Source organism: Ectopseudomonas khazarica, from assembly GCF_017915135.1.
Taxonomy (GTDB): domain Bacteria; phylum Pseudomonadota; class Gammaproteobacteria; order Pseudomonadales; family Pseudomonadaceae; genus Aquipseudomonas; species Aquipseudomonas khazarica.
Genome location: NZ_CP068551.1, coordinates 4958405 through 5015607, shown reverse-complemented (window position 1 = coordinate 5015607; position 57203 = coordinate 4958405). Strand labels below are relative to the sequence as shown.

Annotated in this window: 47 protein-coding genes and 2 tRNA genes (2 of these 49 running past the window's edge); 13 read left to right on the top strand and 36 right to left on the bottom strand. The window is 64.4% G+C overall.

Going from position 1 to position 57203, the window contains the following annotated elements; all coding sequences use genetic code 11:
* Together cysT and cysW are read left to right on the top strand one after the other, a co-directional pair.
* Positions 1–351: the 3' end of a sulfate ABC transporter permease subunit CysT gene (cysT, locus tag JLK41_RS23575; RefSeq protein WP_037051386.1), read on the top strand. 489 nt of this gene lie to the left of the window's left edge; only the last 351 of its 840 coding nucleotides appear in the window; its start codon lies beyond the left edge, outside the window; its stop codon occupies positions 349–351.
* Complete coding sequence (cysW, locus tag JLK41_RS23570; RefSeq protein ID WP_037051388.1) at positions 348–1175, top strand: sulfate ABC transporter permease subunit CysW; 828 nt, start codon at positions 348–350, stop codon at positions 1173–1175. The genes cysT and cysW overlap by 4 nt, the downstream gene beginning before the upstream one ends.
* 176 nt (positions 1176–1351) lie before the next feature.
* Here cysW and JLK41_RS23565 read toward each other — a convergent pair whose 3' ends face one another.
* The 5 genes from JLK41_RS23565 to dibA form a co-directional block, all read right to left on the bottom strand.
* Complete coding sequence (locus JLK41_RS23565) at positions 1352–3034, bottom strand: diguanylate cyclase domain-containing protein (protein WP_210389965.1); 1683 nt, start codon at positions 3032–3034, stop codon at positions 1352–1354.
* Positions 3027–3413, bottom strand: coding sequence for a response regulator (locus tag JLK41_RS23560; protein WP_037051390.1), 387 nt, complete (start codon positions 3411–3413; stop codon positions 3027–3029). The genes JLK41_RS23565 and JLK41_RS23560 overlap by 8 nt, the downstream gene beginning before the upstream one ends.
* Positions 3414–3489: 76 nt before the next feature.
* Positions 3490–7704 (bottom strand): PAS domain S-box protein, encoded by a 4215-nt coding sequence (locus JLK41_RS23555; protein ID WP_244976451.1) that lies wholly within the window; start codon positions 7702–7704, stop codon positions 3490–3492.
* Positions 7701–8834 (bottom strand): HDOD domain-containing protein, encoded by a 1134-nt coding sequence (locus JLK41_RS23550; protein WP_210389964.1) that lies wholly within the window; start codon positions 8832–8834, stop codon positions 7701–7703. Before JLK41_RS23550 ends, JLK41_RS23555 begins: the two co-directional genes overlap by 4 nt.
* A 2-nt stretch (positions 8835–8836) precedes the next feature.
* Positions 8837–11137: a phosphodiesterase DibA gene (dibA, locus tag JLK41_RS23545; RefSeq protein ID WP_210389963.1), complete on the bottom strand. Its 2301-nt coding sequence runs from the start codon at positions 11135–11137 to the stop codon at positions 8837–8839.
* A gap of 168 nt (positions 11138–11305) precedes the next feature.
* Between dibA and desA the strand changes: the two genes are divergently transcribed.
* The 3 genes from desA (at position 11306) to JLK41_RS23530 (ending at position 15271) form a co-directional block, all read left to right on the top strand.
* On the top strand, positions 11306–12496 hold the full coding sequence (gene desA, locus JLK41_RS23540; RefSeq protein WP_037051392.1) for a delta-9 fatty acid desaturase DesA: 1191 nt from the start codon (positions 11306–11308) through the stop codon (positions 12494–12496).
* A 110-nt stretch (positions 12497–12606) separates the two neighbouring features.
* Entirely contained in the window at positions 12607–13575 is a 969-nt protein-coding gene (locus JLK41_RS23535) for a GGDEF domain-containing protein (protein ID WP_037051393.1), read from the top strand.
* A 427-nt stretch (positions 13576–14002) separates the two neighbouring features.
* Positions 14003–15271, top strand: a complete 1269-nt coding sequence (locus JLK41_RS23530; RefSeq protein ID WP_134678317.1) for an OprD family porin — start codon at positions 14003–14005, stop codon at positions 15269–15271.
* A 93-nt stretch (positions 15272–15364) separates the two neighbouring features.
* Here JLK41_RS23530 and JLK41_RS23525 read toward each other — a convergent pair whose 3' ends face one another.
* From JLK41_RS23525 to JLK41_RS23500, 6 genes are all read right to left on the bottom strand, one after another.
* The gene (locus tag JLK41_RS23525; protein ID WP_150605811.1) at positions 15365–16567 is read right to left on the bottom strand and encodes an ISL3 family transposase; all 1203 of its coding nucleotides are present in this window, start codon (positions 16565–16567) and stop codon (positions 15365–15367) included.
* 117 nt (positions 16568–16684) lie between these two features.
* Positions 16685–17029: a DUF2388 domain-containing protein gene (locus tag JLK41_RS23520; RefSeq protein WP_210389962.1), complete on the bottom strand. Its 345-nt coding sequence runs from the start codon at positions 17027–17029 to the stop codon at positions 16685–16687.
* 86 nt (positions 17030–17115) lie between these two features.
* A complete protein-coding gene (locus tag JLK41_RS23515; protein ID WP_210389961.1) occupies positions 17116–17583 on the bottom strand; it encodes an NfeD family protein in 468 nt (155 codons plus the stop codon).
* A 3-nt stretch (positions 17584–17586) separates the two neighbouring features.
* Complete coding sequence (locus tag JLK41_RS23510) at positions 17587–18522, bottom strand: SPFH domain-containing protein (RefSeq protein WP_037057477.1); 936 nt, start codon at positions 18520–18522, stop codon at positions 17587–17589.
* A 201-nt stretch (positions 18523–18723) separates the two neighbouring features.
* Entirely contained in the window at positions 18724–20508 is a 1785-nt protein-coding gene (gene tfpB, locus JLK41_RS23505) for a type IV pilus assembly ATPase TfpB (protein WP_210389960.1), read from the bottom strand.
* A 97-nt stretch (positions 20509–20605) separates the two neighbouring features.
* The gene (locus JLK41_RS23500) at positions 20606–20932 is read right to left on the bottom strand and encodes a hypothetical protein (protein WP_150606962.1); all 327 of its coding nucleotides are present in this window, start codon (positions 20930–20932) and stop codon (positions 20606–20608) included.
* A gap of 128 nt (positions 20933–21060) precedes the next feature.
* Between JLK41_RS23500 and JLK41_RS23495 the strand changes: the two genes are divergently transcribed.
* Positions 21061–21528, top strand: coding sequence for an Lrp/AsnC family transcriptional regulator (locus JLK41_RS23495; RefSeq protein WP_134678320.1), 468 nt, complete (start codon positions 21061–21063; stop codon positions 21526–21528).
* Here JLK41_RS23495 and JLK41_RS23490 read toward each other — a convergent pair.
* From JLK41_RS23490 to JLK41_RS23465, 6 genes are all read right to left on the bottom strand, one after another.
* Positions 21525–22190, bottom strand: a complete 666-nt coding sequence (locus JLK41_RS23490) for a DUF502 domain-containing protein (protein WP_210389959.1) — start codon at positions 22188–22190, stop codon at positions 21525–21527. The two genes, JLK41_RS23495 and JLK41_RS23490, sit on opposite strands and share 4 nt — an antisense overlap.
* A 165-nt stretch (positions 22191–22355) precedes the next feature.
* Positions 22356–23639: a C4-dicarboxylate TRAP transporter large permease protein DctM gene (gene dctM, locus JLK41_RS23485; RefSeq protein WP_150606958.1), complete on the bottom strand. Its 1284-nt coding sequence runs from the start codon at positions 23637–23639 to the stop codon at positions 22356–22358.
* Positions 23639–24265: a TRAP transporter small permease gene (locus JLK41_RS23480; RefSeq protein ID WP_134678343.1), complete on the bottom strand. Its 627-nt coding sequence runs from the start codon at positions 24263–24265 to the stop codon at positions 23639–23641. Before JLK41_RS23480 ends, dctM begins: the two co-directional genes overlap by 1 nt.
* A 134-nt stretch (positions 24266–24399) precedes the next feature.
* A complete protein-coding gene (gene dctP, locus JLK41_RS23475) occupies positions 24400–25392 on the bottom strand; it encodes a C4-dicarboxylate TRAP substrate-binding protein DctP (RefSeq protein WP_037055351.1) in 993 nt (330 codons plus the stop codon).
* 306 nt (positions 25393–25698) lie between these two features.
* A complete protein-coding gene (locus tag JLK41_RS23470) occupies positions 25699–27084 on the bottom strand; it encodes a sigma-54-dependent transcriptional regulator (protein WP_150606956.1) in 1386 nt (461 codons plus the stop codon).
* Positions 27081–28892 (bottom strand): sensor histidine kinase, encoded by a 1812-nt coding sequence (locus JLK41_RS23465; RefSeq protein WP_150606954.1) that lies wholly within the window; start codon positions 28890–28892, stop codon positions 27081–27083. Before JLK41_RS23465 ends, JLK41_RS23470 begins: the two co-directional genes overlap by 4 nt.
* A 232-nt stretch (positions 28893–29124) precedes the next feature.
* On the opposite strand from JLK41_RS23465, the gene JLK41_RS23460 reads away from it, so the two are divergent.
* Positions 29125–30750, top strand: coding sequence for a methyl-accepting chemotaxis protein (locus JLK41_RS23460; protein WP_210389958.1), 1626 nt, complete (start codon positions 29125–29127; stop codon positions 30748–30750).
* Between the two features lie 45 nt (positions 30751–30795).
* On the opposite strand, the gene rfbD is transcribed toward JLK41_RS23460, so the two are convergent.
* From rfbD to JLK41_RS23365, 19 genes are all read right to left on the bottom strand, one after another.
* On the bottom strand, positions 30796–31659 hold the full coding sequence (rfbD, locus tag JLK41_RS23455; protein WP_210389957.1) for a dTDP-4-dehydrorhamnose reductase: 864 nt from the start codon (positions 31657–31659) through the stop codon (positions 30796–30798).
* On the bottom strand, positions 31656–32204 hold the full coding sequence (rfbC, locus tag JLK41_RS23450) for a dTDP-4-dehydrorhamnose 3,5-epimerase (RefSeq protein WP_210389956.1): 549 nt from the start codon (positions 32202–32204) through the stop codon (positions 31656–31658). Before rfbC ends, rfbD begins: the two co-directional genes overlap by 4 nt.
* Positions 32201–33073, bottom strand: a complete 873-nt coding sequence (rfbA, locus tag JLK41_RS23445; protein WP_210389955.1) for a glucose-1-phosphate thymidylyltransferase RfbA — start codon at positions 33071–33073, stop codon at positions 32201–32203. Before rfbA ends, rfbC begins: the two co-directional genes overlap by 4 nt.
* A 9-nt stretch (positions 33074–33082) precedes the next feature.
* On the bottom strand, positions 33083–34144 hold the full coding sequence (rfbB, locus tag JLK41_RS23440) for a dTDP-glucose 4,6-dehydratase (protein ID WP_210389954.1): 1062 nt from the start codon (positions 34142–34144) through the stop codon (positions 33083–33085).
* Between the two features lie 121 nt (positions 34145–34265).
* Positions 34266–34341: transfer RNA gene (locus JLK41_RS23435), tRNA-Thr, on the bottom strand.
* Between the two features lie 293 nt (positions 34342–34634).
* Positions 34635–35849: a methyltransferase gene (locus JLK41_RS23430; protein WP_210389953.1), complete on the bottom strand. Its 1215-nt coding sequence runs from the start codon at positions 35847–35849 to the stop codon at positions 34635–34637.
* Positions 35850–35898: 49 nt separating this feature from the next.
* Positions 35899–36588: an ABC transporter permease gene (locus JLK41_RS23425; RefSeq protein ID WP_047586493.1), complete on the bottom strand. Its 690-nt coding sequence runs from the start codon at positions 36586–36588 to the stop codon at positions 35899–35901.
* Positions 36585–37280, bottom strand: a complete 696-nt coding sequence (locus JLK41_RS23420; RefSeq protein ID WP_134676365.1) for an ABC transporter permease — start codon at positions 37278–37280, stop codon at positions 36585–36587. The genes JLK41_RS23425 and JLK41_RS23420 overlap by 4 nt, the downstream gene beginning before the upstream one ends.
* A gap of 54 nt (positions 37281–37334) precedes the next feature.
* On the bottom strand, positions 37335–38087 hold the full coding sequence (locus JLK41_RS23415) for an ABC transporter substrate-binding protein (protein WP_047586557.1): 753 nt from the start codon (positions 38085–38087) through the stop codon (positions 37335–37337).
* Between the two features lie 15 nt (positions 38088–38102).
* Entirely contained in the window at positions 38103–38876 is a 774-nt protein-coding gene (locus tag JLK41_RS23410) for an ABC transporter ATP-binding protein (RefSeq protein WP_037055322.1), read from the bottom strand.
* Between the two features lie 249 nt (positions 38877–39125).
* Positions 39126–42236 (bottom strand): type I restriction endonuclease subunit R, encoded by a 3111-nt coding sequence (locus JLK41_RS23405; protein WP_210389952.1) that lies wholly within the window; start codon positions 42234–42236, stop codon positions 39126–39128.
* Between the two features lie 220 nt (positions 42237–42456).
* On the bottom strand, positions 42457–43923 hold the full coding sequence (locus JLK41_RS23400) for an ATP-binding protein (RefSeq protein ID WP_210389951.1): 1467 nt from the start codon (positions 43921–43923) through the stop codon (positions 42457–42459).
* Positions 43924–43999: 76 nt separating this feature from the next.
* On the bottom strand, positions 44000–44926 hold the full coding sequence (locus JLK41_RS23395) for a DUF5655 domain-containing protein (RefSeq protein WP_210389950.1): 927 nt from the start codon (positions 44924–44926) through the stop codon (positions 44000–44002).
* Positions 44923–46296: a restriction endonuclease subunit S gene (locus JLK41_RS23390; RefSeq protein ID WP_210389949.1), complete on the bottom strand. Its 1374-nt coding sequence runs from the start codon at positions 46294–46296 to the stop codon at positions 44923–44925. Before JLK41_RS23390 ends, JLK41_RS23395 begins: the two co-directional genes overlap by 4 nt.
* Positions 46293–48128, bottom strand: a complete 1836-nt coding sequence (locus JLK41_RS23385) for a type I restriction-modification system subunit M (protein WP_210389948.1) — start codon at positions 48126–48128, stop codon at positions 46293–46295. The genes JLK41_RS23390 and JLK41_RS23385 overlap by 4 nt, the downstream gene beginning before the upstream one ends.
* 212 nt (positions 48129–48340) lie before the next feature.
* A tRNA-Phe gene (locus JLK41_RS23380) sits at positions 48341–48416 on the bottom strand.
* A gap of 174 nt (positions 48417–48590) precedes the next feature.
* A complete protein-coding gene (locus JLK41_RS23375; protein ID WP_037055319.1) occupies positions 48591–48863 on the bottom strand; it encodes an oxidative damage protection protein in 273 nt (90 codons plus the stop codon).
* On the bottom strand, positions 48860–49927 hold the full coding sequence (gene mutY / locus JLK41_RS23370; RefSeq protein ID WP_179555120.1) for an A/G-specific adenine glycosylase: 1068 nt from the start codon (positions 49925–49927) through the stop codon (positions 48860–48862). Before mutY ends, JLK41_RS23375 begins: the two co-directional genes overlap by 4 nt.
* Entirely contained in the window at positions 49924–52149 is a 2226-nt protein-coding gene (locus JLK41_RS23365; RefSeq protein WP_210389947.1) for an AsmA family protein, read from the bottom strand. Before JLK41_RS23365 ends, mutY begins: the two co-directional genes overlap by 4 nt.
* A gap of 411 nt (positions 52150–52560) precedes the next feature.
* On the opposite strand from JLK41_RS23365, the gene JLK41_RS23360 reads away from it, so the two are divergent.
* The 6 genes from JLK41_RS23360 to hisF form a co-directional block, all read left to right on the top strand.
* Complete coding sequence (locus JLK41_RS23360) at positions 52561–54219, top strand: OFA family MFS transporter (RefSeq protein ID WP_037055312.1); 1659 nt, start codon at positions 52561–52563, stop codon at positions 54217–54219.
* A 154-nt stretch (positions 54220–54373) separates the two neighbouring features.
* The gene (gene hisB, locus JLK41_RS23355; protein ID WP_017675949.1) at positions 54374–54967 is read left to right on the top strand and encodes an imidazoleglycerol-phosphate dehydratase HisB; all 594 of its coding nucleotides are present in this window, start codon (positions 54374–54376) and stop codon (positions 54965–54967) included.
* Positions 54968–55606: an imidazole glycerol phosphate synthase subunit HisH gene (hisH, locus tag JLK41_RS23350; RefSeq protein ID WP_037055309.1), complete on the top strand. Its 639-nt coding sequence runs from the start codon at positions 54968–54970 to the stop codon at positions 55604–55606.
* On the top strand, positions 55606–55860 hold the full coding sequence (locus JLK41_RS23345) for a DUF2164 domain-containing protein (protein ID WP_037055307.1): 255 nt from the start codon (positions 55606–55608) through the stop codon (positions 55858–55860). The genes hisH and JLK41_RS23345 overlap by 1 nt, the downstream gene beginning before the upstream one ends.
* A gap of 37 nt (positions 55861–55897) precedes the next feature.
* Entirely contained in the window at positions 55898–56635 is a 738-nt protein-coding gene (gene hisA / locus JLK41_RS23340; protein WP_037055305.1) for a 1-(5-phosphoribosyl)-5-[(5-phosphoribosylamino)methylideneamino]imidazole-4-carboxamide isomerase, read from the top strand.
* A 78-nt stretch (positions 56636–56713) separates the two neighbouring features.
* Positions 56714–57203, top strand: partial view of an imidazole glycerol phosphate synthase subunit HisF gene (gene hisF, locus JLK41_RS23335; protein ID WP_037055302.1) — the 5' portion only. 281 nt of this gene lie beyond the right edge of the window; only the first 490 of its 771 coding nucleotides appear in the window; it begins with the start codon at positions 56714–56716; its stop codon lies off the right edge, out of view.

The following is a 57203-nucleotide window of genomic DNA, read 5'->3' as shown; positions in this document are numbered from 1 at the left end:
CTGCAGGACCTGGGCGCGGAGTACGAAGAGGCCGCGCGCACCCTGGGCGCCAACCGCCTGCAGACCTTCCGCCATGTGGTGCTGCCGACGCTGACGCCGGCGCTGGTCACCGGCGGCTCGCAGGCCTTCATTCGCAGCCTCGGCGAGTTCGGTGCGGTGATCATGATCGCCGGCAACATCCCCTACAAGACGGAGGTCAGTTCGCTGATGATTTTCGTCCGTCTGCAGGAGTTCAACTACCCGGCGGCCGCAGCCATCGCCTCGGTGATCCTGCTGGCGTCGCTGACGCTTCTGTTCATCCTACAGGTCGTGCAGGGACGTCTGTTCGCATGGCAACGGCAAGGTCGATGAAAAAACCTCAAGATTGGCGCCAGTGGGCGCTGGTGCTGTCCGGCCTGGCCGTGGTGGCGTTGATCCTGCTGGTGCCGCTGGCGCTGATCTTCACCAAGGCGCTGGCGGGTGGCCTGGAACTGCTGTGGAGCAACCTGGGCGAAGACTACATGCTGCATGCTATCGGCCTGACCCTGTTCGTCGCCGCCATCACCGTGCCGCTGAACCTGTGCTTCGGCATCTGCCTGGCCTGGTGCGTGACGCACTACGACTTCCGTGGGCGCAAGCTGTTGACCACGCTGATCGACATTCCCTATGCGGTGTCGCCGGTGGTCGCCGGCCTCTGCTACCTGGTGGTGTACGGCCTGGAGAGCTTCATCGGGCGCTGGTTCTACGATAATGGCATGCAGCTGATGTTCGCCTGGCCGGGCATCGTCATGGTCACGGTGTTCGTCACCGCGCCATACGTGGCGCGCATCCTGATTCCGGTGATGCAGGCGCAGGGCCAGGACGAGGAAACCGCCGCCATGTGCCTGGGCGCCAGCGGCTGGCAGATCTTCCGGCGCATCAGCCTGCCCAAGATCAAGTGGGCGCTGCTGTACGGCGTGGTGGTGACCAACGCCCGTGCGGTGGGCGAGTTCGGCGCGGTATCGGTGGTGTCCGGCACCATCATCAACCAGACCCTGACCCTGCCGTTGCTGGTCGATCAGCTCAACAACGACTACAAGCCGGCCGCCGCCTTCACCGCTGCGGGCCTGCTGGCGTGCATGGCGCTGCTCACCCTGTTGCTGAAGACCTTCATGGAGTGGCGGCAGCGCAAGCTGATGCAGCGCGCCGAGGCCTGATCGCGGGGGCGTTGTGGTGGATGTGCAACGCGGCGTCCACCTGGCCTTCAATCGCGGCTGAAGCCGCTCCCACGATCCTGTGCTGCTGCGGTAGAGCAGTGTCAGCAGGGGGTGTCCGCGATCAGCGCGGTGCACCTCGAAGCACCGCCAATCATCTCGCTCCTGTAGGAGCGGCTTCAGCCGCGATGCTCTTCCGGCGTGGCGACCTGCACCTGGTTGCGCCCGCCATGCTTGGCGGCGTACAGCGCCTTGTCCGCGCGCTCGCGCAGTTGCTCGGCGTCGCTGTTGACGTCGGTCCCGGCAATGCCGGCGCTCAGGGTCACGGAGAACTCGCCGCCGTCGGCGATGAAGCGCAGTTCGGCGAAGCGCTGGCGAATCTCGTCGACGATCAGCCGCGCCTGCTCCGGCGAGCAGTCGGGCAGCACTGCGAGAAACTCCTCGCCACCGTAGCGTCCCAGGCTGTCGATGCGCCGCAGCCGCTGGCGCAGCAGGTTGGCCAATGCGCGGATGACGTTGTCGCCGGCGGCGTGGCCGTGGTCGTCGTTGACCCGCTTGAAGTGGTCGATGTCGAGCATCACCACGCTGGTGCGGTCGCCGCTGCGCAGCGAGCGTTCCAGTTCGATGGCCACCTGCTCCTTGATATCCGCGTGCTTGAGCAGGCCGGTCAGGCTGTCGCGGGCCAGGGCGATGGACAGCAGGCGCGCACGCTGGGCACGGGAAAACACCGTGGCGACCAGCGCGTTGTCGGAAATGGGCTTGGTGATGAAGTCGTCACCGGCCTTGATCAGGGCGTTCATCTGCTTGCTGATGTCGGTCTCCGCCGACAGGTAGATGATCGGAATGCGCAGCCAGTCGTCGTTGCAGCGGATGATCTGCGCCAGCTCGGGGCCGCTGCAGTCCGGCATGTTGACGTCGAGCAGCACCACTTCCGGGTTGAAGTCGCGCAGGTGGGCGAAGATCTGCGCTGGTTCGCTGAGGATCTCCACCAGCATGCCCGCATCGCGCAGTACCAGGCTGTAGCGGCTGGCCAGGTCCTGGTCGTCGTCGGCGATCAGTACGCGGTATGGCTCGCCGCTCTGCTGGGAGAAACAGCGCTCCAGGCGGCTTTCCAGCTGGGGTATGTCCACGGGCTTGCTGAACAGCCCCATGGCCCCGGCGCGAACGGCCTGCAGCTGGGTGGCGAAGTCGTCCTGCTGGTCGGTGAGCACCAGCAGCGGCAGCGGCTCTTCCAGGCGCTCGCGCAGCTGGCTGGCGTAGTGCAGCCCGCAGCTGGCCTCGCCGGGCAGCTTGGCATCGATGATCAGGGCGTCGGGCGTCTGCTGCTGCAGGGCCGCGTCGAGGCCGGCGATGGAATTGAAGTGCTCGGCCTGGTAACCGAAGTTGTTCAGCGTCTGGCGCATGCTCTCGCCAATGGCCGCTTCACCCTCGAGGATGTAGATGGTGCGGCTGCCATCCTCGTGGCGGGGGGGCTTGCGTCCGCTCTCGCTCGTCTCGCTGCTGGCGCTGGCGCTGATGGGCTGTTCGCCGAGCGCCTGCAGGGCGCTGATGAAGTCGTTGAGCCCCTGTTGCTGGCGCGACTGGCGTTCCATCCAGCGTTCGGCATGTTGTTCCAGCTCACGCGCCTGCTGGCCGAGCTGGGTGAAACCGAAGGTGCCGGCGCTGCCGGCCAGGCGGTGCAACTGGTGGCGCAGCTCCAGCAGCACCCGCTTGCGCTCGACGTCGTCGGCCTCCAGCAGCAGGCCGCCCAGTTGCGCCAGGTGCGGCAGCTCCTGGCGCAGGCGCTCGCTGAACTGCTGGCTGAGCTGCTGCAGGTGCTGCTGCAAGGCCTGGGGTACGGCGCTGCCCTCGTGTTTATCCATGGCGCTGGTTCCAGATGTCCCGGACCTGGGCCGCGAGCTGCATGGGGTCGAAGGGTTTGATGATCACCCCATGGGCGCCCAGGCTGCGGTAGTGGGCAACTTCATCGGGCTGCACCTTGGCGGTCATGAAGGCGACCGGGATCTGCTCGGTGTTGACCAGTTGACCGAGCAGCTCCAGCGTCTTCGGACCGTCCATGCCGGGCATCATCACGTCCAGCAGGATGAAGTCGGGCGCAAAGCCCTGTACCTGGTCGAGGGCGTCCTGGCCGCTGGCGCAGGTCAGCACCTGAAAGCCGCCCACGGCTTCCAGGGCTACCTTGGCCACGGCCTGGATCGAGGGGTCGTCCTCGACGTGCAGGATGCGCTTGAGCTCGGTCATCGGCGGTACCCGGTGGTTGGCTGTTGTCAGCAGTGTGGTACAGCTTGGTCCATCTCGGCCAGCACTGCGAATGGATTCATGTTTCGGCGCGGTCCGCACGGGGCAGTTCGAACCAGAAGGTGGCGCCCTGGCCGGGTATCGAGTCGAAGCCGATACGTCCCTGCATGCGCTCGATCATTTCCTTGCAGATCGCCAGGCCCAGGCCGGTGCCGCCTTTCTGCCGGGTGTCGCCGGAGTCGGCCTGGGAGAACTTGGCGAAAATGCGCGAGTGGAAGGCCGCGGGAATGCCGGGGCCCCGGTCGCTGACGCTGACACGCAGCCTGTCGCCGACCTCCTCCAGGCGGATGTCCACCTCGCCACCGGGCGGCGAGAACTTGGCGGCGTTGGACAGCAGGTTGGCCATGACCTGCCCCAGGCGCTGCGCATCGACTCTCACGCTGGCGTCGCCTTGCGCGTGCAGGACCAGGCGCACCTGATGCTGGTCGGCGTAGGGCTGGTTGTGCAGCCGCGCCTGCTCCAGCAGCGCTCGCAGCGGCCAGGGCCTGAGGTCGAAGTGCATCTTGCCGGCGACCAGTTTCTCCATGTCCAGCAGGTCGTTGATCAGTTCGCTGAGGCGCTGGCTGTTGGCCTGCGCGATGCTCAGCATCGCTGCCATGGCCTCCGGCACCGGGCCGAGCGCGCCGCCGTTGATCAGGCCCAGCGAGCCGGCGATGGCCGTTAATGGCGTACGCAGTTCGTGGCTCACGGTGGAGACGAACTCGTTCTTCATCTGCTCGATGCGCTTGCGCTCGGCGATATCGCGTATCACCGCGATGAAGCGCACCTGGCCCTGGTGGCTGATCTGCGAGACCGCCAGTTCCAGGGGGAAGCGCTCGCCGCTCTGGCGCAAGCCCTCGAGCTCGCGGGTCTGGTTGATCACCCGCGCTTCGCCGGTGTTCAGGTAGTGCAGGAGATAGCCATCGTGCGCGCTGCGGTGGGGTTCGGGCATCAGGATGCTGACGTTGTGCCCGGCGACGTCGGCCTGGGTGTGGCCGAACATCTGCTCGGCCGCGTGGTTGAAGGTCTCGATCGTGCCCGAGCCGTCGATGGTGACGATGGCATCGATGACGTTGTCGAGCAGGGTGCTCAGGTAGTGCTCGCGCTCGCGGATGGCCCGTTCGGCGCTGACCCGCGCGCTGAAGTCCTGGATCTGCGAGACGAAGTGCACCGGTTGGCCCTCCGCATCGCGGACCAGGGACACGCTGAGCAGGCCCCAGAGCACGCGGCCCTGCTTGTCCACGTAGCGCTTTTCCATCTGGTAGGCGCTGATCCGCCCGGCGACCAGGTCCTCGAGGTTGTGCAGGTCGGCATCCAGGTCGTCGGGGTGGGAGAGGTCCATGAAATCGCTGTTCAGCAGCTCTTCGCGGCTGTAGCCGAACATGCGGCACAGTTCGTCGTTGACCTCCAGCCAGCGGCCATCCGGGGCGACCAGGGCCATGCCCAGGGGCGCCGTGTTGAAGGCGTTGCGAAAACGCTGCTGGCTCAGGCGCAACTGGTCTTCGATGACCTTGCGCTCGCTGATGTCCCAGATGAAGCCATCGACCCAGAGCAGCCGGCCGTGCGTGTCGTACTCGCCGCGGCCCTTCTCGCGCACCCAGACACTGTGGCCGTCGGCATGGCGCAGGCGGTAGGTCAGCTCGAAGGTCTCCTTGAGGACGATGGCTTGGTCGGCCTGGTAGGTGATCGGCAGGTCGTCCGGGTGGATGACGCTGGAGAAGCTGCGCACGCGGTTGTCGATGAAGTCGCTGGACGGGTAGCCGGTGAGGCTGAGCACTTCGTCGCTGATGTAGCGCATGCTCCAGCTGCTGTCGTTGGCGCAGCGGTAGACCACGCCAGGCAGGTTGGCGACCAGGCCACGGAAGCGGCTCTCGCTCTGCTGCAGGGCGCGCGTGGCCTGCTGCAGCGCGCTGATGTCGCTGGCCACGCCGAGGAAACCGATGGCCTGGCCGCTGGCATCGAGGATGACGCTGGTGGTGAGGTTGACCCGGTACTGGCTGCCATCCTGGTGCACGTAGGTCCACTGGCGGGTTTCCGGCTCGCCGCCGCGCGCATTGTGGACGAACACCTCGAAGCCTTCGATGCGTTCGCCGCTGCTGCGGCTCAGTTCCTCGGCCCGTGCCTCGACCTCTTCGGCGAGGTGGAAGCGTTCGGGGGTCATCTGCCCGACGGCCTCGGCGCTGCTGTACCCCAGCAAGCGCTCGGCGCCGGAGTTGAACAGGGTGATCAGGCCGTCGAGGTCGGTGGCGATGATCGAGACCCCGGTGGCCGAGTCCAGCAGCGTCTGCAGGAAGACGCGGGCCTCGGTGACCGCCTCTTCGCGCTGGCGCGCCTCGCTGACGTCGGTGTGGGTGCCGTACATCAGCAGCGGGCGGCCCTGTGCATCGCGTCTGGAGAGGCGCCCGCGTACCTGTATCCACAGCCAGTGGCCGTCCCGGTGCTGCATGCGGACCTGGCGGTCGTAGTACGCCACCTCGCCGGCGAAATGACGTTGCAGCAGGCGTTCGCTGGGCTCGCGGTCATCCGGGTGGCAGAGGCGCAGCCAGGTTTCCACCCGCGTGGGCTGCAACTCGTCCAGGCGATAGCCGAACATCTGCGCCCAGCGCTCGTTGAACACGGTCTCGCCGGTCTGGACGTTCCATTCCCAGGTGCCCACGTCGGTGCCTTCGATGATGCTGGCCAGGCGCTCCAGCAGGGCCTGGCGCGCCTGTTCCTGTTGGTCGCGTTCCAGGGTGGCGCCGACCCAGCGGGCGAACAGGCGCATGAACTCGCGCTCGCTGTCGTTGAAGGCGCGCTCCTGTACCGTGTGGTCGCAGAAGGCCAGGGTGCCGGCGCGGCGTCCATCGACCCAGATGGCGATGCCGATGTAGCTCTCCAGGGCGAACTTGTCGTAGCAGGCATGTGCGCGGTAGGGGGAGGAGGCCATGTGTTCGATGCTCAGCACTTCGTCCTGGGCATAGGCCAGGCTGCTGTAGGTCTCGTCGAGGGCGAAGGTCTGTTCGTCTTGCAGTTCGTCGCCAGGAGCGACCTGCACCAGCACCCGATAGCGTTCGTCCTCGATGAGGCCGATGACCCCGATCGGCATGCCGAAGTAGTCCGCTCCCGTGCGCAGCGCCTCGCGCAGCTGCTCCTTGCTGCTCAGGCTGGAAAGCGCGGAGATTTCGTTGAGCGCATGCAGGGCGCGTTGCTGGCGTTGCAGCAGGCGCTGGGTGCTGTGGCGGGTGGCGCGCAACAGCACCAGCAGCAGAACCTCCGCGCTCAACCAGGCCAGGACCCATTTGCCGATCAGCCAGTGCTTGTCGCGAACGTGCACCGCGTACAGCGGGCTCACGTCCCGCCAGGCCAGCAGGGAGGCATTCAGCGGCCCGCCGGAACGGGCCGTGAGGTCGACCAGCGGATAGTCACTCAGCAGGAAATGGCGGCCTTCGTCTTCCTGCAGGTCATGGCCGTCGGCCCGGCTCGGTGTCGGCAGCAGGCCATTGCGTTGCCAGTGCATGGCCTGGGGGCGCGAGGCGCTGATCACCTGCCACTGCTGCGGGTCGTTGGTCAGGCCACGCAAGGCTTCACCGCTGCGGTGGGTCAGCTGGCTCGAACGCAGCAGCAGGGCGACTCCGCCGCCCAGTTCCTGGTCGAACTCCCTGGGGGTGGCGAGCACGCTCATGGCCACCTCGAGCACGCCGATCTGCTTCGGTCCGTCCTGGGTCTCCACGGTCAGTGGGGTCATGGCATGCACGCTGACGTCGCCCAGGTTGTTGGAGCTGACGCCGGTCACGCTGTCGCCGTCGCGCAGGCTGTCTTCCACCAGGGGCTGGACGAGCCTGATGGTGTCGCCAAAGTGCCGCGGGTCATGCACGCGCAGCAGAATCCTGTCCCCTGGGGGCAGGTGCACGAAGAGGCGGAAACTGTGCTGGCGCTGCAGGTTGCGCCAGCGCGGTGCGAGGCGGGTGTAGAGCTGGTTGCGGATGTCGGTCAGTTGCTGCGGGCTGCCGTCGCCGAGGCTGTATGCCTGGCGGACCAGTTCCACCACCCAGGCATCGGCAGCCATCGCCTCGGCCAGCAGCTGGGCGCGTTCGTGCAGGCCTTTCTGCGAGCTGTGCAGGGCCAGTCGCAGCGCCTCCGCCTGCTTGTTCATCTGCAGTTGCCACAGCGCCTCGCGTTCGACCATCGCCTGGCGGCCGAGCAGGGCGAAGAGGATCGCCAGGCACAGGCTGCCACCGATGACGATCCAGCGGATCGGTCGCGGGTTCGTCCTCACCTGGCCGTGCCCTTGTCGATGCCGGCGAGCCGGTACAGACGGTCCAGTTCCTGCTCGCTGCCACCCTGCAGCTCCGCGCAGGCCAGGCGCATGATCACCGGGTCGCGCTTGCTGTTGCCGGGTGGCAGGGCGTAGCAGGCGCCGATCAGTTCGCGCAGCGGCGTCGGCAGGCGCCAGTGGCTCTTGAGCCGGTTGGCCAGGTCGCCGCTGCAGCGCTGCAGGGCGCTACCCAGGGTTTCGTCATCCAGCGCCTGGCCGGCATGACGCCAGCACTGTGCCTGGTACAGAACCGCCAGCTCCCCCATGCGTTGCAGCAACGCAGCGCTGCTCATGGCCGCTGCGTCGATCCTGGCGCTCTTGCACAGCTCCTCGATGCGCTGGCGCAGATACCGGGCCTGGGTGAACTGCTCGTCGCCCAGGCGTTTGAGGTCATCGTCCTGCAGGGCCGCCACGGGGCGTAGCGCGAGCCCCTGAACCAGGCTGAGCACCGTGCCTGGCCCAAGCCGGCGCAGCGCTTCCGGGAGGCTGATGCAGGGTTGCCCGCTGGCGTTATAGCTGGCGCTGTTGGCGGCAGCGATCAGCCGGGCATGCACTGCCGGATCGTTCTGCCAGTACTCCTGCAGTGCCTGCGCTGCCTGGTCGGGCTTGTGCAACTGCTGGAGCAGGGCATCGTGCAGGGGCAGGTCCAGGGCGCTGTTGGGCAGGCCCGCGAGAAATGGCAGGAAGCCACCTGTGGCAGGCACTGCGGCGTCAGCGGGTTCGTCGTGCTGCGGTGACAGCAGCGGGCGCAGGGTCTCGAGTACCTTGGGCACCTGAAAGGGCTTGCTGATGAAGGCGTTTATCCCCAGCCGGCGTGCCAGCAGCACGCTGTCCCGGTCGGAGCGCGCGGTGATCATCACCAGCGGGACGCTGGCGTCACTGCGGTGCGCGACCTCGAGCAGGCTGGTGCCGGGGCCGTCGGGCAGATTCCAGTCGGCGATGACCAACTGGGCCGGTTGACGCTTCCAGGCGTCGAGCGCATCGGCCAGCCGCGTGACGCTTTCGATCTGTGTGCTGGGGTGCAGGTTTTGGACGATCTGCTTGAGCAGATCGGCGATCCATGGATCGTCTTCCAGTATCAGCACCCGCATGCTCAATCCCTCGGCGTGAATGGGCTGTCGTGTGGTGAGGGCCCTTCGGGGTGGTCGCCTGTCCGGCGCTGTGCCGGTAGCGGTCTGCCGTAGTGGTAACCCTGACCATAGTCACAGCCTAGCTCGCGGAGGAACTCGACCTGACGTGGTGCTTCGATGCCTTCGGCCAGTACCTTCAGGCCCAGGCTGTGTCCAAGTGCAATGACGGCGCGGGCGATGGCCGCATCGTCGGTATCTTCGGGCAGGCCGCGGACGAAACTCTGATCGATCTTCAGCTTGTCCACCGGCAGGCGTTTCAGGCGTGCAAGCGAACTATAGCCGGTGCCGAAGTCGTCGATGGCCAGGCGTACGCCCAGGGCACGCAAGCGGGTCAGGAAGCGCAGAGCCGCATCAGGGTCTTCCATGATCGCGCTCTCGGTCACCTCCAGTTCCAGCTGACCAGCCGGAAGGCCGGTTTCGGCCAGGACCCGCGCCACCTTCTGGTCGAGTTCGCCACGGCTGAACAGGCGGCTGGAGATGTTCACCGCGACGAAACGCAGCGAGCCGCCCTCGGCATTCCAGCTCACCATCTGGCGGCAGGCCTGCTCCAGCACCCAGGCGTCGATGGCCGCGATCATGCCGTTCTCTTCGGCCATCGGGATGAACTCGGCCGGGGGCACCAGGCCACGCTGCGGGTGCTGCCAGCGCACCAGTGCCTCCATGCCCACCATGTGACCATCACGCAGGTCATGCAGGGGCTGGTAGTAAACGCGCAGCTCCTGGTTGTCCAGGGCATGGCGCAGGCTGCTGGCCAGCTCGACACGCTGGCGCGCGTAGTCGGTCAGTTCCTGCACATAGAACGCATAGCCCTCGCGGCCGCTGCTCTTGGCCTTGAACAACGCCGAGTCGGCATTGCGCATGATCTGCTCGACGCTGTCGGCTTCCCCCGGGAACAGGCCGATACCGATGCTGGCGCCGATATACAGCTCATGCCCGTCGAAACGAAAGGGCGCTTCCAGGCAGCGCAGCAGGCGTTGTGCCAGCTCCGCAGCCTGTGGCGCGGCGGAACAGTTCTCGGAGAGCAGGCCGAACTCGTCGCCCCCCAGGCGGGCCAGGGTGCAGCCGTTGGGAATATCCTGCAGCAGGCGCTCGCCGACCCCCTTCAGCAGGGCATCGCCGACGTTGTGCCCGAGGCTCTCGTTGATGTGCTTGAAATGATCCAGGTCGATCAGCAGCACGGCGCCGCGCAACCCTTCGCTCTTGCTGCGTTCCAGTGCATGGGCGACCCGTTCGGTGAACAGCAGGCGGTTGGGCAGGTTGCTCAGCGGGTCGTGGTGGGCCAGGTAGTCCAGCTCATGCTGCGAGCGCTTCAGTGCACTGATGTCGGAGAACACCGCCACGTAGTGACTGAGGCGCCCCTGTTCGTCATGGATGACGCGGATGCACTGCCACTGCGGATAGATCTCGCCGCTCTTGCGCCGGTTCCACACTTCGCCGCTCCAGGCGCCGCGATTTTCCAGCGCGTTCCACATGCTCTGGTAGAAGCTGGCGTCATGGTGCCCCGAGTTGAGCAGATTGGGGCGCTGCCCGAGTATCTCCTCGCTGCTGTAGCCGGTGATGCGACTGAAGGCCGGATTGACATGGACGATACGCTGGTCCGGGTCGGTGACCAGCACACCCTCCTGAGTGGCATCGAACACGGCAGCAGCCTGGCGCAGGCTGTCATCGTTGGTACGTTGCTGGGTGACATCACTGGCAATGCCGATGAAGCGCTGTGGCTGGCCATCCTCGTCGTGCAGCAAGCGGCCGCGCGAGTGGATCCAGCGGTAGCTGCCGTCGGCATGCCGCAGGCGGTAGATGTTTTCGTACTGCTGATCGGTCCACTCGGTACTGAGTGCCTGCATCGCACCCTCACGGTCATCCGGGTGCAGGCGCGCGGCCCAGTCGTCACGGGTATCGCCAAGGGCCTGTGGCGTCAGGCCGAGCAGCGCGGCGTAGCCATCGGAGAAGAACACCCGGCGCTTGGACACGTCCCAGTCCCACAGGCCGTCGTGGGTGGCATTGAGGGCCAGGCGCAGGCGTTCCTCGTTGCTCGCCAGCTCCAGCCGTGCGCGGCGATGCCGCTGGGCGTGGCGGTACAGCACCAGGTAGAGCAGGGCGCTGGTCAGCAGGACGAAGAACAGTCCCTTGAGTGATTGCAGGCGCTCCTGCTGCGCCACGGACAGGCCCAGTGCCGCCAGCAACTGGTCACTCAGGAGAACCCAGGCGCCCGCGAGCAGCAGGTAGACCAGGGTCAGACGCAGGGCGGCAAAGTCGATACGCATGGGGTGCAGGCCAAGCTCCCTTCAAATGGTGGGCAGTATAGATGGGGTGGGGCTGAAACATTCTTATCTAAAAGACCAACTGGTTTTCTGGCCTGGGTCAGGGATAATGCGATCAGGTTCGTTCTTGTAGGACAAACCGTGTTTCCCTATCAAGAGGCAACAGCATCCATGTGGTACAACGGTTTACTCGACCTTTCGGTCTGGCAGTTGGTGGCTGTGACCCTGCTGATGACGCACGTGACCATCGTCAGCGTCACGGTCTATCTGCACCGCTATTCGGCGCATCGCGCACTGGAGCTGCACCCCGCGCTCAAGCATTTCTTCCGTTTCTGGCTGTGGCTGACCACGGGCCAGAACACCCGCGAGTGGACCGCGATTCACCGCAAGCATCACGCCAAGTGCGAGACCGACGATGACCCGCACAGCCCGGTCATCAAGGGGCTGGGCACCGTGCTGCGCAAGGGCGCCGAGCTTTACCAGGAAGAGGCGAAGAACCAGGAAACCCTGCGTATCTACGGCAAGAACTGCCCGGACGACTGGATCGAACGCAATGTCTACAGCCGCTACCCGATCGGTGGCGTGACCCTGATGGCGATCATCGACCTGGCCCTGTTCGGCGTGCTCGGCATGACCGTGTGGGCGGTGCAGATGATGTGGATTCCGGTCTGGGCCGCTGGCGTGATCAACGGTCTGGGCCACGCAGTCGGCTACCGCAACTTCGAATGCCGCGACGCCGCCACCAATTTGCTGCCCTGGGGCATCCTGATCGGCGGCGAGGAACTGCACAACAACCACCACACCTACCCGAACAGCGCCAAGCTGTCGGTCAAGGCCTGGGAGTTCGACATGGGCTGGGCCTGGATCCGGCTGTTCAGTCTGTTCGGGCTGGCCAAGGTGCAGCGCGTCGCGCCCATCGCCCACCGGGTCGAGGGCAAGGGGAGTCTGGACATGGACACAGCCATGGCCATCCTCAACAACCGCTTCCAGATCATGGCGCAGTACCGCAAGCTGGTCATCGCACCGCTGGTCAAGCAGGAGGTGGCCAAGGCCGACGAGTCCGTTCGTCACCTGTTCCGTCGCGCCAAGCGCCTGCTCTCGCGTGAGCCGAGCCTGCTGGAAGAGCAGCACCACGCGCGCATCGCCGACATGCTGGCGCAGAGTCAGGCGCTCAAGGTGATCTACGAGAAGCGCCTGGCCCTGCAGCAGATCTGGGTGAAGACCAGCAGCAACGGCCACGACATGCTGGAGGCGATGAAGCAGTGGGTGCACGAGGCCGAGGCCAGTGGCATCCAGTCGCTGCGTGACTTCGCCGAGCAGCTCAAGACCTACTCGCTGCGCCCGGCCGGCGTGGCTGCCTGAGCGCCGTTCGTTACACACGAAGGCCCGCCGAACGGCGGGCCTTCGTTTTTGTCCAAGAACTCGCACTATGATCATTTCAATGCGACGCGAGGGAAGGGATGGCTGTTGTAATGGATGCTGAAGGCAACGCTGTTTCCGAATTGGAAGAATTGACCTTGGCCTTGCTGCATAGCCGCGCCGAGGTCGAGCGCCTGGGCGAGCGCGAGCAGCTGTTCAGCAGCCTGCTCGGCAGCGTCAATGCCGTGCTCTGGGCGTTCGACTGGAACGAGCAGCGGATGATCTACGTCAGCCCGGCCTATGAACGCATCTTCGGCCGCTCGGCCGCCCTGCTGCTGGCGGATTACGGCGAGTGGCGCAACAGCATCTACCCGGACGATGTCGACTATGCGGCCGAGAGCCTGGCCAAGGTGCTGGAAACTGGGGCCGTGGAGAGCCGCGAGTACCGCATCATCCGTGCTGATGGCCAGCTGCGCTGGCTCAGCGACAAGTGCTTCGTCAGTCCCAGGGGAAGGCAGCAGGGGCCGGTGATCGTCGGCATTGCCGAGGACATCACCGAGAAAAAGCGCCTGGAAGGCGAGCTGCACCGTCTGGCGACCACCGACGTGCTGACCCAGAGCAGCAACCGCCGGCATTTCTTCGAATGTGCCCGCCGCGAGTTCGAGCATGCCCGCAAGTTTGGCAGCCCGCTGGCCTTTCTGTTGCTCGATCTCGACGACTTCAAGAAGATCAACGACCACTATGGTCATCAGACCGGCGACGATGTCCTGCGGCGCCTGGCGCACTGTGGCAGCAACGCGTTGCGGCGTGGCGACCTGTTCGGGCGCATCGGCGGTGAGGAGTTCGCCGCGCTGTTCCCGGGCTGTGAGCCGGATGTCGCACTGCAGGTGGCCGAACGCTTGCAACGCGAGGTGCAACGCCTCGGCTTCCAGCACGAAGGGACGAGCTTCCGCATCACGGTCAGCCAGGGACTGACCAGCCTGCTGGCGGCCGATGCCAGCCTTGACGCGCTCTACGCGCGTGCCGACGCGGCCATGTACCTGGCCAAGCGCCAGGGCAAGAATCAGATCGTGGTCGGTTGATGACTTGGCGGTTTTCCGCCTGAAAGGCAGTCGTGGTGAGCGGAAACTTGCCTGTAGAGCCCTGTGACTAAATGGTCACTGACCTGCAGAAAAAATGTAACCTACTGTTCTAGATAGCTTGCTGAGGTGTTTTCACGATCTGGCACGCTATCTGCGTAGGCCCCGCGAGATGCCGGCGGGATGTCGGCGCAAAATAACAACGACGAGAGAAGCCAACCATGCACCATTCTGCCTGCCTCAGTTCGGCCGCTGTCCTGCGTTCGCCGTTGTTCTGTACTACCTGAATTTTTCACGTACCCGCTCGAGCCAGGTCGTTGTCGCACCCTGGCTCGCGGTTGCGTCTGCCCTATTCGTTCCGACCTGCCTCTTCGTGCCGAAGCCTGCGTCGGACGATGCGTCAACTCAAAACACACTGGAGAGAAACATAATGAGAAAGACCTCCCTGGCACTGGCCGTAGCCGCCAGCACCCTGGGCCTGAGCCAAGTGGCCTTCGCCGATCTGGTCGGCGATACCAAGGTCAGCCTGGAAGCGCGCAACTTCTACTTCAACCGCGATTTCCGTCAGGGCAACAGCGACACTCCGGCCCCGAGCCAGTCCAAGCAGGACGAGTGGGCCCAAGGTTTCATTCTGCGCATGAACTCCGGTTTCACCGAAGGTACCGTAGGCTTCGGTGCCGATGCGATCGGCATGTTCGGCTTCAAGCTGGATTCCGGTGACGGTACCGCTGGTAGCGGTCTGCTGGTTCCGGATCGCTCGGGTGGTTCGCAGGACAACTACTCGGACCTGGCTGTAGCCGCCAAGGTCAAGGTCTCCAACAGCACCCTGCGCGTTGGCCAGATGCAGTTCAAGAACGCCGCCATCGCCTCCAGCGACGGCCGTCTGCTGCCCCAGGTATTCGAAGCCGGTCACCTGGTCTCCCAGGAAATCGACGGCCTGATGCTGGAAGCCGCTCACGTGCGTGAGGTCAACCACCGTAACTCCGGTGACTACGAAGACATCGCCATCACCAGCGGCGGTCGCCGTGGTATCACCACCTCTGGTGGCGCCACTGCCGACTCGTTCGACTTCGTCGGCGGCACCTACAAGCTGACCAAGGACCTGACGGCCGGCTACTACTACTCCAACCTGGACGAGCTGTACAAGCAGCACTCCTTCAGCGCCGTGCACGTTCTGCCGCTGGGCGACAAGCAGAGCCTGAAGACCGACGTGCGCTTCGCCCGCTCGACCGATGACGGCAATCGCAGCAACGTGGACAACAAGGCCTTCGGCGCCATGGTCACCTACTCGCTGGACGGCCATGCCTTCGGTCTGGGCTACCAGAAGATGAGCGGCGACACCGGTTTCGCCTACATCAACGGTACCGACCCGTTCCTGGTCAACTACGTGCAGATCAGCGATTTCGCCAACAAGGACGAGAAGTCCTACCAGGCGCGCTATGACTTCAACTTCGCCTCGATCGGTATCCCGGGCCTGACCTTCATGACCCGCTACCTGACCGGCGACAACGTCGATCGCGGCCGTGGCGTTTCCGAAGGTCGTGAGTGGGAGCGCAACACCGAGCTGATGTACGTCTTCCAGGAAGGCGCGCTGAAGAACCTGGGTGTTCGCTGGCGTAACGCCACCGTTCGCTCCAACTTCGCGAACGACATCGATGAAAACCGCCTGATCGTCAGCTACACCCTGCCGCTGATGTAAGGTCTGGGTCGCTCGGGAAGCCTTGCAGCTGTGTAGTCCCGAGCTGCGCTCAAGAAAATGCCCGTATCTTCCGGATACGGGCATTTTTTTGGTTCATCGCGCTTTCCCGGGGAAGGCGGCCTTGATTTTCAGGAAGAAGTAGTCAGAGTCCCGGAAGCCATAGGCCATCCGCTTGATCACCTTGATGCGGTTGTTCACGCCTTCCAGGACGCTGGTGTGCAGGGGGAAGCGGGCGCTTGCGAGGATGCCACGGGCGTATTTGCGCAGATTCCGGGCAAAGCGTTGGAGCGGCGCCAGACCGCTGTCCCGAGCATGCCGCAGCCAACTTCGCCAGCGCCGCCAACCCTCCCGCACAGTGGGGGCGTACCAGACTTCCTTTAACGCATCCTTGAGCACGTAGACCGTGGCCAATGGCTGGTTGGCGGCGAGCAACTCCTGCAACTGCACGGCTTGGCCGTCCTTCAGGTTTTCGCGATTGCGCAGCAACAGCCAGCGGCTCTGCTTGACCACCTTGCGTGCCGGTTTGTCATCGCGCAGGAGATTGGCCTGGTCGACGCGGATACGGTCGATCACCTCACGCCCGTAGCGCGCCACCACATGGAACAGGTCGTACACCACTTCGGCTTGAGGGCAGTGCCGCTTCACCTCCAAATCGAAGGCGGTGTTCATGTCCATCGCCACCGCTTCGATCCGTTGGCAGCGCTCGCCCAGTAACTCAAAGAATGGGCGGATCGCCTCGCGGCTGTTGCCATGACCGACCCATAGCACCCGCGTGCGCTCGGCATCCATGATCACCGTGGCGTAGCGATGGCCTTTGTGCAGGGCGAACTCGTCCATCACCAGGCAACGCACATCACCCGGCTCGAAGGTGCCGACGGCGGCATCCAGCCGACGTTTGTCGAGTTGCTTGAGCGTGTGCCAGTGTATGCCGGTGAGGCGGCTGACGTGGCTGATCGGCAGCAGTTGCAGCAAAGCCTCGAGCCAGGCCTGCAAGCGCCGCGTCAGACGTGACGCCGGCTCCAGCCAGGCGATCCGCTCGGTCACCCGCCCACAGCGCAGGCAGTCAACGCGGCGCACAGGCACCTGGAGCAGAACGCGCTGATCCAACAAATCCCGATCGCGTATCCGACGCAGTCGGCGCTCGTGGATCAGCGGACAAGCTTGGCCGCAGCGCCCACATTCGGGGATGGCGTCGGCTTGAGGCTTGAGTTCGATCAACAGGATGTTGTCGGCAGAGGGGCGACAGGCGACGACTGCGTAGCCTGGCCAGAACTGGGCAAGATCAATAGGATGCACGGTGGCAGCAGGGCGTGGGGGTTGGTTCGTTTGGCGACTGCCAATTTACCCACTTCCCTGACTGTCAACGCGCTCTTCCCCCAGACTCCGCGAAGAACCATTTTTTATGGGCGCGAGTTACTCGGCGGGAATGGCCGTGTGGGTGTCGCGCGGAGCCGCCGAGGACGCCAGGATGGCACTGGCCAGCGCCATGTCGTCGGCGTCCTGCAGTTCGGGGTTGCCTGCGCGCAACTGCTGCAGCGCGGCTTCCAGGTGCGGGCCGCGAATCTCGCCGGCACTGGCGACGAAGCTGCTGGCATCCTCCTCCGCGGCAGCGACCAGCTTGCGGTCCTTGAATGTCAGGTAGGTCGACGCGGTGGTCGCGCCCGAGGACAGAATGTCACGCAGCAGGCCATCCGCGGCTGCGCTCTGGGCAATCAGGAAGGCGCTCAATGCCATGGCGGCCCGGCTTATTGCTCGCATGATGAAGCTCCTGTGAATTAGGCACACTCGTTCAGAGTGGTGTCAGGACCCACAGGTTCCGTCGTGGCGATGGCCGGCCGCCTTGGCTAGCGGACGGGCTCGCGGGCTACGTCCTGTTCCACTTTCAGGACCACACCCTCCTGGGCCACGACCTTGACCGGGCTGCCGGCTGGCAGGTCGGGGCCGCTGACCAGCCACAGGCTGTCGCCGGCCTTGATCTTGCCGCGTCCGTCGATGATCGCCTCGTGCAGGGCGAAGCGCCGCCCGAGCAGCTCGCTGCCGCGCCGGTTCAGGCCGGGTTGATCGCTGGGGGGCAGGGGGCTGCGTTGGCGGCGCCACCAGACCACTGCGGTGAGAATGGCCAGCAGGCCGAACAGAAAGAACTGCCAGACCCACGGTAGCGCCGGGAACAGGTAGGTCAGCACACCGACACAGGCGGCCGCGAGGCCGATCCACAGCAGGTAGCCGCCGGCACCGAAGACTTCGAGGATCAGCAGGATGGTGGCCAGGGCCAGCCAGTCCCAGAACGACAGGTTTTGCAGGTAGTGGATCATGCCTCAGCTCCGCTTCTCTGCAGAGCCGTCGCTGGCGAAGGTGGCCTTGACGATTTCGCCGATGCCGCCGACGGCACCGATCACCTGGCTGGCCTCCAGCGGCATCAGCACCACCTTGCTGTTGTTGGCGGAGGCGAGCTGGCCCAGGGCCTCGACATACTTCTGGGCCACGAAGTAGTTCACCGCCTGGACGTTGCCGGCGGCGATGGCCTGGGACACCACGCGGGTCGCCTCGGCTTCGGCCTGCGCGGCCCGCTCACGGGCTTCGGCTTCGAGGAACGCGGCCTGGCGCTCGCCTTCGGCGCGAAGAATCTCCGCCTGCTTGTGCCCTTCGGCAGTGAGGATGGCGGCCGAGCGGGCGCCCTCGGCCTCGAGAATTTGCGCACGCTTGAGGCGCTCGGCCTTCATCTGGCTGGCCATGGCCTCCACCAGGTCGGCGGGCGGGCTGATGTCCTTGATCTCGATGCGGGTGATCTTGATGCCCCAGGGAGCGGTGGCCTCGTCCACGGTCTTGAGCAGGCGCTCGTTGATGGCGTCACGCTGGCTGAGCATGGCATCGAGCTCCAGCGAGCCCAGCACGGTGCGGATGTTGGTCATCACCAGGTTGCGGATGGCGTGCTCCAGGTGGTTGACCTCGTAGGCCGCCTGGGCGGCGTTGATCACCTGGAAGAAGCACACGGCGTCGATCTGCACGATGGCGTTGTCGGAGCTGATCACTTCCTGCGGCGGAATATCCAGCACGCTCTCCATGACGTTCAGCTTGCGCCCGATGCGGTCCATCACCGGCACGATGATGTTGAGCCCGGGCTTCAGCGTCGTGGTGTAGCGACCGAAGCGTTCCACCGTCCATTCCGAGCCCTGCGGCACCACCTTGAAGCCCATGTAGACGATGGCCACAGCCAGGCCGACGAACAGCAGCAGGACGCCACCGATTTCCATGATGCGATCTCCCTCATGCATACCTTGTGCGGGCGCCGGCAAGGTGCGCTGCGCCTGTTCCGCATCTAAGCATAGCCGCTGCGGGATTGCCGCCGACCCCTTCTCAGTGCCCGGCAGCGCCTGGCTGGCAAGCGCTGGCAGGTGAACGGCCGCACAGTGCAACGTGACGACGCGGGGCGTGCAGCGAACGCGCTCGAGGCTTCAGCGCTGCTCGCTCTGCGGCGTCACGCGCAGCACTTCCTCGATCGTGGTCTGCCCGGCGGCGACCTTCTGCGCGCCGGACAGGCGCAGGCTGCGCATGCCGTCCTTGAACGCCGCGCGACGCAGGGCGGTGAGGTCGGTGTCGGCATTGATCAGCGGGCGGATGGCATCGTTGATCAGCATGATTTCGTACACCCCGGCGCGCCCGCGGTAGCCGGTCTCGCGGCATTCCAGGCAACCCACGGCGCGTTGCGCATGGTTCGGCAGCGGCGAGCTCCAGGGCTTGGTCAGGCCGCTCCAGCTGTCTTCGTCGAGTTGCACCGGTGCCTTGCAGTGCGGGCACAGGGTCCGCACCAGGCGCTGGGCCATGACGCCGAGCAGGGTGGCCTTGAGCAGGTAGTGCGGCACGCCCAGTTCGAGCAGGCGGGTAATGGCGCTGGGGGCATCGTTGGTGTGCAGGGTACTGAGCACCAGGTGGCCGGTGAGCGCGGCCTGGATGGCCATCTCGGCGGTTTCCAGGTCGCGGATCTCGCCGATCATGATGATGTCCGGGTCCTGACGCATCAGGGCACGCACGCCGCTGGCGAAGCTCAGGTCGATGTTGTGCTGCACCTGCATCTGGTTGAAGGCCCCCTCGATCATCTCGATCGGGTCCTCGATGGTGCAGACGTTCACCTCTTCGGTGGCCAGCTGCTTGAGCGTGGTGTACAGCGTGGTGGTCTTGCCCGAACCGGTGGGGCCGGTGACCAGGATGATGCCGTTGGGCTGGCTGGTCATGCTCTCCCAGCGGCGCAGGTCGTCCGGCGAGAAGCCCAGCTGGTCTGGGCTCTTCAGCAGTACATCGGGGTCGAAGATACGCATCACCATCTTCTCGCCGAAGGCGGTGGGCAGGGTCGACAGGCGCAGTTCCACCTCGTTGCCGTCCGGGGTCTTGGTCTTCACCCGGCCGTCCTGCGGCTTGCGTTTCTCGGCGATGTTCATCCGCCCCAGGTTCTTCAGGCGGCTGACCACCGCCATGGTGACCTGGGCGGGGAACTGGTAGACGGTGTGCAGCACGCCGTCGATGCGAAAGCGCACGGTGCCCTGTTCACGGCGCGGCTCGATATGGATATCGCTGGCGCGCTGCTGGAAGGCGTACTGGAACAGCCAGTCGACGATGTTGACGATGTGCGCGTCGTTGGCGTCCGGCTCCTGGTCCTGGGCGCCGAGGCTGAGCAACTGTTCGAAGTTGCCGACGCCGCTGACCTTCTGGTCGGTGGCATTGGCGCCACTGACCGAGCGGGCGAGGCGATAGAACTCGGTGGTGAAGCGCTGGATGTCGGCGGGGTTGGCCACCACGCGCTTGATCGGGCGCTTGAGCACGTGCACCAGGTTGGCTTCCCAGCTGTGCACCAGTGGCTGGCTGCTGGCGATGGTGACGCTTTCGCTGTCCACCGCCACGGCAAGAATCTTGTGGCGTTGGGCGAAGGCGTAGGACATCAGCGGGGTGATCGCCGGCACGTCGATCTTCAGTGGGTCGATGCGCAGATAGGGCTGCCCGGAGAAGTTGGCCAGCCACACGGTCAGGGTTTCCAGATCGAGCTTCTTGCCCGGCCGTGTCAGATCGTCGACCTGCTGGGCGGCGAGGAACTCCAGCGGGTGCTGGTTGTTGTTCAGCGAGCTGCGGCGGATCGCCAGGCACTGCTCGGCCACGTCCTGGTCGACCCGGCCATGGGCGACCAGTTCGCGCAACAGGTCGCCAAGGTCCAGTACGCGATCAGGGGCGGTGGCAGTGAAGGCGGACATGAGGGCTCCTAGGGGTCGACCTGAACAAGGTTAGCCGAACTAGGATGCCCGAAAAGCTGCAGAAGGGCGAAGGGCCAGGCGTGATCGAGCGCCCGCTTCAGGCGACCTCCGTCACCAGGTTGTGATCCAGGTGCTGCCAGCTCACCTGCCAGACGCAGACCAGGCCCCGCAGCTTCTGCGCCAGGACACCCGCGCGATGCACCGAGAGGCCTTGCAGGCGCAGGCTGACATGCAGATCGTCCTGCTGGCGCTGGACCTGCAGCGCCTCGGGGAGCAGCTGCAGCTGGGCGAACAGGCCGAGCAGGCGGCACAGCACATCGGCTTCCGCGTCGGTGCGCAGCTGGTATTCGACGCAGGCATCCGGGCGATCCTGCCAGGGATCGCGGCGATGGTGGACAGCGGGGAACGGCGTGGTATCAGGCATGGTGGCGACTCGGGGCAGGTTTTGCCTAAGTTTCCCCCTTGCGGCGGCAAAAGTTCTGCCTTGTTTTCTGTCATTTTGCCGGTTATGTGGATAGAGTTTCCTCAGTATTGAGTGATTGGGGAATTTTTATGTCCGTCGAGCTGGATGCCTACGATCAGCGCATTCTCGCGCTGCTGCAAGAGGATGCCGGCCTGTCCACGGCCGAGATCGCCGAGCGTATCGGCCTGTCGCAGTCGCCGTGCTGGCGTCGTATTCAGCGCCTCAAGGAAGAGGGGGTGATTCGCAAGCAGGTGACCCTGCTGGATCGCAAGCTGATCGGCCTGCACACCCAGGTGTTCGCCCAGGTCAAGCTGAATGCCCATGGCCGCTCCAACCTCACCGAGTTCGCCGAAGCCATGCGCGAGTTTCCCGAGGTGCTGGAGTGCCACGTGCTGATGGGGGCGGTGGACTTCATGCTGCGTATCGTCACGCGCGACATCGAGGCCTACGAGCGCTTCTTCTTCGAGAAGCTGTCGCTGGTGCCGGGCATCCAGGAGGTGAACTCCATCGTCGCTCTGTCGGAGATCAAGTCCACCACCAGCCTGCCATTGGTCTAGCGGCTGCCTGGCGTGGCGTGCTCGGTCGTGCGCTTGCCGGGTGGCGTGAGGCCCATGGAGACGTAGATGCTGGTCAGCTGCTCGACGCCCATGTCCGCCGGGCGAACCCACTCCTGAGGCACGTAGAGCAGACCGCCGCCCACCGGAATCGGTGCGGTCGGCACGAGGATCGCGCAGTAGGCACGCCCTTCCAGTTCCACCGTTTCCGAGCTGGGGCGCAGAGCGAGTACCGCCACGCCGTCACCCCCGAAGAAGCACCAGACCGGCGCCATGGTGGTGATGTCCGGGTTCTTGCTCTTGTCCAGCAGGCCGACGAAGCGGTCGGCCAGGTTGTAGAAGTTGCCGATCAGCGGGGTGCGGCGCAGCGTGTGGTCGAACAGCCACGCCAGGGGGCGGCGCAGGCCCAGTTGTACCGCCAGCCCCAGCGGATACAGGCTGGCCAGCAGGACCAGGCTGCCGAGCAGCCAGGCCATGTAGCCATTGCTGGAGAAGGGCTGGCCGAGGGCGGCGAACAGCTGGCCGATCATGGTCGACGGGCCGACCAGGCGGTTGAGCAGGCTGAAGATCCAGGCCAGCAGGGCCATGGTCAGGACCAGTGGCAGCAGCGCCAGCAGGCCGGTGAGCCAGGTGGTCACCACGGATTTCAGGCTGCGTCGGATCATGCTCGGGATTCCTTGGTCGGGGTGTCGCGACTTTACGCGAGATGGAGGCAGGCCGTGTGGCAATCGCGGCGACTGTGTCGGGCGATGGCAGGCCAAAAAAAGCCCGGCACTAGGGCCGGGCGGAGTGGGTACACGAGGTACCGAAGTAGCAGCGTTCTATCGGGCTCAGCTCATGCCCAGCCAGTTCGGCAGGGCCATGGACACGGCCGGGATGTAGGTGATCACCAGCAGGAAGCTGATCAGCATCATCAGCCACGGCAGTGCGGCGCGGATCACCGCGGTCAGCGGCATGCCGGTCACCGCCGAGGTGACGAACAGGTTCAGCCCCACCGGCGGGGTGATCAGGCCGATCTCCATGTTCACCACCATGATGATGCCCAGGTGGATCGGGTCGATGCCCAGCTGCACGGCGATCGGGAACAGGATCGGCGCGAGGATCAGGATGATCGCCGACGGTTCCATGAAGGCTCCGGCGATCAGCAGCACGATGTTCACCACCAGCAGGAACTGCCACGGCTGCAGGCCCAGCTCCACCACCCAGGCGGTGATCTGCTGCGGGATCTGCTCGGTGGTCAGCACGTGGGCGAAGAGCATGGCGTTGGCGATGATGAACATCAGCATGATGGTCAGCTTGCCGGACTCCAGCAGCACCTTCGGGCACTCGCGCAGGGTCAGGTCCTTGTACACGAACAGGGCCACGAAGCCGGCGTACACGGCGGCCACGGCAGCGGCCTCGGTCGGGGTGAACATGCCGGTGTAGATGCCGCCGAGGATGATCACCATCAGCAGCAGGCCCCAGAACGCCTCGCGCGCCGAGCGCAGCCATTCGCGCAAGCTGGCACGCGGCAGGGCCGGCAGCTTCTTGATCCGCGCCACCACGTAGATCGCGATCATCAGCACCAGGCCGAGCAGCACGCCCGGGATCACCCCGGCCATGAACAGCTTGCCCACCGACTGCTCGGTGGCGGCGGCGTACACCACCATGACGATCGACGGCGGAATCAGGATGCCCAGGGTCCCGGCGTTGCACACGATGCCGGCGCCGAAGGCCTGCGGGTAGCCGGAGCGGACCATGCCGGCGATGGCGATGGAACCCACTGCCGCCACGGTGGCCGGCGACGAACCGGACAGCGCGGCGAACAGCATGCACGCCAGCACCGCGCCGATGGCCAGGCCGCCCCGGATGTGGCCGACGCAGGCGTTGGCGAAGTCGATCAGGCGCCGCGCCACGCCACCGGTGGTCATGAAGGCACCGGAGAGCAGGAAGAACGGAATCGCCAGCAGGGTGTAGTGCTCGGAGGTCTCGAACAACTTGATCGCCAGCGAGCGCACCGAGTCGGGGCTGAACAGCATGATGGTGATCGAGCCGGCCAGGCCGAGCGAGGCGGCGATCGGCACGCCGATGAACATCAGCAGGAACAGCAGCAGGAAGAGGAACAGGACGGTCATTATTTGCTCTCCTCGTGCTCATTGACCTTCAGGGCGTCGGCGGCTTCGTCAGCCAGGCCGAGGCCGGTCTGCTGGTTGCGCAGGATGCGCACGAGAATTTCCAGGAAGCGGATGAACACCATGGCGTAGCCGAACGGCACGATCATGCCGATGTGCCATTGCTGGATGCCGTAGTGGCCGAGATCTTCGGCGCCGATGCCGGCGCTGAACAGGGTGTGCACCCAGTCGAAGCTGCCGACCGCGATCAGGCCGGCGTAGCCCAGGCAGCACAGGCAGGCGATGACGCCGATGACGCGCTGGATGCCGCGTGGCGCGAGCTTGACCAGCGCATCCACGCCGATGTGGCCGGCGGTGCGCACGCCGTAGGCCAGGCCGAAGAAGATCAGCCAGCCGAACAGCGCCTTGGTCAGGGCGTTGCTCCAGGTCATGGCCTGGGCCATGTCGAGGATGGCGTCACCGATACCCAGCAGGGTTTCGTTGCCGCCGAAATAGTCACCCAGCCAGTAGAACAGGGTGTAGAAGTTGTTGAGGATCACGTAGACGAAGGTGATCAGGGTCATGGCAGCGAGAAGAAAGGCGATGAAGCCTTCCTCGAAGTGCTCCCAGGCGCGCCGCAAGGCGTTCATGGTCGGGTCTCCCGAATGGAAAGGGCGTAGGGTGGGGCGGTCGTGGCCGACCCACCATGTGCAGCATGTCGGCGTACAGGACGCCGAGGTGGGTCAGTATCTGGCGATACTGCCCACCCTACGGCTCTCCGGCCTTACTGCTGGTTGGCGGCTTGGGCGGCCTTGATCAGGTCGGCACCGATTTCGCCTTCGAACTTCTTCCACACCGGCTGCATGGCGTCGCGCCATTGGCCACGTTGCTCGGGCGTCAGGGTCAGGATCTCGGTGGTGCCGGCGTCCAGGATGCGCTGCTTGTCACCCTGGTTGAGGGCGTCAGCCTGCTTGTTCACCTCGACGGTGACCTCGGCGATGATCTTGTCCAGCTCTTCGCGTACGTCAGCCGGCAGACCGTCCCAGAACTTGGTGTTGGTGATCAGCATGTAGTCCAGCAGGCCATGGTTGGACTCGGTGATGTACTTCTGTACTTCGTGCATCTTCTGGCTGTAGATGTTCGAGTAGGGGTTCTCGGCACCGTTGACCACGCCAGTCTGCAGGCCCTGGTAGACCTCGGCGAAGCTCATCTTGCGCGGGTTGGCGCGCACGGCCTTGAACTGCTCTTCCAGTACGGCGGAAGCCTGTACGCGGAACTTCAGGCCACGGGCGTCCTTCGGCTCGCGCAGCGGCTTGTTGGCCGACAGCTGCTTGAGACCGTTGTGCCAGTAGGCCAGGCCGGTGATGCCCTTGTCGGTCATGGAGGTCAGCAGCTTCTGGCCTTCCGGACCTTTCTGGAAGCGATCGACCGCAGCCATGTCGTCGAACAGGAACGGCAGGTCGAATACCTGCAGTTGCTTGGTGTAATGCTCGAACTTGGCCAGGGACGGGGCAATGATCTGCACGTCACCGAGCAGCAGCGCTTCCATTTCCTTGCCGTCGCCGAACAGCGAGGAGTTCGGGTAGACCTCGACCTTGACCTTGTCGCCCAGGCGCTCTTCAGCCAGTTGCTTGAACAGCATGGCACCCTGGCCCTTCGGGGTGTGCTCGGCAACGACGTGGGAGAACTTGATGACGATCGGGTCGGCGGCGTGAACGACGCCAGCGATGGACAGGGACAGGGCGCAAGCCAGCGCCTTGGCAGTCAGTTTGAACATGCGGATGCTTCCTCTTGTTGTGTTTATCGCATTGGCGCCGGGGCGCTGCTGACGAACGGACAAGAGCAAGTCTAGGCGGCTTGGAGAAAAACGCCGGTGGCGTCAGCGAGGCCTGGACTTGTACTTGTGGGTTCGCTTGGGGCAAGTCTAGAGCAACCCTTGTGCCAGGCCTCTGTGGCAGGCGCATGACAAGCGCGCAGAAGCCCATCGCCAGCGGCCTCGATGGCCTCTGGCCAAGCGTGGCCGGGGGCTTTCGAGGCGCTTGCGGCGCTGTCGGGACGGACGAATCTGGCGGTTTGCCGCCAGTCAGTCGAAATCCTCTGGCGAGCTTCCGCCAGCGCCGGAGAAATTCAGGCCGTGCTTGCGCAGTTTGTCGTGCAGGGTCTTGCGCGGCACGCCCAGGGCTTCGGCCAGGCTGCGCAGCGAACCGTGCGGGCGGCTCAGCTCGGCGGCGATCAGGGCGCGCTCGAAGGCTTCCACCTGTTCGCTGAGGCCGCCGTTGACCGGCGGCAGGTTTGGCGCGTTGCTGTCCAGCGCCAGTTCCAGGCCGAGGGCGAAGCGTTCGGCGGCATTCTGCAGTTCGCGCACGTTGCCCGGCCATGGATGCCTCAGCAGCAGCGCGCGCTGCCCGGGCTGCAGCTCGCGCGAGGCCAGGGCGTGGCGTGCGGCGGCGCCATCGGCGAAGTGCTGGAACAGCAGCAGAGCATCTTCGCCGCGCTCGCGCAGTGGCGGAATGGACAGCGGTGCGACATTCAGGCGGTAGTACAGGTCGGCCCGGAAACGCCCGGCATCGGCGGCCTGGCGCAGGTCTTCCTTGGTCGCGGCGATGACGCGTATATCCAGCGGGATCAGCTGGTTGCCGCCGAGGCGTTCGACCACGCGTTCCTGCAGCAGGCGCAGCAACTTGACCTGCACGTCCAGGCTCATGCTCTCGATCTCGTCGAGGAACAGGGTGCCGCCGTTGGCGAACTCGAACTTGCCGATGCGGCGTTTCTGCGCCCCGGTGAAGGCCCCGGCCTCATGACCGAACAGCTCGCTTTCGACCACCGATTCGGCCAGCGCCCCCGCGTTGATGGCGACGAAGGGGCCGTTGCGGCGGTTGGACAGGTCGTGCAGGGCGCGCGCCACCACCTCCTTGCCGGCACCCGTCTCGCCGAGGATCAGCACATCGGTGGCGATGCCGGCGAGGGCGCCGATCTGTTCACGCAGGCGGTGCATGGCCGCCGACTGGCCGACCAGGCGGCTGGCCAGCTGCTGGCGGTCGGTCAGCGCCATGCGCAGGCTGCGGTTGTCCAGGACCAGGCGGCGCAGTTCGAGTGCCCGGCGCACGCTGTCGAGCAGGTCATCGTTGGCGAATGGCTTCTCCAGGAAGTCATAGGCGCCCGCGCGCATCGCCTGCACGGCCAGCGGCACGTCGCCGTGGCCGGTGATCAGCAGCACCGGCAGTTCGGCATCGCGTTCACGCAGTTGCTGCAGCAGCTCCAGGCCATCGATGCCGGGCATGCGGATGTCGCTGACCACCACGCCTGGCCAGCCGGCCGGAATGCGCGCGGCCAGGCCCTGGGCATTGCCCAGGCTGAGGACCTTGAACCCGGCCAGATCCAGCGTCTGGCTGAGCGCCTGGCGCAGATGGGCGTCGTCGTCGATCAGCAATACCTGGATGCGGCTGTCGATGGCGCTGTCGCTGGTCATGGCGAGGGGTCCTCTGAAGGTTGCAGGTTGACGCCTGGGGTGGCCAGGCGCAGGCGCAGGGTTATCAGCGCGCCGCCAGCCGGATGATTGGCCAGCAGCAGCTCGCCGTCCAGGGCGCGTACCAGGCTTTCGCAGATCGCCAGGCCGAGCCCCAGGCCCTGGGCGCTGGTCTTGGTGGTGAAGAAGGGTTCGCGGGCACGCGCCAGGGATTCGGCGGAGAACCCCGGACCGTTGTCGCGCAGCAGCAGGTCGAGATGATCGGCCTGCTGCTCGACGCTGATCCAGATCCGCCGTGGCGGCGCCTTGTCGACCAGGGCATCGAGGGCATTGCCCAGCAGGTTGCCGAGCACCTGGCGCAGCCGGGTCTCGCCGGCCTGGACCCACAGCGTGGCGTCCGGCAGGTCGCGTATCAGTTCGACATCCATGCTTCTGCGCCGCTTGGCCAGCAGCGACAGGGCATCGTCCAGCGCGGGCTGCAGGGCGACGCGCTCGGGCGCATGGCGGTCGCGCCGGGCGAAGGCGCGCAGGTGGGCGATGATCGACGCCATGCGCTCGGTCAGTTCGCTGATCAGCCTGAGGTTGGCGCGGGCGTCGTCACTGCGCTGGTGGTCGAGCAGGGTGCTGGCGTTCTCGGCGTAGCTGCGGATCGCGCCCAGCGGCTGATTGAGTTCGTGGCTGATGCTGGCGCTCATGGTGCCGAGCGCGGACAGCTTGCCGGCCTGCACCAGTTCGTCCTGGGCGCGTACCAGCTCCTGCTGGGCCTGCTCGCGCTCCAGCACTTCCTGCTTGAGGCGGCTGTTGAGCAGTTCCAGGTCCTGGGTGCGTTCGGTCACCCGTTGCTCCAGGTCCGCCTTGGTCTGGGTGTCGAAGGCGATGCGTTCGAGGTAGTGGCGACGGCGCTGCATCATCAGGCCGAGCAGCAGCAACAGGGCCAGCAGGGCGGCGGCGCCGACGGCCACGGCAGTACGCACCGGGCGGTCGAGCAGGATGTGCGGGGCGAGGATGCTCACCGTCCAGCCGGTCTCATCGAGGGCACGGCTCTGCGTCAGCCAGGCGCCCGGGTCGAGGTCCAGCACCGGTGGTGCCTGCGTGGGGTAGGGCTGGTTGGCGGCGATCGCCAGTTGCTCGGCGCGGTCCAGCGGGCGGCTGGCGTGAAAGCGCCAGTCCGGGCGCGAGGTGAGGATCACCACGCCATTGATGTCGGTCACCATCAGCTGCTCCGGGGTGTTGCCCCACAGCGTTTCGGTGTGGTCGAGGTCGACCTTGACCACCAGTGCGCCGATGTTGCGCTCGCCATCGCGTACCGGGTAGGCGAAATAGTAGCCGCGCTTGCCGGAGGTGGTGCCCAGGCCGAAGAAACGCCCCAGGCGCCCGGCCAGTGCCTCGCGAAAATAGGGGCGGAAGGCGAAGTTGCCCGCGACGAAACTGTCGGACTGGTCCCAGTTGGAGGCCGCCAGGGTGATGCCGCGCGGATTCATCAGGTAGATCACGTCGGCCCCGGTCTGCTTGCGGATGCGCGCCAGCAGGCGGTTGGCGTCGTCCAGCGCGGCCGGGTCCTGCGGTGCATAGAGGGCGGCGCGCAGCCCCGGCAGGTCGCCGAGGATCTGCGGCAGCACCTCGTAGCGGCGCAGGGTGCCGAGCAGGTTGGCCACGTACAGGTCCAGCGTCTGGCGGTTCTGCTCGGTGAGCACGCCGCGGTAGTAGCGTTCGGCGAGAAAGTGCACCGGCCACAGCAGGGGCGCCAGCAGCAGGGCCAGCAGCAACAGGCTGCGCCAGCGGAGACGACGGGGATGGGGAGGCCTGGGCATGGAAGATGACTGTTGAAGGTGGGCGGGCGATGGTCGGTGCAGAATTCAGGATATGGTCGATACTGTAACGTAGCGCCATCGGTAAGTGCGCGTGTTCGTGGCCCGGCGAGGTCGGGTCGCGTGCCTCTGCTGCCGAGAGGATGCCTGTTGTCTGGTGGTGCCAGGGATCCATGGGCCACCCGTTGCGCTCCGCAGGGACGATACATGCGCGTTGTCCTGCAGGAGAACAGCCATGCTGTCACGACTCACCGTTCGTATGCGTTTGTTGTTCCTCGCGCTGCTGCCATTGGTGGTGCTGGTGTTGGTGATCGGCATGGCGGTGAACAACGCCAGCCGGCTGAACCAGAGCTTCGAGGAACTGTTCAAGGACCGGATGCAACCGGTCAGCCAGCTCAAGGTCTTCGCCGACGCCTACGCGGTGACCATCGTCGACTCCCTGCACAAATACCGCGCCGAACTCTTCGACGAGGCCAAACTGCGCGAGGCCCTGGCTTCGGCCCGCCAACGCGGCGACCAGGCCTGGAAGGCCTACCTGGCGACCAACATGACCGCGGACGAAAAGGCCAGGGTCGAACGGGTGCGCGTCGACCTGCAGCAGGTGCAGCAACTGGTGGACCAGTACATGGGCAAACTCGATGGCGGCCAGCTGCGGGCGATCGAGTCGCGCAGCTTCAACCGCGAGCTGTACGGCACCTTCGATCCGCTCGGCAGCGAGCTGGAGCAACTGATCGCCCTGCAGCTCAGCGAGGGGGAAAAGCTCGGGGTTCGTACCGGTGAGCTGTACCAGTCGATGCGCAACACCTTCATCGGCATCGGTGTGGTCGCGCTGCTGCTGGTGCTGCTGGTGGCCCTGGTGATCGGCCTGTCGATCATCCGTCCACTGTCGGCCCTGCGCGGTGTGATCAGCGAGGTGCAGGAGAACGCCAACCTGACCCTGCGGGCCAACGCCGATGGTCGCGACGAGGTCGCCGACACGGCGCGGGCCTTCAATACCCTGCTCGAACATCAACAGGCGTTGATCCGTCACCTGACCGAGACCGCCACCCAGCTGGCTGCGGCTGCCGAGGAAATGAGCGCGATCAGCGCCCAGGCCAGCCAGGCCGCGACCAGCCAGGGCGACCAGACCAACATGGTGGCCACGGCGGTGCACGAGATGAGCGTGGCGGTGCAGGAGGTGGCGCAGAATGCCCAGAGCATGGCTGGCGCAGCGGCGGGTGCCAACCGCGAGGCGCGGCAGGGGCGCGATCTGGTACAGGCCAACCTGAACGCCATTCGCGGCCTGTCCTCGTCGGTGGACGAGGCCGGCAAGGTGATCGACAGCCTGCACAGCCAGAGTGACGAGATCAGCAAGGTGCTGGGCGTGATCCAGAGCATCGCCGAGCAGACCAACCTGCTGGCGCTCAACGCCGCCATCGAGGCGGCGCGTGCGGGCGAGGCCGGGCGTGGCTTCGCCGTGGTGGCCGACGAGGTGCGGGCACTGGCCAGCAATACCCAGAAGGCCACCGAGTCGATCCGCAGCATGATCGAGGGCTTGCAGAGCGGCGCACGCAGTGCGGTCAGCGCCATGCAGCAGTCGCGCGAGCAGGCGCAGAACAGCGTCAGCCACGCCAAGGAGGCCGACGAGGTGCTCAATCACATCGCGCTCGCCATCGAGGGCATTGCCGACGGCAACGTGCAGATATCGGCCGCCACCGAGGAGCAGACGGCGGTGGCCAGCGAGATCAGCCAGAACATCAACGGGCTCAACGACAGCATCGGCGAGGTGGTCAACGGTGCCGAGCAGAGCTCACTGGCCAGCCGCGATCTCGCGCAACTGGCCAGTGGTCTGCAGCAGCAGATTCAGCGCTTCACCGCCTAGGGCAGGGGGGAATGGGCCTGTGCTGGGTGGCCTTGCGCAGAAGCTCTAGGGCGTTTCACCCAGGCACTGTTGCAGTGCCTGGCGCCAGTCGGCCAGGCGCAGGTTCCAGTCGCGCGCCAGGCGCGTGCCGTCCAGGCACGAGTTGAGCGGGCGGCGGGCCGGGGTCGGGTAGTCGCTGCTGGGGATCGGCAGCAGCCTGGCGCAGGGCTTGCCGGCGGCGCGCAGGTGCTCGGCGATGGCCTGAGCGAAGCCGAACCAGCTGGTCTGGCCCTGGTTGGTCAGGTGATAGGTGCCCCAGTGGCGATTGCCCTGCTGCCAGGCCTGGATCAGCTCGGCGCTGGCTGCCGCGATGCTGCCGGCCCAGGTCGGGGCGCCGATCTGATCGTCGACCACCTTCAACTCCTCGCGCTCCTGCAGCAGGCGCTGCATGGTCAGCAGGAAGTTGCGCCCGTGGCGCGAGTAGACCCAGCTGGTGCGCAGGATCAGGTGCTCGCAGCCGCTGGCGGCCACCGCCTGCTCGCCGGCCAGCTTGCTCGCGCCGTATACGCCGAGCGGTTTGCTGGCATCGTCTTCCTGGTACGCGCCGTTCTTGCTGCCATCGAAGACGTAATCGGTAGAGTAGTGGATCAGCGGGATACCCAGCTCTGCGCAGGCCCTGGCCATGGCGCCGGGGGCTTCGGCGTTGACGGCGAAGGCGCGCTCGGGCTCCTGCTCGGCCAGATCCACGGCCGTGTAGGCGGCGGCGTTGATCAGCAGTTGCGGGCGTTCACGCAGGATCGTCTCGCGCAGGCTGGCGGGTTGTTCCAGGTCGAATGCCTGGCGTCCCAGACTCAGCAGCTGGTGATCGGCGAGTGCGTGCTGCAGGGCTTGGGCAACCTGGCCGGTGTGGCCGCTGAGCAGAATCTTCATGCGAAGGTCTCGGCCTCGCTCAGGCTCACGCCCTGCTGGTCCTTGAGCGACAGCTGTGGCGTCAGGCCGTCGAGCGGCCAGTCGATGGCCAGTTGCGCGTCATCCCAGTAGATGCAGCGTTCGTGGGCCGGTGCGTAGTAGTCAGTGGTCTTGTAGAGGAACTCGGCGTAGTCGCTCAGCACCAGGAAACCGTGGGCGAAACCCTCGGGTACCCAGAGCTGGCGCTTGTTCTCGGCCGACAGGTGTACGCCGACCCATTTGCCGAAATTCGCCGAGCTGCGGCGCACGTCCACGGCCACGTCGTAGACCTCGCCGGCGCTGACCCGCACCAGCTTGCCCTGGGCCTGCTGCAGTTGATAGTGCAGGCCGCGCAGCACACCGCGCGCCGAGCGCGAGTGATTGTCCTGCACGAAGTCGCGCTGCAGGCCGGTGGCCTCGGCGAAGCGCCTGGCATTGAAACTCTCGAAGAAGAAGCCGCGATCGTCACCGAACACCTGGGGCTCCAGGATCAGCACTTCCGGCAGTGCGGTCTCGATCACCTTCACTGCGATTCCTCCGCCAGTTTGTACAGGTATTGGCCGTAGCCGGTCTTGCCCAGCGCCTTGGCGCACCTCAGCAGCTGGTCCCGGTCGATCCAGCCCTGCTGGTAGGCGATCTCCTCGAGGCAGGCGACTTTCAGGCCCTGGCGCTTTTCCACCGTCTGCACGTACTGCGAGGCGTCGATCAGGCTGTCGTGGGTGCCGGTGTCGAGCCAGGCGAAGCCACGGCCGAAACGCTCCACGCGCAGATCGCCACGGGCCAGGTAGGCGTTGTTGACGTCGGTGATCTCCAGTTCGCCACGTGACGAGGGTTTGACGGCCTTGGCGATGCGCACCACGTCGTTGTCATAGAAGTACAGGCCGGTCACGGCGAAGCTCGATTTCGGCTTGGCCGGTTTCTCCTCGATCGACAGCGCGTTGCCAGCGGCATCGAACTCCACCACGCCGAAGCGCTCGGGGTCGCTGACCCAGTAGCCGAACACGGTGGCGCCGCTGTCGTGGCTGGCGGCACGCAGCAGCATCTCGGTGAAGTGCTGGCCGTGGAAGATGTTGTCGCCGAGGATCAGGCACACCGAGTCACTGCCGATGAACGACTCGCCGATCAGGAAGGCCTGAGCCAGGCCATCGGGCGAGGGTTGTTCGGCGTACTGCAGGGTGATGCCGAACTGGCTGCCGTCGCCGAGCATCTTGCTGAAGTTCGGCAGGTCCTCGGGGGTGGAGATGATCAGGACCTCGCGAATGCCGGCGAGCATCAGCACCGACAGCGGGTAGTAGATCATCGGCTTGTCGTAGATCGGCAGCAGCTGCTTGGACACGCCGAGGGTAATGGGGTGCAGACGCGTGCCGGAGCCGCCGGCGAGGATGATGCCTTTCATTGAAACTCCTTAAAGTGCGCCGAGCCGCTGGCCCTGATAGCTACCATCCTGCACGCGGCGGCACCAGTCGAGGTTGTCCAGGTACCACTGCACCGTCTTGCGCAGACCGCTGGCGAAGGTTTCCTCTGGTACCCAACCCAGCTCGCGCTCGATCTTGCTGGCGTCGATGGCGTAGCGCAGGTCATGACCGGGGCGATCCTGCACGTAGGTGATCAGCTCCTCGTAGCGGGCAATGCCGGCCGGTTTCTGCGGCGCCAGTTCTTCCAGCAGCGCGCAGATGGCATGCACCACGTCGAGATTCTTCTGCTCGTTGTGCCCGCCAATGTTGTAGGTCTCGCCCACCTGACCCTCGCTGACCACCTTGAGCAGCGCGCGGGCGTGGTCTTCGACATAGAGCCAGTCGCGCACCTGCTGGCCATTCCCGTAGACCGGCAGTGGCTTGCCGGCCAGGGCGTTGAGGATCATCAGCGGGATGAGCTTCTCGGGGAAGTGGTACGGGCCGTAGTTGTTCGAGCAGTTGGTGAGCAGCACCGGCAGGCCATAGGTGCGCAGCCAGGCGCGCACCAGGTGGTCGGACGCCGCCTTGCTGGCCGAGTACGGGGAGCTGGGGGCGTAGGGCGTGGTCTCGCTGAACAGGTCGTCGACGCCGTGCAGGTCGCCGTACACCTCGTCGGTGGAGATGTGGTGGAAGCGGAAGGCGGCCTGGCGTTCGGCATCGAGCCCGAGCCAGTAGCTGCGGACACTTTCCAGCAGGCTGTAGGTGCCGACGATGTTGGTCTGGATGAATGCGGCAGGGCCGTCGATGGAGCGGTCGACATGCGATTCCGCGGCCAGGTGCATCACGGCATCCGGCTGGAACTCGGCCAGCGTCGCGGCGACCTGCTCACTATCGGCGATGTCCGCCTGCACGAAACGGTAGCGCGGGCTGTCGGCGACTGTCTCCAGCGACTCCAGGTTGCCGGCATAGGTCAGCTTGTCGAGGTTGAGCACCTCGTGATCAGTCTGCCGGATCAGGTGGCGAATCAGGGCCGAACCGATGAAACCGGCACCGCCGGTGATCAGGATGCGCATACATCTACCTCTTACTCTTGCGGTGGCTTCCGCCAGCTGCGTATTGAGCCTAAGCCGCTCTAGAAGACTGGTCGCTGTAAAACAAAAAAGGCCTGCGTGAGAGCAGGCCTTTGATACTAAATGGTGCCGGCACCAGGAGTCGAACCCGGGACCTACTGATTACAAGTCAGTTGCTCTACCAGCTGAGCTATACCGGCTTAGTGGGGGCGCCATTATATCCATTCGTCGGCACGAGTAAAGCCACCTTCAAGCCGCATGTTTACGGGCCTGGCTATCAGCAGCGGTTCTTTTATGCACAAAGAGAAGGCATCGCCGAGCAGTACGCACCGCTGCTGTGCGCTTCGTCACGGTTTTTCGCAAGTCTTTGTTTTTCTGCAACTTATTTTTGTGGTCGAAAAATAGCCAGATGTCCGCAGGGCAATTCCCTCGGGTGCTGGGTGCTTTTGCCCAGAAAGCATCAACAGAGTTATCCACAGCTTCTGTGTGCAACTCAGGCGTGCTCGGCGACCAGCAGCAGGTTGCGTGGGGTCAGCTGGTAGTCGCAGAAGCTGCCCAGCTTCACGTCATAGCCCTGCTCCTGCAGGTACAGGGCGCGATCGAGCAGCAGCCAGAGCTCCAGCGGGCGACGGAACAGGTTGCGCAGCAGTTCGAGGTTGCGCACCTCGGCCAGGCGTTGCCAGCCGCGGGCCTCCAGCGCCTGCCAGTCCTGCTCGCCGGGAGCGGGCACCTCACGCAGTGCGGCCAGGTCCTGGCAGAAGCTGGCGAACGGCTTGCTGAACCACTCACTGGGCAGCGAGGGGGTCGGCAGGTACTCGTCGACGTCCCTGAGCTGGCGTTGCAGTAGGTCGAAGGCCAGGCGCCAGGCCATCGACTGATTGCGCTGGCGACGTACGCGGGCGCCCGCCGTTACGGTTTCGCTGAGCGGCAGGCCGAGGTCGTCACGTGACAGGCGCAGCGCCGATGCCTGCGCCAGCTGCGACAGGGCCTGGTAGTGCGAGGCGGCAATGCGGTTGTAGCAGCAGGGCGCGACCGCCAGCTGTGTACAGCCTTTCTGCCTGGCCAGTTGCAGCAGGCGTACGTGGAGGTCGCCGCAGGCATGCAGGGCGACGGGCGTCTGTCCGGCATCGAGTCGCTCGGCGACGTCGTCGCGGAGCACATCCTGATGCAGATGCGCCGCCTGCACGCCCAGGCGGCGGCTGAGCAGGTCACCGGCCTGCACCAGCGCCGGGTCGTACTCCAGGCACGTCAGTCGTTGCTCGTCCTGGGTCAGCCAGCGACCGAGATGGCCCTTGCCCGAGCACCAGTCGAGCCAGTGGCGCGGGCGCTGGTCGAACGACAGGTGGCTGGCGAAGGCCTGGATCTGCGCCATCTTGCGCCCGGGGACATCGACGCCGAACGCGTGCGAGCGCTGTGTGCCGGCTGCGTTCGGCAGTTCGCCCAGGGCGCTCAGCTCGCGCGCCTGGCGCGCCAGCTCGGCGAAAGGCGCGGGTGCTGCGAGCTGGTAGGGGGCATTGTCGGCGGCCTCTGCCTGCTCCAGCGAGCGGCCGCGCAACCAGTTGGCGAGCTCGGGGAGCTGGCTCTCCCAGGGCAGTTGCAGATGATGAAACGGCCTAGGGCGCCACAGGCCCTGGTGCTGCAGGAGGAAACCGTCCAGCGCCTGGAAGCGGATGAACAGGTCGCCGGAGGTGAGGAAGGGCTCTGACATGATGCTCGTGACGGGCGAGGGACCGTCCGCAAAGGACGGCCCGAACGGCTCAGCGACCCTGGCAGGCGTCGACGCGCAGCCAGCGTTCCAGCAGGCGGAAGGCCCTTACCAGAACAAAGGCGATGGCCAGGTAGAACAGGCCGGCCGCGAAGAAGATCTCGACCGGCAGGTAGGTGCGGGCAATGATGGTGCGCGCCATGCCGGTCAGTTCCAGCAGGGTGACGGTGCTGGCCAGGGCGCTGGCCTTGAGCATCAGGATCACTTCGTTGCTGTAGGCCGGCAAGCCGATGCGCGCGGCGCGCGGCAGGATGATGTAGAACATCGCCTGCGCCCGTGACATGCCCAGTGCACGGGCGGCCTCGACCTCGCCCTGCGGCACGGCCTGGATGGCGCCGCGCAGGATCTCGGCAATGTAGGCCGCGGTATGCAGGGTCATGGTGATGATTGCGCACCAGTAGGGGTCACGCAGGTAGGGCCAGAGCGGGCCATGGCGCACGGCATCGAACTGCGCCAGGCCGTAGTAGACCAGAAACAGCTGCACCAGCAGCGGCGTGCCACGGAAGAAGAAGATGTAGCCGTAGGGCAGGGCGCGTACGTACCAGTGCTTGGACGCGCGGGCGATGCCCATGGGCAAGGCAACGATCAGGCCGGCCACGACGGCAATGGCCACTAGTTCGAGTGTCAGCAGCGCGCCTTCGGACAGGCGCGGCAGCCATTTGATGATGACTTCCCAGTTCATGAGGCGCTCCGGACGAAGCCACGGCTAGCGCGCTTCTCGAGGAAATGCAGGCCGATCATGGCGAGAACGGTCAGGCCCAGGTAGATAAAGGCGGCGACCATATAGAAGGTGAAGGGCTCCTTGCTCGCGGTCACGGCGATCTGCGAGCGGCGCATGATCTCTTCCAGGCCGATCACCGAGACCAGTGCGGTGTCCTTCATCAGGATCATGAACAGGTTACCCAGGCCGGGCAGGGCGATGCGCCACATCTGCGGCAGGACCAGCTTCCAGAGAATCCGCCCGCTGGACATGCCCAGTGCCTGGCCCGCTTCGCGGTGGCCTTTGGGAATGGCGAGGATGGCGCCGCGGAACACTTCGGTGGCATAGGCACCAAAGCACAGGCCGAGGGCGATGGTGCCCGCAGCGAAGGCGGAAAGCTCGAGGCTCTCGACGCCAAGCAGGTCGGCCAGGCTGCGCATCAGGCCGACGGTGCCGAAATAGATCAGCAGCACCCAGAGCAGCTCGGGTACGCCGCGCACGATGGTGGAGTAGCTGCCGCCGAGCCACTGCAGCGGCTTGTACGGCGAAGTCTTGGCCAGCGCACCCAGCAGGCCCAGCACCAGACCGACCGACAGCGCGGACAGCGCCAGTTTGACGGTCATCAGGGTGCCGGCGGCCAGGGCGGGGCCGAATCCGTGGAGTTCGAAAATCATCGGAGGGCTCGGGCAGTTGCGCCGCCGCGTGGGCGGCGCAATGCCTTCAGGTCATCAATAGATGCTGAACGGGAAGTACTTGTCGTTGATCTGCTTGTAGGTGCCGTCTTCGATGATGGCTTGCAGAGCGGTGTTCAGCTTCTCGCGCAGCGGGTCGCCCTTGCGCACGGCGATGCCGATCTTGTCGTTGTCGAATACCGGGTCGCCCTTGAACTCGAAGTCCTTGCCGGCATCGCTCTTGAGCCATTCCCAGTTGACGAAGGTGTCGGCCAGCACGCCATCGAGACGGCCGGAGGCCAGGTCGAGGTAGGCGTTTTCCTGGGTGTCATACAGCTTGATGTCGACGACCTTGCCGAGGTTGTCTTCCAGCCAGGTGCCGGCGATGGTGGCGCGCTGGGCACCAATCACCTTGCCCTTGAGGCTGGCTTCGTCGGTCTTGAAGTCGGCGGACTTGGGCGCGATGAACTGCAGCTTGTTGGTGTAGTACGCATCGGTGAAGTCGACGGCCTGCTTGCGCTCGTCGGTGATCGACATGGAGGCGATCAGGAAGTCGAACTTCTTGGCGTTCAGGGCCGGGATGATGCCGTCCCAGTCGGAGGTAACCACTTCGCACTCGGCTTTCATCTTGGCGCACAGTGCCTGGCCGATTTCCACGTCGAAGCCGGTGACCTTGCCGCTGGCGTCGATCAGGTTGAAGGGCGGGTAGGCGCCTTCGGTGCCGAGTTTCAGTTTGTCAGCGGCGACAGCGCTGGTGCCGAAGGCCAGAGTGGCGGCCGCGGCCAGCAGGATCTTCTTATAGTTCTGCATGCATGTTGCTCCGTGTTAGCGATTGCTGGACATGAATTGTTTACAGCGTGCCGATTGCGGGTTTTCGAACACCTGGGCGGGTGGCCCCTGCTCCTCGACCAGGCCCTGGTGGAGGAACACCACCTCGCTGGACACCTGGCGAGCGAAACTCATTTCGTGGGTAACCAGCAGCATGGTGCGACCCTCGTCGGCAAGCGCGCGAATCACATTAAGCACTTCTTGTACCATCTCCGGGTCGAGGGCCGAAGTCGGTTCATCGAAGAGGATCACCTTCGGTTGCATGGCCAGGGTGCGGGCGATGGCTGCACGCTGCTGCTGGCCGCCGGAAAGCTGGTTGGGATAGACATGACGCTTGTCGGCGATGCCGACCTTGGCCAGCAGCGCCTCGGCCACCTCGGTGGCTTCGGCCTTGCTCTGGCCCAGTACGCGGCGCGGCGCCTCGATGATGTTGTCGAGCACGCTCATGTGCGGCCACAGATTGAAATTCTGGAAGACGAAGCCGATCTCGCTGCGCAGGCGGTTGATCTGCTTGTTGTCGGCGGCGATCAGGTCGCCGTTCTTCGCGGCCTTGAGCTTGAGCTCCTCGCCGGCGACGAAGATCTGACCCTCGTGCGGGTTTTCCAGCAGGTTGATGCAGCGCAGGAAGGTGGACTTGCCGGAGCCGGAAGAACCGAGGATGGAGATGACGTCACCGTCCCTGGCCGTCAGGGAAATGCCCTTGAGCACTTCGAGATCGCCGTAGCGTTTGTGCAGGTTGCGGATTTCCAGCGCGGGCGTCGCCTCGGCCATGGGGTGTGATCCTCTTCTTCTTCGAATGCGCTCCGGCGTACGACGGGCCATCCTGGCTGGCGGCCAAGCTAGCATAGCGTTTCCGTGACCGCCAAGCCGTTTGCCGGGTAATAGCAGGTCGCCGGGTCGCAGGTGTCGCCTGGTTACAGTTGCTTGTCGCGCAGGCGAAACAATGGCACGAGAACATTGCGGGGGCAGAAAGCAAAAGCCCCAGCGCATTGCTGAGGCAAGCGCCAGTTGCTGTGCACGTCAGCTTTGCTGGCTAGATTGCCCGCGCAAGGCCTCATAGAGTCGCGCCGGCCCTAGCAGCAGATTGATCACCTCGCGCTGAATCTGCTCTGAATTCAGTGCCTGCAAGCTCAGGTTGCTCTGCGCCGAATGGCTGTCGATCAGTGCATCGATAAATACTCGCGTCAGATCGGGTGAGCTGGCGAACTGTTCCTTGGTGTTGTTCGCCGCCTGCTGTGCCAGCACCTCGGACTCCAGCAGCTTCTCGCGCTGGCTGTTGAGCCAGGACAGCTTGTCGCCGTCGGTTGTGTCTGCGCCGAACAGCTCGTTGATCTTCTCGACGATCTGGCTGAGGTAGAGCTTTTCCTTCTCCTGCACCTGACCGCTGCCAGTGGCGCTCATCGGTGGCAGTTTCGGGTATTCACCGTTTACCAGCGGTAAGTCACGGGTGCCCTTGTCTTTCAGCTTGTAGCGCACCAGCTCCAGGCGCGACAGATCTACGCCTTCGCGTTCCCGGCCGAACTCGATCAGCGGCAGCAGATGTTTGAAGAACAGCTGGCGCTTCTCGATATCGGTATTGCCGTAGTCGAAGATCTGCGAGAGGAAGGCATACAGACGCTGGAAGCTACCCATGTCGCGCTTGAACAGTATCAGCGCATTCATTTCATCCTTGGCCTCTTTCATCATCTGGCCATTGCCGTTCGCTTCGGCAGCGTGCAACTGATCCTGAGCGAGGCGATAACGCACCAGCAGACGGCTTGCCACCGGCTCCAATGCCGCATTCAGCTCGCTCTGGCGGGCCGAGGGATTGAGCAGTACCGCCACCACCCGTTCGATCTCGAACTGATCGTAGTGCCCGGCGCTGTCCAGTTTGGTGCGCAAGTCGTAAACCAGGTGCGGGTCAGTCACGTTCTCCAGTTCGGCGGTGCTGTAGTAGGCCTTGAAGGCCGTGAGGATCTCGTCCGGCTCGTTGACGAAGTCCAGCACGTAGGTGGTGTCTTTCTTCGGATGGGCGCGGTTGAGCCTTGACAGCGTTTGTACGGCTTGAATGCCGCCCAGCTTTTTGTCCACATACATGCCGCAGAGCAGCGGCTGGTCGAAGCCGGTCTGGAATTTATTGGCCACCAGCAGTATCTGGTACTCGTCACCGCTGAACGCTTCGCGGATATCGCGGCCACGCAGGTTCGGGTTCAGCGCGTGGCTGGCCTCAGTGAAGGGATCGGGGCCAGAGTCGGGATCATTCACTTCGCCGGAGAACGCCACCAGAGTGCCAATCGGATAGCCCTGGCGCTTCACATACTGGTCGATTGCCAGTTGCCAGCGCACCGCCTCCTGACGGCTGGAAACCACCACCATGGCTTTGGCTTTGCCCTCCAGTAGCGGCTGCACGTTCTCGCGGAAGTGCTCGATGACCACCTGCACTTTCTGCGCGATGTTGTAGGGGTGCAGCTTCACCCAGCGCATGATGCCTTTCAGTGCCTGGCTGCGCTCTACCTCGGCGTCGCTCAGCTCCTCACCGTTGTGCGCCAGCTTGAAGGCGGTCTTGTACGCCGTGTAGTTCTGCAGCACGTCGAGGATAAAGCCCTCTTCGATGGCCTGGCGCATGGAGTACACATGAAACGGCGCGGGCAGGTTGCTGCTCGATGCGGGCAGATCAGGGTTTGGCCGTCGGCCGAACAGCTCCAGGGTCTTGGCCTTGGGCGTGGCGGTAAAGGCTACGTAGGTGATGCCGCTTTCCGCCGAGCGAGCGCTCATCTGCGCCGCCAGGATGTCCGCGGTGCTGGCCTCGCCACCATCGGCCAGTTCCTTTAGCTCCTCGATGGACAGCACCTGCTTGAGCTTGGAGGCGGCCTCGCCGGTCTGCGACGAGTGCGCCTCATCGGCGATTACCGCAAAGCGCTTGCCCTCGGTGGCCGCTAACTCTTGCACCGCCTTCAACGCGAACGGAAAGGTTTGGATGGTGCATACCACGATCTTCTTGCCGCCAGCCAACGCGTTGGCCAGCTCGCCGCTCTTGCTCGCCGACTCGCCGGTGATGGTCGCCACTACCCCAGTGGTGCGCTCGAAGCTGAAAATCGCCTCCTGCAGCTGTGCGTCCAGAACGGTGCGATCAGACACCACCAGCACCGACTGAAACAGCTTGTGCTGTTCGGCATCATGCAGGTCTGCGAGAAAATGCGCGGCCCAGGCAATCGAGTTGGTCTTGCCGGAACCGGCCGAGTGTTGAATCAGGAATTTGCCGCCTGGCCCTTCCTCCAGCACCTTGGCCACCAGCTTGCGGGTGGCATCGAGCTGGTGATAACGCGGGAAGATGATCGATTTGAGCTGCTTCTTCTTGTCTTTCTGCGCGACCAGGTAGCGGGCGATGATCTCCAGCCAGCTGTCGCGTTGCCACACCTGTTGCCAGAGGTAGGCCGTGGCATGGCCCTCTGGGTTGAGCGGGTTACCTGCACCGCCATCGTTACCCAGGTTGAATGGCAGAAAGCGCGTTGCCGGGCCTTCCAGGCGAGTGGTCATCTGCACTTCGCGGTTGCTCACGGCAAAGTGCACCAGTGCCCCTGCCGGGAAGCTCAGTAGTGGCTCTGTCCGGCCCTTGGGTTTCGGCTCGCGGTCGAAGCGGTATTGATCCACTGCATCCTGCACTGACTGGGTGAAGTCGGTTTTCAGCTCGCAGGTCGCGACCGGGATGCCGTTAAGGAACAGCACCAGGTCGATGGAGTTTTCGCAAGCCAGCGAGTAGCGCACCTGACGCACCACGCGCAGGCGGTTGGCCGCGTACCTGGCGGTCAATTCCGGGTTCATGCTCAGTGCCGGCTTGAACTGCGCCAGTTGCAGCGGCTGACGCAGGCCCAGCAACTCGATGCCCTGGCGCAACACATCGAGAGTGCCGCGCTCGTCGAGGGATTTGCGCAAGCGATCGAGCAACACCGCCTCGGCTGCTGCGCCATGGTTCTTGCTCAGCGCCTCCCAGGCCTTGGGTTGAGTATTCTTGACCCAGTCCAGCAGGTCGGCAGGGAACAGCGCCCGCGCACGGTCATAGGACTGCGCATCGCCTGCGGTATGTAGCCAGCCATTGGCGGCAAGGTGCTCGCAGATCTCGTTCTCGAAGGACACTTCCTTATGCAGGCTCATGCTGTACTTATCCTTTGCCTAAGTCTGATTGGCCACGACGCTGAAGGGAGGATGCTTGCCTTCCTGACTTCAGTCGAGGGCCGGTGATGAGGCCCGATTGAGCCTATCCATCAAATAACCATCAAATAAACTGCCGGCCTGTAGAGCCCGTATTTGCTGGACTCTGCTATCTGTCGGGGCGAGAAAGCGTTAATTCGTCAATTAACGATCAAATAAATCCTTATGCCCACCAGGGTAGGTAGCGAGCGTTGCGATTACCTTGAGCGGGGTCGTAGGGTTTGATCTGTTGAGCTTCCAGCGCATCCCGAATGATTCGTGAGGCAATGGCGCTGTTGTGGGCCTCGATACCAAAACGCTCGCGCAGGCTGGCGTTGGTCATGGGGTCTTGCTCGACGCAGCGCAGGCAGGCGTGCATGTAACAGGCGTGTATGCGGTCGTTGCGATCCATATCCTTGAGCGCGCGGTGCGCGAACAGCATCACGCGGGTCGCATGGCCCTCGGTTTCGAAGCGCGGTGCCGGCAATTGGTAGAACTCCGTCTCGAATACCACCTTGTCCACGCCGCTACCACGCTCTTCACAGATGCCCACCAAGCGTATGAACGACGCCAGGGATTCGTTACGCGAGCGCGGAGGACTGTCGAGGAAGCGCGCCGTGCTGACCAATGGCACACCCGGGTTGGTGATTTCCATGCGGTCAGCGAACACCTCCACGGTTGGCCCCATCCCGGTGATTGAGAAGTCCTGGTGGATCAGTGCGTTGGCCACCAGCTCGCGTACCGCCAGGTCGGGGTACATGGGCACGTCCTTGCGGATGGCTTTGCCGACCACCTCGTTGCGCGGCAGCAGGGCGCTGATGTAGTCGATCAGGTCCTGGAATCCGCAGGCATAACCCTTGTGGCTCTCTTGTTCGCGCAGGGTTTTCAGGCGGCCTTTGCCCTCATAAACGATCACCCGCACAGCCTTGCGCGAGAGGCTCTTGAAGCGTTGAAGGTCTTTGGCGAACAGGATCGCGCCCAGGTTGGTGATGTCCCAGCTGCCTGCCTGGTTACGCACCAGCATGGCCTCATCGCTCAGGCGCGCCAGGATGCCGGCCTGATCGGTGGGCAGCGGTAAATTGCGCAGGTCGAAATACGCCGGATAGTCGAGCAGTGCCAGCACTTCATTGGCGCCCAGCTGGGTCGCCGCCAGCTGGGCCTCGAAGGGCGTCAGGTCGAAGATGCGCCACAGCGAGCGCTCCTGATCCGGGAAATCCTTGAGTGGCTTCTTGTAGGAGCCGATGCGAATGAATTCGCGGCCCTCGAACTGGGTCGGCCGCCCCGAGGCGCGGGGGATTTCAAGAATGACCACGGGCTTGTCATCGACCATCAGGCGATGGAAGCGAAAGTGCAGGCGTGGGCTCAGTGAGCGCAGCAACCAGCTTTCCAGTTCTTCGTTGCCCTTGCGGGCGGCGTGCGGGTCGAACTGGGTACCGACCACCTCATGGCCGTTATTGCTGATGCCCCAGAGCAGGTAGGCGTTGCTCTTGCCGTCCAGGGCGGCGGCGTTGGACAGGGCCGACAGGTACTCGCCAATCTCGGCGGGATCGCTATTGTTCTCCTTGAACTCCACCCAGGTCGTTTCCGCCGGCAGCTTGCACAGCTCGCGTACCAGGCCGACCAGATAGCTTTCATCGCGATCCAGGGTCATTCAGCCTCCAGGCGGTTGTTGGTGTTCATCGACGCTATCCATTACGCATCTGCCGGTAAGCGCAGTGCAGCCTATCCTAGTTTTCCTGATAGCTACGTTCGATCAGGTGCTTGGCGCGCTCCAGATCGGCCGGTGTGCGCAGGCTCAGTTCCAGATCGCCGGTGCCCCAGTGGCCGATGGTACGCACGTCGCGGCTGAAGTCCTCGACCAGCTCGACCGAGTCCGGGTTGAGCTTGAGATACAACTGCAGGCGTTTGGACTGCACCACGATGCTGGCGAAGTTCTTCAGCCGGCGGAAGGCCAGGTAGAGCTTGAGGGGCTTTTCCTGCACATCGTCACCAAGGGAATGCAGGTAGCTGCTGGTCTGCTCGAACAGCGTGGCGATCTCCGCCGGTGCCAACGCCAGTTGTTCCTGCCAGGTCTTGTCTTTGCTCGTGCTCGCCGGCTTGCCCGCTTCGGCCTCGGCCGCCGGGGCGGCAACCAGGGTGCTGGCCACGCTGACCGAATTGACCAGCTCCAGTAGCAGCAGGTCATCGCCAAACAGCTTGTAGCGGATCAGTTCGATATTGCGCTGGATCAGTTGCACCGCATGCTGGTCGTAGCGGGTGAAATCGGCGGCGATGCACAGCAGGCGGGTGCCGCCCCATTCGATCTGCTCGGCGGCCTGCTTGCCGAGCTTTTCCATTACCAGCCAGCGGAACTCGGCCTGATGGTCGAGCAGCCAGTCCAGATAGAACAGGCCCTGGTTGATCACGTTCTCGTTGCTATGGCGCTTGTACTCGATGATGACCGGGCAACCGTTCTCGTCCAGTCCCAGCGAGTCGATGCGGCCCTTGTGGGTCTTGCCGGTGGCGTATTCGCTGGCGAGAAAACGCACGCCGAGAAAACACTCCATCTGCGCCTCGATCAGGCTTTGCAGCTGCTTTTCCACCGCCACCGCGCGGCCGGGCAGCTCGCAGGCGGAGCCATCGGCACCCAGGCGAAACAGCTGGATATCGCTCATGCGGCTTGCTCCTGTTCATCCTTGACCAGGCCGCGTACATCGATCTGGCCGGTGACTGCGGCAGAGATCAGGGCGGTGCGGCGTTCTTTGAGTAGTGATATTGCCGTTTCTGCTTCTTGAATCAGGCGTTCAAACGACGAGGCTATTTTGTTTAGCCGGTTTGCAATACTCGCTTGCTCGGGTTGTGGGGGAAATGCGAACCGATATCTACGCAAGGTTTCGGCAGTCAAGTGAGCAATAGTTGACCTGCCTTCGGAGCCAGCGAAAAGGCCCAAGTTGGCAGCGGTATGAAAGACGTAATAAAGAAACTCGGTGCTGTCCTTAGTACTTCGGGGACGTAAGCGATGTAGTGCTTTCTGGTAATAGCACTCCTGCAAACCGCCTCGCCAAATGGCGGCGCGTCCAACCTCTCCACCCTCGCAAACCAATAGATCGCCGGTGCGTAAAGAATAACGAGATAGGTCATCCCCTTTAAAGTCCATTTCGGGCAGGCTCTCGATATTAATGTGCCCCCACTGCACATCCACATTGCGCAGGTATGGGGCTAAATGTTCCCCGGTCACCCGTTTCTCATCCAGCATCTTCCCTAGTGCGATTTCATAGCGATAACTCAGTGCGCATGTTGTCCAGTGCGCCGGCACCTCACCTAGCCACTCAACCCCGGAATCCTTCATTGGCACTGTCGGATCGAGTCCCTTGGTTACGGCATGGGCAATTACCGCCTGACGCTTTTCCTTGAGCAGTGCGATCAGCTTTTCCTGCTCGGCCATCAGCTTGTCGATCTTTGTGGTTTCACGTCGCAAGAAATCGCAGATCGCGACCTGCTCAGTCGAGTCAGGCAGGGCTACTGCCATTTCCAGAATGGTCGACTGGCCAATATTTAGCATTGAGCTACTGGCCCCGCTTGCAGCCAGCTCAATTTGGCCACGAACCTTTCCGGTGGAAAGATAAGAGGCTATGAAGTGCGGACTACAAACCGATGCGTCAAAGCGCAAACGGAAAAGCTTGTCGCATAGCATTAGGTTTGAGTGATCTATCAAAGCCACGGCTGCACTACCAACAAGTTCGCGCGTGTTGGCGCGGGATATAAGCAAGTCAGCGGCTCTAATGCCGAGATCCGGAATGGGTTCTAGCTCTGGGGGTAGCGCCTTGTTTTCAGCAGCGTTGAAAACGCCGCCGTTGACGCAGCCAACCTTGAGAACACCCCACTCATCAGGTGAGTCCACTGGAATCGCTTCGCACTGAGGGCTCCAGCCCTGCTCAAGGCTCTTGAGTAGATGCTTGATGCGCATAACTCGCCAATGCCTGGGCACCGCCCCCAACCACTCCACCCCTGAATCCTTATATTCGGGATAACGCGGAAAACTCATGCCGACAGCCCTCCGATCATCGCCAGAATGCGGTCGGTCACGCCTTTCAGCTCGGCATCGATTTCGGCCAGCGGCCGTGGCGGCTCGAATACATAGAAGTGGCGGTTAAAGGGGATCTCGTAGCCAACCTTGGTCTTGTCGTGATCGATCCAGGCATCCGGCGCATGGGGCAGCACTTCGCGTTGGAAATAGGCCTGCACGTCTTCGCCGAGCGGTACGTTTTCCGTGTCGCGCAGGCTGCTGTCGGGCTGCGGTTTGCCCTTCTGCTTGCCCTTCTGGCCGATCACGATGGCGCCGTGTTCGTCGCGCAGGGGGCGTTCGACGGTGATGGTCTGGTAGCCGAAGGCCTGGTTGGGCAGCAGGCGCGACAGCGGTGCGAGTTTGACCTTGCCGCCAGCAGGGGCGCTGGGTTCTGCCTCGCCGTCACGCAGAATCTGCCGGGCGACTTCCTTGCCGTCGGCATCCAGTACGCTGGCCAGGCGCGCTTCGACGCACTGGCCGAACAGCTGGGTGATTTCCTCGATGGCGCTGTCGGGCATTTCCTTGCGCTTGGAGCCGAGGCTCTTGCGTATCTTCTGCCAGAAGCTCGAGGCATCGATCAGTTGCACCAGGCCCTTGCGCTGGGCCGGCTTGCGGTTGGTCAGTACCCACACATAGGTGCTGATGCCGGTGTTGTAGAACATATCGGTGGGCAGGCCGATGATCGCCTCGACCAGATCGTTCTCCAGCACATAGCGGCGAATCTCGCTCTCGCCGGAGCCGGCTCCGCCGGTAAACAGCGGCGAGCCGTTGAGCACGATGGCAAAGCGGCTGCCGCCCTCGTTGGCCGGGCGCATCTTGGCGATCAGGTGCATCAGAAACAGCAGCGAGCCGTCGGAAACCCGTGGCAGGCCGGGGCCGAAGCGGCCGTTGAAGCCTTGCTGCTCGTGTTCCAGGCGGATGACCTTCTCGACCTTCTTCCACTCCACACCGAACGGTGGGTTGGACAGCATGTAATCGAAGCGCTTGCCGGCATGGCCATCGTCGCTGAGGGTATTGCCGGCCTTGATATTGGCCACTTCCTGGCCCTTGATCAGCATGTCTGCCTTGCAGATGGCGTAGGACTCGTCATTGAGCTCCTGACCGTGCAGGTTGAGGCGGGCCTGGGGGTTGTGCTCGACCAGGTATTCCTCGGCGATCGAGAGCATGCCGCCGGTACCGGCTGTCGGGTCATACAGGTTGCGCACCACGCCGGGGTTGGTCAGCACCTCGTCGTCTTCGATGAAGATCAGGTTGACCATCAGACGGATCACTTCACGGGGGGTGAAGTGCTCCCCGGCGGTTTCGTTGGAAATTTCCGCGAACTTGCGAATCAGCTCCTCGAACACCAGGCCCATCTGCATGTTGTCCACGGCTTCTGGGTGCAGGTCGATCTGGGCGAAGCGTTCGGCCACCTGATAGAGCAGCCCGCATTTGTGCAGGCGGTCGATCTGGGTGATAAAGTCGAAGCGCTCGAAGATATCGCGTACCGGCAGAGAGAAACCCTGGATATAGCTGTAGAGGTTGTCGCGGATATGGTCGGGGTCGCCCATCAGCGTGGCCATGTCCAACTGCGAGATGTTGTAGAAGCTCTGCCCGGCCTTGCGCAGCAGGAAGGGCTCAGGGTTGGCCACCAGCTTCATCTTCTCGGCCTGCTCGGCCAGCACCGCTGCCTTGGTCTTTTCAAGCACGCAGTCCAGGCGGCGCAGCACGGTGAACGGCAGGATCACCTTACCGTATTCGGACTGGCGGTAATCACCACGCAGCAGGTCGGCAACCGACCAGATAAAGGCGGACAGGGCTTGTTGGTTCATGAGGCTTGATCCTTGTGTACAGCTTCCTGGCAAAACGAGTGCGCGTTGCTGAGGACGAACCTGCGGGATTATGCCGAGGGGAAGGGGTACTGGCGACAGCCGAATGGGGGCTGCTGGTGCTGAAGGGAGAAAATGCAGGCAATAAAAAACCGGCTCAGCGGCCGGTTTTTCGAGGCTTTCAGGCGATTTAGGCATTGCCCGAAAACTAAAGATGGTGCCCAGGGACGGAATCGAACCGCCGACACGGGGATTTTCAATCCCCTGCTCTACCAACTGAGCTACCTGGGCCAACGGGGCGCTATTAGACGGATTTGCAGGATCAGTGTCAAGCGCGAGTTGGAAAAATATTTAAATATTTCGGGCGCTTAGGTCCGTGAGCGAGAAAAGCGGGGAGGGCCGGCCGGGTCGCGCGTGGGCAACGTGCGACGGTTGCCGTGGCCAAGGCCCCTCCCTCCAGCATGCTTATTCGCTGGGCGGCACGTAGCCTTCGGCTTGGGCGTATTCCTCGCCGGAGAGGAACTTGTCCATCTCGGCCTGGAGGAACTTGCGATCCTCGGCGTTCATCATGTTCAGGCGCCGCTCGTTGATCAGCATGGTCTGGTGCTTCTGCCACTCGTCCCAGGCCTGCCTGGAGACGTTGTTGAAGATGTCTTCGCCTTTGGCGCCGGGGTAGGGCGCGCGATCCAGGCCGGGCAGTTCCTGTTTGTATTTGCGGCACAGCACGGTGCGGGTCATGTCGGTTCTCCAGCGGTAATGGCTTGCGCCGCGCGTTTCAGCAGCTTCTTCACCGGGGCGGCAAGGCCCAGGCGCGGCGGGGTGGCGAGGTTATACCAGAGCCAGTCGTCCTCGGCCACGCGGCTCGGCTGCTCGGTCACCCGCACCAGCCAGGGTTCGATCGCCAGCTGGAAGTGGCTGAAGGTGTGGGTCAGGCCTTCCAGTTCACGGCGTGTGCCGAGGTCGAGCTGGCGCTGCTGGCCGAGGGCGCCGAGCTGCTCGAGGTCGTCCAGTTCCGGCAGGCTCCACAGCCCGCCCCACAGTCCCGTCGACGGCCGGCGATAGAGCAGGATGTCGCCGTCAGCGTTGACCAGCAGTGGCATCAGGGTGCGTTTCTGCGGCAGGGCCTTGCGCGGCTTGGCCACCGGGTAGCGGATTTCCAGGCCGAGCAGGTGCGCCTGGCAGCCGCTGCGCACCGGGCACAGCAGGCAGGTCGGCTTGCTGCGGGTGCACAGGGTGGCGCCGAGGTCCATCATCGCCTGGGTGTAATGGTTGACGCGCTCGTGCGGGGTCAGGCGCTCGGCCACGTCCCACAGCTGCCTGGCCACCTTCGGCTCACCGGGGTAGCCCTCCTGCGCCACGTAGCGTGCCAGTACCCGCTTGACGTTGCCGTCGAGGATCGGCGCGCGCAGGCCCATGCTCAGGCTGGCGATGGCACCGGCGGTGGAGCGGCCGATGCCGGGCAGTTCGCTGAGGGCGTCGACGCTGCGCGGAAACTCGCCGCCATGCTCGCGCATGATGATCTGCGCGGTCTTCTGCAGGTTGCGCGCGCGGGTGTAGTAGCCCAGGCCGGTCCACAGGTGCAGCACTTCGTCTTCCGCCGCCTCGGCCAGGTCCTTCACGGTCGGCAGAGCGGTCATGAAGCGGTCGAAGTAGCCGAGCACGGTGCTGACCTGGGTCTGCTGCAGCATGATTTCCGACACCCACACACGGTAGGGCGTGATGCCCTGCTGCCAGGGCAGGTCCTTGCGTCCGTGCTGGTCGTACCAGGCCAGCACGGCGCCGTTGAACTGCTCGGGGCTCATCGGTTGAACAGGCCCTTGAGTGCGTCTTTCAGCTCCGGGCTGACCTTGTCGCCGAGTTTCTCCTCGAGCTTCTCGGTCAGCTTGTTGCCGGCCAGGCGCGCAGCGATCTTGCCGAGGCCGTCCTGATCGAGGCGACAGGCCTTGGCGCCAAGCTCCAGCGGGCCACGGCAGCGCAGCGGCCATTCGATGCCGACATAGCGCTCGTTGACCTGGCAGGCCGGGTCGGGCATCTCGCGCTGGTCGCCTTCGATGGTGATGCCGACCTGGTAGTCGATGCCGAGCACGCGCAGGTCGAGGTCGCCCTTGCCGCTTACCGCCAGGCCCGGGATCTGCGCCTTCATGTCCGGGTTGTGCGCTACGCCGTTACGCACGCTCAGGCTGCCCTTGAGCTCGCGGAAGGGGGTGTCCTTGCCGGTCGGCGGGTTGCTCATGGCCTTGCGGTTGAGGGTGGCGATGCCACGGCAGAGCTGCTGCTCGAGGTTGGCATCGACCAGCACGCCATCGTTGAGCACGAAGCTGGCGGTGCCGTTGAGCGCTTCGACCCAGGCCTTCTGGCTGTTGCCACGGGTGTTGAACTTGGCGTCGAGGTCGAGCAGGCCACGGATCGGCGCGGGCTGGCCGTCCTTCTTCAGGAAGGGTTCGACGGGCATGCGGCTGAGGCGTTTCTCCACGCTGAGCATGGGCTCGGCCTGGCGCACGTCGATGCGGCCATTGCCGCTGAAGCTGCCGCCCTGCAGCTTGCCGCGAACCTCCTGCAGGGTGATCAGGCCGCCGCGACCGTTGGCTTTCAGGGTCACGTCGGTGAAGGGCTGCTGGTCGAAGGTCAGTTGCCCCAGGCTCAGGGCCAGCTGCAGGTCGAGCTTGCGCAGCTGATCGACCGGCAGGACCTTGTCGTCGCTCCAGGCCTGCTGGGTCGGCGCATTGGGCAGTGGTGTGCTGCCGTCCTTGCCGGCGCTGGAGATGCTGTCCTTGACCTCGGCCTGGCGCGCTGCGGCGGCCTTGTCCCTGGTCTCCGGCGGCAGGTAACCGTCCAGGTTGAGCGTGTCGCCCTTGAGGTCGGCGCGCAGCGCCTGACGGGCGAAGTCGGCCACGCCCAGGCTGCCGGTGAAGGTGCTGCCGTCGAGCTTGAGGGTGAGGTCTTCGAGCATCATGCCGTTGCTCGAACCATTCAGGCGGCTGACCAGTTCGAACTGGTTGAGGCTGTTGGCGTCACGGGTCTTCGGCAGCTCCACGCCGATGCCATCGAGGAACTCGCGCAGGTTGAGCGGCGCGATGGACAGGCCGCCGGACAGCTTGGCGTCCTTGTCCAGCTCGCGGGCCTTGAGTTCGCCCAGGGCACGCAGCTGGTTGGCGGAGAGCTTCAGGCTGTTCCATTCGGCGATGTTGGCCGCCAGATCGACCAGCAGCTGGCCTTGTGCGGAGAAGTTCAGGGTCTTGCCCTTGAGCGGTTCGCCCGAGACTTCGCCGGCCAGCTTCAGGTCTTCGAACTGGTAGCGCTTGAGGGCCCGGTCGAAGCGCAGTTGGCCTTCCACTTCGCTGCGCGCACGCAGCACCGGTTGGTTGGTGCCGAAGAAGGCGCTGAGCGTGAGCGGAATGCTCGCGCCTTCGCGGATGGCGCCGGTCTTCAGTTCGATGTTCTCCAGGGTGAACTGCTGGCCTTTCTGTGCATCGCTGTAGTCGATGCGCGAATTGCTCAGGCTCAGGCTGTCGATGTCCAGCTTCAGCGGTTGGCCAGCGGGTTTTTCCCCAGGCTGCTCGGCGGGGGGGGCTTCGCTCGGGGCGGGTTCGCCAGGCGCTTGCTGCGCCACGGTGGTCTCGGCGGGGCGGCCGACACCTTCCCAGTTGCCGTGGCCCTTGTCGTCACGCTGCAGGTTGAGGTTGAGGCCGTCGATGCGGATATCGCTCATCTGCACTTCCTTGCGCAGCAGCGGCATCACCCGCACGGAGAGCCCGATCAGGCGCAGGTCGGCGAAGGGTTTGTCCGGCGTATCGGCGCTGGCCAGGGTGGCGTCGGTCAGCTCCAGGCCCAGCCAGGGGAACAGGCTCCAGCCGATGTCACCCTTGAGTTGCAGGTCGAGGTTGGCCTTGTCGTGGGCGATCTGGCGAATCTCGTCCTTGTAGTCGTTGGGGTCGAACAGGTGGGTCAGGGCAAACAGCAGCGCCACTATGATCAGTAGCAAGCCGAGAAAGAAAAGGCCCAGGATCTTGCCTAGCGCTTTCATGAGCGGGGTCCTTGGTTTCGATGGCTGGAATGGCGGGAAACAGACGGTCGCCGATTATAGCCTCATGTGCAGTCGCGAGGCGTTCGCAGTGGGCGGGTCGCGGTGCTCGGCTGGGTGTTGGATCGAAAACCCGGCAAGCGGTTCCCGGTGATCATGCGGGCCTGGTCGTCGTCGAGTGATCGGCCTGGCGTTCGTGGCGGAAACGGCAGGGGCATCGACGCCATCTATCGGTCGATAGATGCGGCCTTTTGCTTTTTTGCTGAAATCACATGAAAAGTGCGTGAAACGCTAAAAAAACTTCAATAGCGCGGCGATTTGTCGCGCCTGGGTGCTACTCTCTGCAAACTTTGGCTGCGGTGCATTGTCGCGCCTGCCTTGGTTCGCTTGCCAACATAAAAAGAGAAACTCCCTATGACTGACGCCTTTGCATTGGACGGTGTTGCGGCAAAGCCTGCATTTCTGTCCAAGGAACGCATCATCGCGAAAACCGGTTTCAACCGCTGGCTGGTTCCGCCTGCTGCCCTCGCCATCCACCTCTGCATCGGGATGGCCTACGGCTTCTCCGTCTTCTGGCTGCCGCTGTCCAAGGCCGTGGGCATCACCGCTGCCACGGCCTGTGCGCCCGACATGGGCTTCTTCGAGCAGGTGTTCGCCAGCAACTGCGACTGGCAGATCTCCATGCTCGGCTGGGTCTACACCCTGTTCTTCGTCTTTCTCGGTTGCTCGGCTGCCATCTGGGGTGGCTGGCTGGAGCATGCCGGCCCGCGCAAGGCTGGCGTCGTGTCCGCGCTGTGCTGGTGCGGTGGTCTGCTGATTTCCGCGCTGGGCATCTATACCCACCAGATCTGGCTGTTGTGGCTGGGCTCCGGGGTCATCGGCGGTATCGGCCTGGGACTGGGCTACATCTCTCCGGTGTCGACCCTGATCAAGTGGTTCCCGGACAAGCGCGGCATGGCCACCGGCATGGCGATCATGGGCTTCGGCGGTGGTGCGATGGTCGGTGCGCCGCTGGCGGCGATGCTGATGAACCACTTCGCCACGCCGGACAGCGTCGGTGTCTGGCAGAGCTTCGTGGTGATGGCGGCGATCTACTTCGTCTTCATGATGGGCGGCGCCCTGGCGTACCGCGTACCGCCGACCGGCTGGAAACCGGCTGGCTGGACCGCCCCGGCGGCCAAGGCCAACAACGCCATGATCACCAAGGGTCACGTGCACGTTAATACCGCCTGGAAGACGCCGCAGTTCTGGCTGGTCTGGGCCGTTCTGTGCCTGAACGTTTCGGCGGGCATCGGCATCATCGGCATGGCTTCGCCGCTGCTGCAGGAAGTCTTCGCCGGCAGGCTGATCGGTGTCGACCTGGCCTTCAACGAACTCAGCGCTGCGCAACTGGCGGAGATCGCCGCCATCGCCGCCGGTTTCACCGGCCTGCTCAGCCTGTTCAACATCGGTGGGCGCTTCTTCTGGGCGTCCTGCTCGGACTTCATCGGGCGCAAGGGCACCTATTTCGTGTTCTTCGGCCTGGGGCTGGCGCTCTACGCCTCGGTGCCGATGCTCGGCCACCTGGGCAGCCTGGCGCTGTTCGTCCTGGCATTCTGCGTGATCCTGTCGATGTATGGCGGCGGCTTCGCCACCGTGCCGGCCTACCTGGCCGACCTGTTCGGCACGCAGAACGTCGGCGCCATCCATGGCCGCCTGCTGACCGCCTGGGCCGTGGCCGGCGTGCTGGGTCCGGTGCTGGTCAACTACCTGCGCGAGTACCAGCTGAGCATCGGTGTGGAGAAGGCCGCGGCCTACGACATCACCCTGTACATCCTCTCCGGCCTGCTGGTGCTGGGCTTCATCTGCAACGCCCTGGTGCGTCCGGTGGCGCCGAAGTACTTCATGAACGAAGCCGAGCTGGCTGCCGAGCGCGCCCATGGCGAGAAGTCGGCGCCGGCGGCGAGCGAGCTGGAGTGGGCGGCTGATCCGTCGAGCAAGCCGGTGGCGGTGTTCGCCTGGCTGGTGGTCGGCGTGCCGCTGGCCTGGGGTGTATGGATCACCCTGCAGAAGACGGTCGTGCTGTTCCAGTAACCCGTCCTGGTAACGAAAAGCCCGCGCCGGTCTGCGACCTGCGCGGGCTTTTTCGTTTGCCGGTTGTACCCGCCCGACCATCGCCGGTAGCCGTTGCGCCCCCGGCACGCCTATAATATCGGCCTTTTTCCGTTGGTAATTCGTGGAGCTGGTGATGGCCGAACGTACGGCATTCGTCGAGCGCAACACCCTCGAGACCCAGGTCAAGGTCTCGATCAACCTGGATGGCACCGGCAAGGCGCGCTTCGACATCGGTGTGCCCTTTCTCGAGCACATGCTCGACCAGATCGCCCGTCATGGTCTGATCGACCTCGATATCGAGTGCAAGGGCGATCTGCACATCGACGATCACCACACCGTCGAGGACGTCGGCATCACCCTGGGCCAGGCCTTCACCAAGGCCATCGGCGACAAGAAGGGCATGACCCGCTATGGCCATTCCTATGTGCCGCTGGACGAGGCGCTGTCGCGCGTGGTGATCGACTTCTCCGGTCGTCCCGGCCTGCAGATGCACGTGCCGTTCACCCGCGCGGTGGTCGGCAACTTCGATGTCGACCTGTTCCAGGAGTTCTTCCAGGGCTTCGTCAACCACGCGCTGGTGTCGCTGCACATCGACAACCTGCGTGGGCACAACACCCACCACCAGATCGAGACCGTGTTCAAGGCCTTCGGCCGCGCGCTGCGCATGGCCGTCGAGCTGGACCCGCGCATGGCCGGGCAGATGCCGTCGACCAAGGGTTGCCTGTAAATGCAGACGGTAGCCGTAATCGACTATGGCATGGGCAACCTGCACTCGGTGGCCAAGGCGCTCGAACACGTCGGCGCTGGCCGCGTACTGGTGACCAGCGATGCCAAGGTGATCCGCGAGGCGGATCGCGTGGTGTTCCCCGGTGTGGGGGCGATCCGCGATTGCATGGGCGAGATCAGACGCCTGGGCTTCGATGCGCTGGTGCGTGAAGTCAGCGCCGACCGGCCGTTCCTGGGTATCTGCGTCGGCATGCAGGCGCTGCTCGAACGCAGCGAAGAGAACGACGGTGTGGATTGCATCGGCCTGTTCCCCGGTCAGGTGCGTTTCTTCGGCAAGGACCTGGCCGAGGACGGCGAGCGCCTGAAGGTGCCGCACATGGGCTGGAACGAAGTCAGCCAGGCGGTCAAGCATCCGCTGTGGCACGACATTCCCGACCAGGCGCGCTTCTACTTCGTGCACAGCTACTACATCGAGGCCGGCAAGCCGCAGCAGGTGGTCGGCCGTGGCCATTATGGCAAGGACTTCGCCGCCGCGCTGGCCGAGGGTTCGCGCTTCGCCGTGCAGTTCCACCCGGAGAAGAGCCACACCCACGGCCTGCAGTTGCTGCAGAACTTCATCGCCTGGGACGGTCGCTGGTAATGGCGCGGGCCAAGGTTCCCAGTCTGGCGCTCGAACCTGCCCAGGAGCAGGCGGCGCTGTTGCTGTTGCAGCGTTTTCTCGATGAACGTTTCGAGCTGCAGCTGGGCACCTTCGAGGTTCAGGAAGTGCTGGACCTGATCACCCGCGAGCTGGCACCGCACTACTACAACAAGGCCATTCTCGATGTGCAGGCGCACCTGAAAGACAGGTTCGAGAGCATCGAGAGCGACCTCTGGGCGCTCGAGAAGAACTGAGCGCCTTACCGAATTCAAACTTGAGCAGGTTCAACCGATGCTGATTATCCCCGCTATCGATCTGAAGGACGGCGCCTGCGTGCGCCTGCGCCAGGGCCGCATGGAAGATTCCACGGTGTTCTCCGATGACCCGGTGAGCATGGCGGCCAAGTGGGTCGAGGGCGGCTGCCGCCGTCTGCACCTGGTCGACCTGAACGGCGCCTTCGAAGGTCAGCCGGTCAATGGCGAAGTGGTCACCGCCATCGCCAAGCGCTACCCCAACCTGCCGATCCAGATCGGCGGCGGCATCCGTACCCTGGAAACCATCGAGCACTACGTGCGCGCTGGCGTCAGCTACGTGATCATCGGCACCAAGGCAGTCAAAGAGCCCGAGTTCGTCAGTGAAGCGTGCAAGGCCTTCCCGGGCAAGGTCATCGTCGGCCTGGATGCCAAGGACGGTTTCGTCGCCACCGACGGCTGGGCCGAGGTCTCCAGCGTGCAGGCCACCGACCTGGCCAGGCGCTTCGAGGCAGACGGCGTGTCCGCCATCGTTTATACCGACATCGCCAAAGACGGCATGATGCAGGGCTGCAACGTCGAAGCCACTGCCGCACTGGCTGCCGCCAGCAAGATCCCGGTGATCGCCTCTGGTGGCATCCACAACCTCGGCGATATCGAGAAGCTGCTGCTGGCGCGTTCGCCAGGCATCATCGGCGCCATCACCGGCCGTGCCATCTATGAAGGCACCCTGGACGTGGCCGAGGCGCAGCGCTTCTGCGACGGCTTCAAGGGCTGAACCGTAGGGCGGGGTGAAACCCGCCGCAACTGACGCAATCTTTATCGGTGGGTTGCACCCACCCTACGGGAGCACCGTATGGCACTGGCTAAACGCATCATCCCCTGCCTCGACGTCGACAACGGCCGCGTGGTCAAGGGCGTCAAGTTCGAGAACATCCGCGATGCCGGCGATCCGGTGGAGATCGCGCGCCGCTACGATGAGCAGGGCGCCGACGAGATCACCTTTCTCGACATCACCGCCAGCGTCGACAACCGCGATACCACGCTGCATACCGTCGAGCGCATGGCCAGCCAGGTCTTCATTCCGCTGACCGTCGGCGGTGGCGTGCGTACCGTGCAGGACATCCGCAACCTGCTCAATGCCGGTGCCGACAAGGTCTCGATCAACACCGCCGCGGTGTTCAACCCCGAGTTCGTCGGTGAGGCGGCTGCGCGCTTCGGCTCGCAGTGCATCGTCGTCGCCATCGACGCCAAGCGTGTATCGGCGCCGGGCGAGCCGGGGCGCTGGGAGATCTTCACGCATGGCGGGCGCAAGCCGACCGGCCTCGATGCCGTGGAGTGGGCGC

Coding starts and splice junctions, on each gene's coding strand:
- cysW (WP_037051388.1), top strand. CDS start 348: ATGAAAAAACCTCAAGATTGGCGCCAGTGGGCGCTGGTGCTGTCCGGC.
- JLK41_RS23565 (WP_210389965.1), bottom strand. CDS start 3,034: ATGGATAAACACGAGGGCAGCGCCGTACCCCAGGCCTTGCAGCAGCAC.
- JLK41_RS23560 (WP_037051390.1), bottom strand. CDS start 3,413: ATGACCGAGCTCAAGCGCATCCTGCACGTCGAGGACGACCCCTCGATC.
- JLK41_RS23550 (WP_210389964.1), bottom strand. CDS start 8,834: ATGCGGGTGCTGATACTGGAAGACGATCCATGGATCGCCGATCTGCTC.
- dibA (WP_210389963.1), bottom strand. CDS start 11,137: ATGCGTATCGACTTTGCCGCCCTGCGTCTGACCCTGGTCTACCTGCTG.
- desA (WP_037051392.1), top strand. CDS start 11,306: ATGTGGTACAACGGTTTACTCGACCTTTCGGTCTGGCAGTTGGTGGCT.
- JLK41_RS23535 (WP_037051393.1), top strand. CDS start 12,607: ATGGATGCTGAAGGCAACGCTGTTTCCGAATTGGAAGAATTGACCTTG.
- JLK41_RS23530 (WP_134678317.1), top strand. CDS start 14,003: ATGAGAAAGACCTCCCTGGCACTGGCCGTAGCCGCCAGCACCCTGGGC.
- JLK41_RS23520 (WP_210389962.1), bottom strand. CDS start 17,029: ATGCGAGCAATAAGCCGGGCCGCCATGGCATTGAGCGCCTTCCTGATT.
- JLK41_RS23515 (WP_210389961.1), bottom strand. CDS start 17,583: ATGATCCACTACCTGCAAAACCTGTCGTTCTGGGACTGGCTGGCCCTG.
- JLK41_RS23510 (WP_037057477.1), bottom strand. CDS start 18,522: ATGGAAATCGGTGGCGTCCTGCTGCTGTTCGTCGGCCTGGCTGTGGCC.
- tfpB (WP_210389960.1), bottom strand. CDS start 20,508: ATGTCCGCCTTCACTGCCACCGCCCCTGATCGCGTACTGGACCTTGGC.
- JLK41_RS23500 (WP_150606962.1), bottom strand. CDS start 20,932: ATGCCTGATACCACGCCGTTCCCCGCTGTCCACCATCGCCGCGATCCC.
- JLK41_RS23495 (WP_134678320.1), top strand. CDS start 21,061: ATGTCCGTCGAGCTGGATGCCTACGATCAGCGCATTCTCGCGCTGCTG.
- JLK41_RS23490 (WP_210389959.1), bottom strand. CDS start 22,190: ATGATCCGACGCAGCCTGAAATCCGTGGTGACCACCTGGCTCACCGGC.
- dctM (WP_150606958.1), bottom strand. CDS start 23,639: ATGACCGTCCTGTTCCTCTTCCTGCTGCTGTTCCTGCTGATGTTCATC.
- JLK41_RS23480 (WP_134678343.1), bottom strand. CDS start 24,265: ATGAACGCCTTGCGGCGCGCCTGGGAGCACTTCGAGGAAGGCTTCATC.
- dctP (WP_037055351.1), bottom strand. CDS start 25,392: ATGTTCAAACTGACTGCCAAGGCGCTGGCTTGCGCCCTGTCCCTGTCC.
- JLK41_RS23470 (WP_150606956.1), bottom strand. CDS start 27,084: ATGACCAGCGACAGCGCCATCGACAGCCGCATCCAGGTATTGCTGATC.
- JLK41_RS23465 (WP_150606954.1), bottom strand. CDS start 28,892: ATGCCCAGGCCTCCCCATCCCCGTCGTCTCCGCTGGCGCAGCCTGTTG.
- JLK41_RS23460 (WP_210389958.1), top strand. CDS start 29,125: ATGCTGTCACGACTCACCGTTCGTATGCGTTTGTTGTTCCTCGCGCTG.
- rfbD (WP_210389957.1), bottom strand. CDS start 31,659: ATGAAGATTCTGCTCAGCGGCCACACCGGCCAGGTTGCCCAAGCCCTG.
- rfbA (WP_210389955.1), bottom strand. CDS start 33,073: ATGAAAGGCATCATCCTCGCCGGCGGCTCCGGCACGCGTCTGCACCCC.
- rfbB (WP_210389954.1), bottom strand. CDS start 34,144: ATGCGCATCCTGATCACCGGCGGTGCCGGTTTCATCGGTTCGGCCCTG.
- JLK41_RS23430 (WP_210389953.1), bottom strand. CDS start 35,849: ATGTCAGAGCCCTTCCTCACCTCCGGCGACCTGTTCATCCGCTTCCAG.
- JLK41_RS23425 (WP_047586493.1), bottom strand. CDS start 36,588: ATGAACTGGGAAGTCATCATCAAATGGCTGCCGCGCCTGTCCGAAGGC.
- JLK41_RS23420 (WP_134676365.1), bottom strand. CDS start 37,280: ATGATTTTCGAACTCCACGGATTCGGCCCCGCCCTGGCCGCCGGCACC.
- JLK41_RS23415 (WP_047586557.1), bottom strand. CDS start 38,087: ATGCAGAACTATAAGAAGATCCTGCTGGCCGCGGCCGCCACTCTGGCC.
- JLK41_RS23410 (WP_037055322.1), bottom strand. CDS start 38,876: ATGGCCGAGGCGACGCCCGCGCTGGAAATCCGCAACCTGCACAAACGC.
- JLK41_RS23405 (WP_210389952.1), bottom strand. CDS start 42,236: ATGAGCCTGCATAAGGAAGTGTCCTTCGAGAACGAGATCTGCGAGCAC.
- JLK41_RS23400 (WP_210389951.1), bottom strand. CDS start 43,923: ATGACCCTGGATCGCGATGAAAGCTATCTGGTCGGCCTGGTACGCGAG.
- JLK41_RS23395 (WP_210389950.1), bottom strand. CDS start 44,926: ATGAGCGATATCCAGCTGTTTCGCCTGGGTGCCGATGGCTCCGCCTGC.
- JLK41_RS23390 (WP_210389949.1), bottom strand. CDS start 46,296: ATGAGTTTTCCGCGTTATCCCGAATATAAGGATTCAGGGGTGGAGTGG.
- JLK41_RS23385 (WP_210389948.1), bottom strand. CDS start 48,128: ATGAACCAACAAGCCCTGTCCGCCTTTATCTGGTCGGTTGCCGACCTG.
- JLK41_RS23375 (WP_037055319.1), bottom strand. CDS start 48,863: ATGACCCGCACCGTGCTGTGCCGCAAATACAAACAGGAACTGCCCGGC.
- mutY (WP_179555120.1), bottom strand. CDS start 49,927: ATGAGCCCCGAGCAGTTCAACGGCGCCGTGCTGGCCTGGTACGACCAG.
- JLK41_RS23365 (WP_210389947.1), bottom strand. CDS start 52,149: ATGAAAGCGCTAGGCAAGATCCTGGGCCTTTTCTTTCTCGGCTTGCTA.
- JLK41_RS23360 (WP_037055312.1), top strand. CDS start 52,561: ATGACTGACGCCTTTGCATTGGACGGTGTTGCGGCAAAGCCTGCATTT.
- hisB (WP_017675949.1), top strand. CDS start 54,374: ATGGCCGAACGTACGGCATTCGTCGAGCGCAACACCCTCGAGACCCAG.
- hisH (WP_037055309.1), top strand. CDS start 54,968: ATGCAGACGGTAGCCGTAATCGACTATGGCATGGGCAACCTGCACTCG.
- JLK41_RS23345 (WP_037055307.1), top strand. CDS start 55,606: ATGGCGCGGGCCAAGGTTCCCAGTCTGGCGCTCGAACCTGCCCAGGAG.
- hisA (WP_037055305.1), top strand. CDS start 55,898: ATGCTGATTATCCCCGCTATCGATCTGAAGGACGGCGCCTGCGTGCGC.